Source organism: Plantactinospora sp. CA-294935 (assembly GCF_050936445.1).
GTDB lineage: Bacteria > Actinomycetota > Actinomycetes > Mycobacteriales > Micromonosporaceae > Plantactinospora.
On record NZ_JBNJMU010000001.1, the window covers coordinates 3694955 to 3752056 of the forward strand.

Annotated in this window: 48 protein-coding genes and 1 riboswitch; of the genes, 30 read left to right on the plus strand and 18 right to left on the minus strand. The window is 73.0% G+C overall.

The genetic code is table 11. The features are described from left to right. Positions 1-88: 88 nt before the first annotated feature. A complete protein-coding gene (gene ssb, locus ACQEVC_RS16605; RefSeq protein ID WP_432878159.1) occupies positions 89-940 on the plus strand; it encodes a single-stranded DNA-binding protein in 852 nt (283 codons plus the stop codon). A 394-nt stretch (positions 941-1334) separates the two neighbouring features. On the opposite strand, the gene ACQEVC_RS16610 is transcribed toward ssb, so the two are convergent. Then, entirely contained in the window at positions 1335-2885 is a 1551-nt protein-coding gene (locus ACQEVC_RS16610) for an acyltransferase family protein (RefSeq protein WP_432878162.1), read from the minus strand. A gap of 376 nt (positions 2886-3261) precedes the next feature. On the opposite strand from ACQEVC_RS16610, the gene ACQEVC_RS16615 reads away from it, so the two are divergent. Then, complete coding sequence (locus ACQEVC_RS16615) at positions 3262-4323, plus strand: cobalamin biosynthesis protein (protein ID WP_432891457.1); 1062 nt, start codon at positions 3262-3264, stop codon at positions 4321-4323. A 32-nt stretch (positions 4324-4355) separates the two neighbouring features. Further along, complete coding sequence (locus ACQEVC_RS16620; protein ID WP_432878165.1) at positions 4356-5927, plus strand: cobyric acid synthase; 1572 nt, start codon at positions 4356-4358, stop codon at positions 5925-5927. A gap of 135 nt (positions 5928-6062) precedes the next feature. Here the strand turns inward: ACQEVC_RS16620 and ACQEVC_RS16625 are convergent, their stop codons facing one another. After that, the gene (locus ACQEVC_RS16625; RefSeq protein ID WP_432878168.1) at positions 6063-6473 is read right to left on the minus strand and encodes a rhodanese-like domain-containing protein; all 411 of its coding nucleotides are present in this window, start codon (positions 6471-6473) and stop codon (positions 6063-6065) included. Between the two features lie 48 nt (positions 6474-6521). Between ACQEVC_RS16625 and ACQEVC_RS16630 the strand changes: the two genes are divergently transcribed. The 3 genes from ACQEVC_RS16630 to ACQEVC_RS16640 all read left to right on the plus strand — a co-directional run bounded on the left by ACQEVC_RS16630 (position 6522) and on the right by ACQEVC_RS16640 (position 9912). Further along, the gene (locus ACQEVC_RS16630) at positions 6522-7124 is read left to right on the plus strand and encodes a uridine kinase family protein (protein ID WP_432878171.1); all 603 of its coding nucleotides are present in this window, start codon (positions 6522-6524) and stop codon (positions 7122-7124) included. 206 nt (positions 7125-7330) lie between these two features. Beyond that, positions 7331-8494, plus strand: a complete 1164-nt coding sequence (locus ACQEVC_RS16635; RefSeq protein ID WP_432878173.1) for a M48 family metallopeptidase — start codon at positions 7331-7333, stop codon at positions 8492-8494. Between the two features lie 53 nt (positions 8495-8547). Next, the gene (locus tag ACQEVC_RS16640) at positions 8548-9912 is read left to right on the plus strand and encodes a dipeptidase (RefSeq protein ID WP_432878176.1); all 1365 of its coding nucleotides are present in this window, start codon (positions 8548-8550) and stop codon (positions 9910-9912) included. A gap of 138 nt (positions 9913-10050) precedes the next feature. On the opposite strand, the gene ACQEVC_RS16645 is transcribed toward ACQEVC_RS16640, so the two are convergent. Then, positions 10051-11748: a hypothetical protein gene (locus ACQEVC_RS16645; protein WP_432878179.1), complete on the minus strand. Its 1698-nt coding sequence runs from the start codon at positions 11746-11748 to the stop codon at positions 10051-10053. A 182-nt stretch (positions 11749-11930) separates the two neighbouring features. On the opposite strand from ACQEVC_RS16645, the gene ACQEVC_RS16650 reads away from it, so the two are divergent. The 3 genes from ACQEVC_RS16650 (at position 11931) to uppS (ending at position 15062) form a co-directional block, all read left to right on the plus strand. Next, positions 11931-12137, plus strand: a complete 207-nt coding sequence (locus tag ACQEVC_RS16650; protein WP_318394956.1) for a hypothetical protein — start codon at positions 11931-11933, stop codon at positions 12135-12137. Between the two features lie 79 nt (positions 12138-12216). Beyond that, positions 12217-14235, plus strand: a complete 2019-nt coding sequence (locus ACQEVC_RS16655; RefSeq protein ID WP_432878182.1) for an ATP-dependent DNA ligase — start codon at positions 12217-12219, stop codon at positions 14233-14235. Positions 14236-14285: 50 nt separating this feature from the next. Continuing rightward, the gene (gene uppS, locus ACQEVC_RS16660) at positions 14286-15062 is read left to right on the plus strand and encodes a polyprenyl diphosphate synthase (protein ID WP_318394958.1); all 777 of its coding nucleotides are present in this window, start codon (positions 14286-14288) and stop codon (positions 15060-15062) included. Between the two features lie 22 nt (positions 15063-15084). Here the strand turns inward: uppS and ACQEVC_RS16665 are convergent, their stop codons facing one another. Together ACQEVC_RS16665 and ACQEVC_RS16670 are read right to left on the minus strand one after the other, a co-directional pair. Beyond that, a complete protein-coding gene (locus ACQEVC_RS16665; RefSeq protein WP_432878186.1) occupies positions 15085-15765 on the minus strand; it encodes a hypothetical protein in 681 nt (226 codons plus the stop codon). A 286-nt stretch (positions 15766-16051) separates the two neighbouring features. Then, positions 16052-16888, minus strand: a complete 837-nt coding sequence (locus tag ACQEVC_RS16670; protein ID WP_432878188.1) for an SURF1 family cytochrome oxidase biogenesis protein — start codon at positions 16886-16888, stop codon at positions 16052-16054. A gap of 203 nt (positions 16889-17091) precedes the next feature. Between ACQEVC_RS16670 and ACQEVC_RS16675 the strand changes: the two genes are divergently transcribed. Beyond that, positions 17092-19671, plus strand: a complete 2580-nt coding sequence (locus ACQEVC_RS16675; protein ID WP_432878191.1) for a cobyrinate a,c-diamide synthase — start codon at positions 17092-17094, stop codon at positions 19669-19671. A gap of 278 nt (positions 19672-19949) precedes the next feature. Then, the gene (locus tag ACQEVC_RS16680) at positions 19950-20531 is read left to right on the plus strand and encodes a GNAT family N-acetyltransferase (protein ID WP_318394962.1); all 582 of its coding nucleotides are present in this window, start codon (positions 19950-19952) and stop codon (positions 20529-20531) included. Between the two features lie 20 nt (positions 20532-20551). Here the strand turns inward: ACQEVC_RS16680 and ACQEVC_RS16685 are convergent, their stop codons facing one another. Next, on the minus strand, positions 20552-22717 hold the full coding sequence (locus tag ACQEVC_RS16685) for a transglycosylase domain-containing protein (RefSeq protein WP_432878194.1): 2166 nt from the start codon (positions 22715-22717) through the stop codon (positions 20552-20554). A gap of 9 nt (positions 22718-22726) precedes the next feature. After that, the gene (locus ACQEVC_RS16690) at positions 22727-23125 is read right to left on the minus strand and encodes a hypothetical protein (RefSeq protein WP_432878197.1); all 399 of its coding nucleotides are present in this window, start codon (positions 23123-23125) and stop codon (positions 22727-22729) included. Here ACQEVC_RS16690 and cobC point away from each other — a divergent pair. From cobC to cobA, 3 genes are read left to right on the plus strand one after another with little or no spacing between them, the layout of a single operon-like run. Next, a complete protein-coding gene (gene cobC / locus ACQEVC_RS16695; RefSeq protein WP_432878200.1) occupies positions 23108-24205 on the plus strand; it encodes an Rv2231c family pyridoxal phosphate-dependent protein CobC in 1098 nt (365 codons plus the stop codon). The genes ACQEVC_RS16690 and cobC overlap by 18 nt on opposite strands. Next, positions 24205-25287 carry a nicotinate-nucleotide--dimethylbenzimidazole phosphoribosyltransferase gene (gene cobT, locus ACQEVC_RS16700; RefSeq protein WP_432891459.1) on the plus strand — a complete coding sequence of 361 codons (1083 nt, stop codon included), beginning with the start codon at positions 24205-24207 and terminating at the stop codon, positions 25285-25287. Before cobC ends, cobT begins: the two co-directional genes overlap by 1 nt. A gap of 2 nt (positions 25288-25289) precedes the next feature. Next, positions 25290-26918 (plus strand): uroporphyrinogen-III C-methyltransferase, encoded by a 1629-nt coding sequence (gene cobA, locus ACQEVC_RS16705; protein WP_432878202.1) that lies wholly within the window; start codon positions 25290-25292, stop codon positions 26916-26918. Positions 26919-27019: 101 nt separating this feature from the next. Here cobA and otsB read toward each other — a convergent pair whose 3' ends face one another. Together otsB and ACQEVC_RS16715 are read right to left on the minus strand one after the other, a co-directional pair. Then, positions 27020-29629 carry a trehalose-phosphatase gene (otsB, locus tag ACQEVC_RS16710; RefSeq protein ID WP_432878205.1) on the minus strand — a complete coding sequence of 870 codons (2610 nt, stop codon included), beginning with the start codon at positions 29627-29629 and terminating at the stop codon, positions 27020-27022. Then, positions 29626-31026: an alpha,alpha-trehalose-phosphate synthase (UDP-forming) gene (locus ACQEVC_RS16715; RefSeq protein WP_101367673.1), complete on the minus strand. Its 1401-nt coding sequence runs from the start codon at positions 31024-31026 to the stop codon at positions 29626-29628. The genes otsB and ACQEVC_RS16715 overlap by 4 nt, the downstream gene beginning before the upstream one ends. Before the next feature lie 331 nt (positions 31027-31357). On the opposite strand from ACQEVC_RS16715, the gene ettA reads away from it, so the two are divergent. The 4 genes from ettA to ACQEVC_RS16735 all read left to right on the plus strand — a co-directional run bounded on the left by ettA (position 31358) and on the right by ACQEVC_RS16735 (position 35085). Beyond that, positions 31358-33034: an energy-dependent translational throttle protein EttA gene (gene ettA, locus ACQEVC_RS16720; protein ID WP_432878209.1), complete on the plus strand. Its 1677-nt coding sequence runs from the start codon at positions 31358-31360 to the stop codon at positions 33032-33034. Next, complete coding sequence (locus tag ACQEVC_RS16725) at positions 33027-33530, plus strand: acyl-CoA thioesterase (protein WP_432878211.1); 504 nt, start codon at positions 33027-33029, stop codon at positions 33528-33530. Before ettA ends, ACQEVC_RS16725 begins: the two co-directional genes overlap by 8 nt. A gap of 11 nt (positions 33531-33541) precedes the next feature. Further along, positions 33542-34330: a hypothetical protein gene (locus tag ACQEVC_RS16730; RefSeq protein WP_432878214.1), complete on the plus strand. Its 789-nt coding sequence runs from the start codon at positions 33542-33544 to the stop codon at positions 34328-34330. A gap of 131 nt (positions 34331-34461) precedes the next feature. Next, the gene (locus ACQEVC_RS16735; protein ID WP_432878217.1) at positions 34462-35085 is read left to right on the plus strand and encodes a YbjN domain-containing protein; all 624 of its coding nucleotides are present in this window, start codon (positions 34462-34464) and stop codon (positions 35083-35085) included. A 25-nt stretch (positions 35086-35110) separates the two neighbouring features. Here the strand turns inward: ACQEVC_RS16735 and ACQEVC_RS16740 are convergent, their stop codons facing one another. The 3 genes from ACQEVC_RS16740 to ACQEVC_RS16750 all read right to left on the minus strand — a co-directional run bounded on the left by ACQEVC_RS16740 (position 35111) and on the right by ACQEVC_RS16750 (position 38408). Continuing rightward, positions 35111-35542 carry a globin gene (locus ACQEVC_RS16740; RefSeq protein WP_318394970.1) on the minus strand — a complete coding sequence of 144 codons (432 nt, stop codon included), beginning with the start codon at positions 35540-35542 and terminating at the stop codon, positions 35111-35113. A gap of 92 nt (positions 35543-35634) precedes the next feature. Next, positions 35635-36963 (minus strand): MFS transporter, encoded by a 1329-nt coding sequence (locus ACQEVC_RS16745; RefSeq protein ID WP_432878220.1) that lies wholly within the window; start codon positions 36961-36963, stop codon positions 35635-35637. Positions 36964-37388: 425 nt separating this feature from the next. Continuing rightward, the gene (locus tag ACQEVC_RS16750) at positions 37389-38408 is read right to left on the minus strand and encodes a mechanosensitive ion channel family protein (RefSeq protein ID WP_432891463.1); all 1020 of its coding nucleotides are present in this window, start codon (positions 38406-38408) and stop codon (positions 37389-37391) included. Between the two features lie 380 nt (positions 38409-38788). On the opposite strand from ACQEVC_RS16750, the gene ACQEVC_RS16755 reads away from it, so the two are divergent. Continuing rightward, positions 38789-39322: an HNH endonuclease gene (locus ACQEVC_RS16755; RefSeq protein WP_203861391.1), complete on the plus strand. Its 534-nt coding sequence runs from the start codon at positions 38789-38791 to the stop codon at positions 39320-39322. A gap of 190 nt (positions 39323-39512) precedes the next feature. On the opposite strand, the gene ACQEVC_RS16760 is transcribed toward ACQEVC_RS16755, so the two are convergent. The 3 genes from ACQEVC_RS16760 to ACQEVC_RS16770 all read right to left on the minus strand — a co-directional run bounded on the left by ACQEVC_RS16760 (position 39513) and on the right by ACQEVC_RS16770 (position 41476). Further along, a complete protein-coding gene (locus ACQEVC_RS16760; RefSeq protein WP_432878224.1) occupies positions 39513-40340 on the minus strand; it encodes a class F sortase in 828 nt (275 codons plus the stop codon). Between the two features lie 14 nt (positions 40341-40354). Further along, complete coding sequence (locus tag ACQEVC_RS16765; RefSeq protein WP_432878227.1) at positions 40355-40876, minus strand: hypothetical protein; 522 nt, start codon at positions 40874-40876, stop codon at positions 40355-40357. Between the two features lie 147 nt (positions 40877-41023). Next, entirely contained in the window at positions 41024-41476 is a 453-nt protein-coding gene (locus ACQEVC_RS16770) for an Lrp/AsnC family transcriptional regulator (RefSeq protein ID WP_432878229.1), read from the minus strand. Positions 41477-41656: 180 nt separating this feature from the next. Here ACQEVC_RS16770 and ACQEVC_RS16775 point away from each other — a divergent pair, with 180 nt between their 5' ends. The 4 genes from ACQEVC_RS16775 (at position 41657) to ACQEVC_RS16790 (ending at position 44925) form a co-directional block, all read left to right on the plus strand. After that, positions 41657-42559, plus strand: coding sequence for a tryptophan 2,3-dioxygenase (locus ACQEVC_RS16775; RefSeq protein WP_432891466.1), 903 nt, complete (start codon positions 41657-41659; stop codon positions 42557-42559). Positions 42560-42730: 171 nt separating this feature from the next. Continuing rightward, positions 42731-44011, plus strand: a complete 1281-nt coding sequence (gene kynU / locus ACQEVC_RS16780; RefSeq protein ID WP_432878231.1) for a kynureninase — start codon at positions 42731-42733, stop codon at positions 44009-44011. 187 nt (positions 44012-44198) lie between these two features. Further along, positions 44199-44495: an aa3-type cytochrome oxidase subunit CtaJ gene (gene ctaJ / locus ACQEVC_RS16785; RefSeq protein ID WP_432878233.1), complete on the plus strand. Its 297-nt coding sequence runs from the start codon at positions 44199-44201 to the stop codon at positions 44493-44495. A 4-nt stretch (positions 44496-44499) separates the two neighbouring features. Further along, a complete protein-coding gene (locus ACQEVC_RS16790) occupies positions 44500-44925 on the plus strand; it encodes a DUF5130 family protein (RefSeq protein ID WP_412102706.1) in 426 nt (141 codons plus the stop codon). A gap of 506 nt (positions 44926-45431) precedes the next feature. Here ACQEVC_RS16790 and pepN read toward each other — a convergent pair. Continuing rightward, the gene (gene pepN / locus ACQEVC_RS16795; protein ID WP_432891470.1) at positions 45432-47984 is read right to left on the minus strand and encodes an aminopeptidase N; all 2553 of its coding nucleotides are present in this window, start codon (positions 47982-47984) and stop codon (positions 45432-45434) included. A gap of 219 nt (positions 47985-48203) precedes the next feature. On the opposite strand from pepN, the gene ACQEVC_RS16800 reads away from it, so the two are divergent. From ACQEVC_RS16800 to ACQEVC_RS16810, 3 genes are all read left to right on the plus strand, one after another. Next, a complete protein-coding gene (locus ACQEVC_RS16800) occupies positions 48204-48833 on the plus strand; it encodes a mycothiol-dependent nitroreductase Rv2466c family protein (protein WP_432878235.1) in 630 nt (209 codons plus the stop codon). 111 nt (positions 48834-48944) lie between these two features. Beyond that, the gene (locus tag ACQEVC_RS16805; protein WP_432878238.1) at positions 48945-50219 is read left to right on the plus strand and encodes a DUF1015 family protein; all 1275 of its coding nucleotides are present in this window, start codon (positions 48945-48947) and stop codon (positions 50217-50219) included. A gap of 164 nt (positions 50220-50383) precedes the next feature. After that, positions 50384-50857, plus strand: coding sequence for a ribose-5-phosphate isomerase (locus ACQEVC_RS16810; protein WP_318394980.1), 474 nt, complete (start codon positions 50384-50386; stop codon positions 50855-50857). A gap of 40 nt (positions 50858-50897) precedes the next feature. On the opposite strand, the gene ACQEVC_RS16815 is transcribed toward ACQEVC_RS16810, so the two are convergent. Further along, positions 50898-51209: a hypothetical protein gene (locus tag ACQEVC_RS16815; RefSeq protein WP_432878242.1), complete on the minus strand. Its 312-nt coding sequence runs from the start codon at positions 51207-51209 to the stop codon at positions 50898-50900. Positions 51210-51649: 440 nt separating this feature from the next. On the opposite strand from ACQEVC_RS16815, the gene ACQEVC_RS16820 reads away from it, so the two are divergent. Continuing rightward, on the plus strand, positions 51650-52195 hold the full coding sequence (locus ACQEVC_RS16820; RefSeq protein WP_432878245.1) for a hypothetical protein: 546 nt from the start codon (positions 51650-51652) through the stop codon (positions 52193-52195). Between the two features lie 174 nt (positions 52196-52369). Then, on the plus strand, positions 52370-53491 hold the full coding sequence (locus ACQEVC_RS16825) for a glycosyltransferase family 2 protein (RefSeq protein ID WP_432878248.1): 1122 nt from the start codon (positions 52370-52372) through the stop codon (positions 53489-53491). A gap of 157 nt (positions 53492-53648) precedes the next feature. Here ACQEVC_RS16825 and ACQEVC_RS16830 read toward each other — a convergent pair whose 3' ends face one another. Then, entirely contained in the window at positions 53649-54359 is a 711-nt protein-coding gene (locus tag ACQEVC_RS16830) for a polysaccharide deacetylase family protein (protein ID WP_432878251.1), read from the minus strand. Between the two features lie 209 nt (positions 54360-54568). On the opposite strand from ACQEVC_RS16830, the gene ACQEVC_RS16835 reads away from it, so the two are divergent. Both ACQEVC_RS16835 and ACQEVC_RS16840 read left to right on the plus strand, forming a co-directional pair. Next, the gene (locus ACQEVC_RS16835; protein WP_432878254.1) at positions 54569-55597 is read left to right on the plus strand and encodes an SDR family oxidoreductase; all 1029 of its coding nucleotides are present in this window, start codon (positions 54569-54571) and stop codon (positions 55595-55597) included. 253 nt (positions 55598-55850) lie between these two features. Then, a riboswitch (cyclic di-AMP (ydaO/yuaA leader) is annotated at positions 55851-55984 on the plus strand. 3 nt (positions 55985-55987) lie between these two features. Then, complete coding sequence (locus ACQEVC_RS16840) at positions 55988-57010, plus strand: coiled-coil domain-containing protein (protein ID WP_432878257.1); 1023 nt, start codon at positions 55988-55990, stop codon at positions 57008-57010. Positions 57011-57102 lie beyond the last annotated feature (92 nt).

Consider the following 57102-nt stretch of genomic DNA (forward strand, 5'->3'; position numbering starts at 1 on the left):
GGCGGCGGTGGCGGCATGTCGGGTACGGCGGCGACGCTGTCGGTCGAGTCGGCTCGGACGGGAACAACTGGATCCCTGTGGAGGGACGATGTTCGATACTTACGTAACTGTTGTCGGCAATGTGCTGACGACTCCGGAATGGCGACGTACCACCCAGAGCGGCACCCTGGTGGCCAACTTCAAGGTGGCCTCGACCGCCCGTCGCCTCGACCGGGAGAGCGGGCGGTGGGTCGACGGCAACAGCCTGCGCGTCAGGGTGAACTGTTGGCGGAAGCTGGCGGAGGGCGTCGCCTCCTCGGTGATGGTCGGCGACCCGGTCGTCGTGGTCGGCCGGCTGTACACGCGGGACTGGACCGACGACGCGGGCAACCACCGGACCATGTACGAGTTGGAGGCGGTGGCCGTCGGTCACGACCTGTCCCGGGGAAGGGGAAGGTTCGCCCGCAACCGGCCGTCGATGGCGACCTCCTCGATGGAGGAGGCCGAGGCCGAGGCCCGGGTGCACGGCGAGACCACCGAGTCGGTGTCGCCCGAGGAAGCGCCGGTGCTGCCCGACGAGCGCCCGCTGGACGACGACGGCGAATACCGTGGCCTGCCGGTTCCGCCAGGCCAGGGCTTCGGTTCGGCTCACCTGCCGGCCGACCCCTTCGACGGCCGGATCGACCTCGACGGGTTGCCTGACGGAGACGTGACCGGCCCGGGCGAGGCGGTCACCTCGTCGACCGGCGGCGCCTACGGTCCGCTGAGTGGTGACGAAGGGCGGGACGGCATCGACGCGGTTGATGTCGGGGACGGCGAGATCGACCTCGGCGCCGACGGTGGGGACGAGGACGACCAGGAGTTCCGCGACGAGAACGACGCCGACACCGCAGACCTCGGCAAGACCGGCGGCGCCGGGCGCGGCCGCCGTGGCCGTGGCCGACTGCCGGTCTCCGTCTGAACACATCCGGCCCAGGCGCTCGTGGCTGGAAGGGGTCCGGCCCGAACCCGCCTGGTCCGGCGGTCCGGCCCCGCTAGGTGGCCGGACAGCGGGTCGCCCGGATCGACGTGGTGGTCGCCTCCCCACCGCCATCCGGGCCGACCAAGGGTGGGGAGGTCGGTCGCGGCACCGGCCGATCTCCCCACTCCACCGTGAAGCAGCCGGCTGTCTGTCGCTGCGGATGCCGTGGGCGCTGTGGGCGCTTGAGGGTGCTGCGAATGCCCCGGGGTGCTGTGGGTGCTGCGAATGCCCCGGGGTGCTGTGGGGCTCGGGGAGTGGCGGTGCGGTCCGGGGCGGCGGGTTGCACCGCGTGGGCCGGCCGTGCAGGGAGATTCCGCACCCTCCGGTCTCCGAACTAAGCCGTCGCTCGGGGGCGGCTGTCGAAATCGTCCCGGGATTGCTGGCCACGGCGAGGTGCCGGCACCGCCCCGGCAGCCTTTCCGGCTGGCCCCGCCCCGGCAGTGTCTCCGGCCGGCTCCGGCCGGGCAGTGTCTCCGGCCGGCTCCGGCCGGGCAGTGTCTCCGGCCGGCTCCGGCCGGGCAGTGTCTCCGGCTGGCCCCGGCTCGGCAGTGTCTCCGGCCGGCGCCGGCCCGGTGTCCGCGGTCGATTCACGCGGTTGCTCGGGTTGTCGCTGACGTACGACGGTGGATCGCGGCGGTGCGGTTCGAGGCCGGCGTCGAGGACTGAGGAGACGCATCGCCGGTGTCTCGACGAACCGGAAGAGCAACCAGGCGGCGGCGAGGCTCACCAACAGCAGGGCGATCGCCACGGCCGGGCCCTGCCAGCCGGGAAACCCGCCGGTGTGCCCGGCGAAACGGAAGATGGCCTTGATCAGGAACACATGGACCAGATAGAACGCGAACGACACCTCGCCGAGCCAGACCAGCGGTCGGGACCGCCACGGCGACCAGCGGCCGGTGGTGTCCGCCCGGGCCGCACTCGCGATCACCAGTACGTAACCGAAGGCAAGCACGGTGGTCCAGAGCTCGGCCCGGATCCACTCCATCGACGCCACCCAGATCGCGACGAAGAGGCCGGTGGAGACGAGCAGCCCCGGCCCTCGCCACTTCCCCCGCAGCATGAGCTCGGCGGCGGCGACGCCCATCCAGAACTCGAAGGAGCGTACGACCGGGAAGATCTGGGTGAACCACCAGCGGGCGGTCTCCGGCAGCAGTTGCTGGCCCGGCCACATCGCCAGGATGAGCAGCGGCATGGCGATGAGGACGGCGTAGAGCTGCCATGCCCGCATCCGACGGATCAGTGGGAGGACGAACGGCAGCGAGAGATAGAAGAACATCTCGCAGGCCAGCGACCAACTGACGTTGTTGATGCTGTAGAAGTAGCCGTCGACCGGGATCCAGGCCTGCACCAGGAACAGGTTGGCCAGCGCCGCCTTCACGTTGACGGGGTCGGCCCAGTACAACGCGAGTGCGATGACCACGGCCCAGGTGACCAGGTGGTTCGGATAGATTTTCGCGGCCCGACGCCGCCAGAACGCACGCTTCGTGTCACCCGGCCGGGCGGACCAGACCAGCACGAAGCCGCTGAGGATGAAGAAGAACTGCACCCCGGAGAGGCCGAGCGTGAAGGCCCAGTCGACGATCTGGCGATACCCGGGCTCGGCGACGATCTGCATGGTGCCGATGTGGAAGCCGAAGACCAGCATCGCGGCGACCCACCGCAGCCCGGTCAGGGACGGCAGCCGGTGCAGCGCGCCGTTCGCGCGACCTCGTCCTGCCTGGCTGGCATCCGTCGTCTGGCTGGCATCCGTTGTCTGGCTGGCGTTTGTTCGCTCGCCGACATTTGCTGCCCCGCCGGCCTGCTGCACCGTGCCGGCCTCCTGCACCCGGCCGGCCGCGGCCGATCGGTTGACAGCTTCCTCGGTGACGGGCGTCACACTGGTCATCGGACCTCCTCGATGGGCACATCGATGGCCAGCACTTACGCCTCCCGTCGGCCGGATTGTGCCGGGATGTCCGGTCCTGCGGCGCCTCCCGGCTGCGTACCCCCGCTGTCGCGGGTCCGCCCGCGACCCTATCCGGTGCCGCGGTGGCCCGTCGTGGGCGCGGACACCGCCCGATCCGCCGTACCGGCAGAGGCGCTGGTCAGTGACGTGTTGATCGTCCTCGTCGCGGCCACGACTAGGCTCCGCGACAGGGGAGGTGGTTGCCGTGCGGCCAGATGGCAGGTTGTCCGGAACCGGCGACGCGGTGGGCTGGCGCGGCAGGGGACGACCCGGCCGGACGCGTCGGACCGGCGGTCGGGGCAGGGCGCCGGGGTGGCTGGGCGGCGGCGCGGCCAACGCCGCCGGGCTGGCCGCCGGCTACGCACTCGACGCGCTCTTCGGTGACCCTCGGCGGGGTCATCCGGTCGCCGGGTTCGGGCAGTTCGCAGGCGCGCTCGAACGCCGGATGTACCAGCCTCGGCGTACGTCGGGTGCCGGGTTCGCAGCGCTCGCGGTCGGCGTACCGGTGGTTCTGGGTGGGGCGGCGGCGGTCGCCACCCGGCACCGACCGCTGACCCGCGCGGCGCTGGTCGCCGCCGCCACCTGGACGGTGCTCGGCGGACGGACGCTGCGGCGGGAAGCCACGGTCATGAGCCAGGCACTTCGTCGGGCGGACGTGCCGGCGGCACGGCAACGGCTGGGCCACCTCTGCGGGCGGGATCCGGCCGCGCTGGACGAGCCCGAACTCGCCCGGGCCACCGTCGAGTCGGTGGCGGAGAACACCTCCGACGCGGTGGTCGCGCCGCTGGTCTGGGGCGCGGTGGCCGGGTTGCCCGGTCTGCTGGGCTACCGGGCGGCGAACACCCTGGACGCGATGGTGGGGCACCGATCGGAGCGGTACGCCCGGTTCGGCACCGCCGCCGCCCGCCTCGACGACCTGCTCAACCTGCTGCCCTCCCGGCTGACCGGGTTGCTCACCATCGTCGCCGCCCCGCTGGTCAGGGGCGACCGGACGCGTGCCTGGCGGGTCTGGCGTCGCGACCGGGCGGACCATCCCAGTCCGAACGCCGGGCAGTGCGAGGCGGCGATGGCCGGTGCGCTGGGCGTCCGGTTGGGCGGCCGCAACGTCTACTTCGGACGTTCCGAGGTCCGGCCGTTCCTCGGCGACGGCCCCCGGCCGGAGGTGCGACACATCGATCGGGCCGCCCGGCTCTCCGGAGCGGTCGGGCTCGCCGCACTGGGCCTGGCGGTGGCGTACGCGGCCACCAGCCGGCCGCGCCGGGTCACAGCCGGTTGGCTCACCCGCCGGTTGCCACGACTCGCAATGCCCTCCGGGATGGAGCGGACGTCACCGGAGCCGATCCGGGTAGCCGACCAGCGGGCCCGGTCAGCCCGGTGAGCCTGACGAAACCGGTGAGCCAGGTGAGCCCGATGAGCGGCGGTCTGCTGGTCGCCGGCACCACCTCGGACGCCGGCAAGAGCGTGCTCACCGCCGGCATCTGCCGCTGGCTGCACCGCCAGGGGGTCAGGGTGGCGCCGTTCAAGGCGCAGAACATGTCCAACAACTCCGCAGTGGTGATCGGGCCGGACGGTCGGGGCGGCGAGATCGGTCGGGCCCAGGCCATGCAGGCCGCCGCCTGCGGGGTGCCACCTGACCTGCGGTTCAATCCGGTACTGCTGAAACCCGGTAGTGACCGGTCGAGCCAGGTGGTGCTGCTCGGCCGGGCGGTCGACACCGTCACCGCCGGCAACTTCCGTACCCTGCGTCCCCGGCTCGCCACGGCCGCCTTCGAGGCGCTCGCCGAGCTGCGCGGCGAGTACGACGTGGTCGTCTGCGAGGGGGCGGGCAGCCCGACCGAGATCAACCTGCGGGACACCGACTACGCCAACATGGGCCTGGCCCGGCATGCCCGGCTGCCGACGATCGTGGTCGGCGACATCGACCGGGGCGGCGTCTTCGCGTCGATGTTCGGCACCGTGGCCCTGCTGGACGCTGCCGACCAGGAACTCGTGGCCGGCTTCGTGGTCAACAAGTTCCGGGGCGACCTGGATCTGCTCCGCCCCGGGCTCGGCATGCTGACCCAGCTCACCGGGCGACCCACGTACGGGGTGCTGCCCTGGCACGTCGACCTGTGGCTGGACGCCGAGGACTCGCTCGCCTACGGGCGGGTGCTCGGCCGACCGGCACCGCCGAAGGGCCGCGAATGGCTGGACGTGGCGGTGGTCCGGCTGCCCCGGGTCTCCAACGCCACCGATGTGGAGGCGCTGGCCACCGAGCCGGGGGTACGGGTCCGGCTGACCGTCGAGCCGGCCGAGGTGGCGGCGGCCGATCTTGTCGTACTGCCCGGCACGAAGTCGACCGTGGCCGACCTGGACTGGCTACGCCACACCGGGCTGGCCGAGGTGGTGCACGCACACGTGGCGGCCGGGCGGCCGTTGCTCGGCATCTGCGGCGGCTACCAGATGCTCGCCCGCAGCATCGACGACGAGGTGGAGAGCGGGCGTGGCCGGGTCGCCGGCCTCGGCCTGCTGCCCATCGAGATCACCTTCGGCGCCGCCAAGACCGTGACGCGATCGGAGGGCACGGCGTTCGGCTCGGTCCCGGTCCAGGGCTACGAGATCCACCACGGGTACGTCTCCGGTGCCGACCCGGCACCGTCAGCACTGATCCACTACTCGGACGGCCGGCCGGAGGGCGCGGCGGTAGGCCACCTTTTCGGCACCCACTGGCACGGCGCGTTCACCTCGGACCGGTTTCGTCGCCGGTTCCTCACCGAGGTAGCCCGACTCGCCGGCCGGCACGGTTTCCAGGTCGCCCCGGACACCTCGTTCGGCGCGGCCCGGCAACGCACCCTGGACCTCCTCGGCGACCTGGTGGAGGAGCACCTCGACACCACCGCCCTGTGGCGGCTCGTCGAGCAGGGCCCGCCGGCCGGGCTACCGTTCGTCCCGCCGGGCGCACCGTCGGCACACACCCCGGCCCCGCCCGTTCCGGCGAGATAGCCGTCTTCTCCGACAGCAGGTGCCTCCCGGCCCGGCACGCCGACGCGGGCCGGTCACGCCGACGGCAGGTGCCGTCCGGCCGGTGACCCCGACGGCAGGTGCCGCCCGGGTCTGGCACGCCGACGTGCGGCGGAGTCACCTCCGCACGTCGGCCGGGTCGTCGGCGCAGGGCAGCCCGGCTCGGCGCCAGGCCTCGAAGCCGCCGATCAGGTCCGTCGCCCGCCACAGGCCGAGGGATCGGAGGCTGGCCGCCGCCAGGCTGGAGCTGTAGCCCTGCCGGCAGACCACTACGATCTCGATGTCGTAGCCGGCCGCTTCCGGGATCCGCGACCCGCTCGCCGGATCGAGCCGCCACTCCAGCACGGTGCGGTCGATCACCAGCGCCCCCGGCAACTCGCCCTGCTCCGCCCGTTGCGGGTCGGTACGGGTGTCCACCAGCAGCGCCCCGCGCCGCGTCGCCGCGAGCGTCTCCAGCGGCGTCAGGCGGCGTACTCCGGCACGGGCGCGAGCGAGCAGCGCGGCCACGCCCCGATCTTGATCCGACACTGGATCATTGTCTCCCGGCCCAGCTCAGCCGGGAGTAGGGTCGGCCGGATGTCACCCGTGGTCGAGTCGTACGCCGAGTTGGCGGCGCGGATCCTGCGCCAGCCGGCCAGGCTGGGGCGGACCCGACTGGTCGCGGTCGACGGGCCGAGCGGAGCCGGTAAGACCGTCTTCGCCAGCCGGCTGGCGGGTGCGCTCGACGCCGCCACACCGGTGCTGCACACCGACGACCTGCTCGACGGCTGGGCGGACCAGTTCACCTTCTGGCCACGCCTGGAGGAGTGGGTGCTCTCCCCGCTGCGCGCCGGTCGGCCGGCGCGGTACCGCCGGTACGACTGGACCCGGGGCAGCTTCGGACCGGGCTGGACGGTGCTGCCGCCCGCCCCGGTGGTGATCGTCGAAGGAGTCTCCAGCGCCCGCGCGGTCATCGCCGCCGAGCTGAGTCTGGCAGTCTTCGTCACCGCATCGGCGGAGCTGTGCCGGGACCGTACCCTGGCCCGGGACGGCGCCGCGCTGGCAGCTCAGCTCACGGTCTGGCGTCGCGGTGAGCGGGCGCACTTCGCCGCGGACCGTACCGCCGAGCGGGCCGACCTGGTGGTGGACGGTGCCGCCGGCCCGGCGCTGGCGAGCAGCGCCTTCGTCCGGCTCCGGTGACGGACTGACCGCCGGGTCTGGTGACGGACTGACCGCCGGGTCTGGTGACGGACTGACCGCCGGGTCTGGTGACGGACTGACCGCCGGGTCTGGCGACCGACATCTGGGTCCGGTGACGGACTGACCCTGGTCCGCTTATGGACGTATCCGGATCGCTGCGGCACGATCGGCAGGACAGGCCGACGCAGCGGCGGGCGGGGGAGACCATGACGGCAGGCGGTACGAGTGGCACTCCCGCCCGACGGCGGGTGGTACTCGGCGGAATCAGCTCCCGGGCCTGGGAACATCCGGCCGACCGCGGCGCACTGACCGCGCTGCGCGAGTTGCGCGGCTTCGACGACGTGGTCAAGGCGTTCTTCGGGATGTGGAACGAACGCGGCTTCCGGCTCTCCTATCTGGCCGCCGCGATCCGGGTCGACCACCGGCAGTACTCGCGGGTCTACCGGCTCTACGCCGAGGCGGGCGCCGCGCTGGACGTGGCCGAGCTGCCGGAACTCTTCGTGACCCAGTCGCCCTGGCTGAGCGGTGAGGCGATCGGTCTCGACCGGCCGTTCATCGTGATCACCTCGGCCTGTGTCAACCAGCTCGACGACGACGAGCTCCGCTTCCTGCTCGGTCACGAGCTGGGGCACGTGGGCAGCGGGCACGCCGTCTACAAGACCATCCTGACCATCCTGACCCGGTGGGCGGCCAACCTGAGCTGGCTGCCGGTCGGCGCGCTCGCCCTCCGGGCGATCATCGCGGCGATGCTGGAGTGGTGGCGTAAGGCGGAGCTGTCGGGTGACCGGGCCGGGCTGCTCGCCGGCCAGGACCCGGCGGCGGCGCTGCGGGTGCTGATGAAGCTGGCCGGCGGCGGCGACCTGAGCCAGATCGACACGGCCGCCTTCCTGGAGCAGGCCTCCGAGTACGACGGCGGCGGCGACCTCCGGGACAGCCTGCACAAGATCCGGATGACCGCCTGGAGTACCCACCCGGTGCCGGTGGCCCGGGCTGCGGACCTGCGCAGGTGGGTCGACTCCGGCGAGTACGCCCGACTGCTCGGTGGCGACTATCCGCGCCGGGAGGACGACGACCTGACCTCGGTGTCCGCCGAGATCAAGGCGGCGGCGGAGTCGTACCGGGAGGCTTTCGGACGCTCCCAGGATCCGCTGGTCGGTCTGCTGCGCCGGCTCGGCGACGGCGCCAGTGACCTCGGTGAGTGGGCCGGCGGCAGCGCGGGCCGGGCGCGCTCCTGGATGAACGCGGCGGGCGAGGCCGCCGCCCGGGCCGCCGGCCGTACCCGCCGGAGCGGCAAGCCGGGCCCGACCGGTCCCGCCGGCCCGGGCGCCGACGGCGACGCACCGGAACCTCCGGCCGAGGAAGCCCGGTAGCACCCGGGGACTCGGACGATCACGCCTGCTCGACGCCGCCTACGATCTTTTCCATGACCACGACTATCCGCACCGAGTCCGAACTGCGCGCCGCGATCGAGCGGGAGCTGCCCGGCGTACGGGCCGACCTGGAGCGGCTGGTCCGGATCCCCGGCATCGCCTTCGACGGCTTCGACCACTCCCAGGTCGAGCGTTCCGCCGAGGCGGTCGCCGAGCTGCTGCGCGGCTGCTCCCTCGACGTACGGGTGGTCCGGTCCGGCGGCCAGCCGGCGGTGATCGGCCGGCGTCCCGCGCCACCCGGCGCGCCGACCGTGATGCTGTACGCGCACCACGACGTGCAGCCGGTCGGCGACCTGAGCCTCTGGCAGAGCGACCCGTTCGAGCCGGTGGAGCGCGACGGCCGGCTCTACGGACGGGGCGCCGCCGACGACAAGGCGGGAGTGCTGGCTCACGTCGCCGCGTTGCGGGCCTTCGGCGACGCGCTGCCGGTCGGCGTGGTGCTCTTCGTCGAGGGTGAGGAGGAGTACGGCTCCGACTCGCTGGAGCGGCTCCTCGCCGAGCACCGGGACGAGATCGCCGCCGACGTGATCGTGATCGCCGACTCCGGTAACTGGGACATCGGCGTACCCGCGCTGACGACCTCGCTGCGCGGCATCGTCAACTGCTTCGTGGAGGTCCGTACCCTCTCCCAGGCCGTGCACAGCGGCATGTTCGGCGGAGGCGTACCGGACGCGCTGACCACGCTCTGCCAGCTCCTCGCCACCCTGCACGACTCGGCTGGCGACGTGGCGGTGGAGGGGCTGGTCAGCACGGCTGGGGCCGCCGTCGACTATCCGGAGGAGCGGCTGCGTACCGAGGCCGGGATGCTGGACGGGGTCTCGTTCATCGGCACCGGCCGGCTGACCGACCGGTTCTGGAACAAGCCGGCGATCTCGGTGATCGGGCTGGACGCACCGCCGACCGCGGAGGCGCCGAACGCGCTGGTCCCGTCGGCAAAGGCCAAGTTGAGCGTCCGGCTGGCCCCGGGCGACCAGGCGGCGAAGGCGTACGCCGCCCTGACCGAGCACCTGCGCCGGTACGCCCCGCACGGGGCGAGGGTCACCGTGACCCTGGAGCACGACGGCGAGCCGTGCGTGATCGACGCCTCGGGCCCGATGTACGACGCGGCCCGGGCCGCCTTCCGGACCGCCTGGGACGGCGTCGAGCCGGTGGACATGGGTGTCGGCGGTTCCATTCCGTTCATCGAGACGTTCCGGCGGATGTTTCCGGACGCCGCGATCCTGGTGACCGGCGTCGAGGACCCGTACGCGCGGGCGCACGGGCCGAACGAGAGCCTGCACCTGGGCGAGTTCGCCCGGGTCTGCCTGGCCGAGGCGCTGCTGCTGGCCAAGGTCGCCGAGGCGGCCGCCGCCGGCTGACCTGCCCGGCCCGACCGCCGGGTTCCCGTCGGGACCGGGTGTGCCGGGGACCCGGGGTCGGACGTCCAGGGGGTCGGACCGGATTGGCCGGTCACGACCCCCTGACGCGTCGACGCGCCTGCGCGGCGCCGGTACCGGTTACTCGGAGGGCGGGGACGCCGTCGGCCGGCGCCGCCGGCCGAGTAGCAGCAGCACCGCGCCGAGCAGCAGGGCGCTGCCACCGACGGCGGAGATGGGGCCGGTCCGGACCCCGGTGATCGGGAGCCCGTCGTCGTCCGCGCCGCCACCACCGCCCGGCTCGTTGATCAGGAGCTGGGCGGTGTTGCTCTTCGGACCCGTCTCCGTCGACGGGCCGAGGCCGCGGATCGTGATCGTGCCGTTCGTGCCCGGCGCAGACTTGATCTTCACCCGGACGACCGACGAGACCACGCCAGCGCCGGAGGCGGTCGCCGGCCACTGGCTCTCGGTGCCGCAGTCGACCTCGGTCAGTTCGGCGACCGGCTCACCCTGCTCGTCCCGGAACGTGCACCCCGGGCTGGGCAGCAGCACGGTGCCGCTCGGCGCGACGATCCGCCAGGCGGCGCCGCCGTCCGACGGCCCGTGGTTGGTGATGGTGTACGGCAGTTCCACGGTGTCACCGACCGAGCCGGTGACCGAGGTGGCGCGTACCTCGAGATCGTGGTTGTTGGGTTTGGTCCAGATGCTGAACTCGGCGACGTCGGGCTCGGCCGCGGCGGCCACCCGGGCCGGGTCGGCGTCGCCGGTGGTGGCCTGCCGGCCCGGCGTGGTCCGCTGTTCGCTCCCGCCGGCCTGCTCCGGGGTGCGGGGTGTGACCAGGGACTGTTGCCCGGTCCCGGCCCGCTGCTCCGCCCTGGTCCGCAACTCGGCGAGCTTGTCGGCCAGCGACGGGCCGTCCGGTGCTCCGGCCCGACGCTGGGCCTCGGGTAGCGGCTCGGCCAACTCGCCGGCCTCGAACCGGCCGGCCGCCTCGGCGGGTCCCGGCAGGTTCTTGCCGAAGACGACGTTGAACGCCGCGTCGCCGGAGACCGGATCGGAGAAGCCGACTCCGGCACCGGGCTCCAGGATCAGATGCATCTGGCAGGTCACCTGCTGCGGGCCGTAGACGTAGCCCGTCGGTGGGTCGCCGGGACGGTCGCCGCCGTAGACGCAGTCTGCGTAGCGCTCGGCGAAGGTCGCCCCGAGCGGGAGGGTGATCGTCAGCAGGAAACCGGGCAGCGTGCTGTTTCCGAAGTTGAACACGGTGGCGTGCAGCGGACTGCGGTCGCCGCCGCCGACCCGCTGCTGCGCGGAACCGAGGTCGTCGACCTCGGCCACCAGGCCCGAGCCGGTGGCCCGGATGCTCACCGGAAGCTCGTACGTCGTCGAGACCGTGCCGTCGGGGCCCTGGGCCGAGACGCTGACCCGGACGATCCCCGCCGGGCCCGGCCGGGCGTCCTCGGTGCTGCGCAGCATGATCGGCTGGACGAGCCGCTCCTGCCCCGGCGCCAGGTCGCCGTGCTGGCAGTCCGCCGCCTTGCGGGACTGGCGGCAGTCCTCGTCCCCGGACGGGACCGAGAAGATGACGTCGCCGGTGGTGGAATGGGCGTCGTAAATGGCGCTGACCCCGGTGGCCGGTGCGTCCCCGGCGTTGCGGAGGTGGAAGCCGATGGTGGTGCCGGCGGTGTCGATCGTCGCGTCGACGGCGCTGGAGATCTGCAACTGTGGCTGCGCCGCGGCGTGTGCCGGGCTGGGGGCTGCCGTGAGGGCGAGCGTCGCGAGCACTGCGGCGGCAGCCGCGCCGACCCGTTTGCCTGGGCGGAGGATGGCGTTCGTCATGACTCTCCGGTTCTCGCCGGAGCCCGGGTCCGGGAACGGACCGCGTCTGGCTGGAGGGGAGTGTGGACAGAGGACGGATGTCCGTAGTCGAAAGATAGCCCACTTGTCCCACCGGCGGAGGTCCGCGGGAAGAAAGTGGAGAAAGCGCCCGGCGGGATCGTCGAGGCGGTAAGATTTCGAACATGAGTACGAACGAGGCCATCGCGCGGCTCGACGCCGCGGTCAGTGCGCTGCGGGACGTCGACGTCTCCGCGTGGTCCGAGGATGCGCTCCGGGACCAGCTCGGCGAGCTTTCCACCGTTCTCTGCGCGCTCGACGCCGCCCTCGCCCGGGTGGCCGACAGCGTGCGTGCCCGTGGCCTGCGCATCGAGGAGCCTGCCCCGGCCTGACCGTCCCCCGCCCAGCTCAGCCGGGGGACGGGAGCGGGCCGGCCGGAAATATGTCGGCGGTGGCTGCCAGGATGGAGCCGTGCGCTTCGTTGACCTGGCAGCCACCTCCACCGCCGTCGCCGCCACCTCCGGGCGGCGGGCCAAGGTCGAGCTGCTCGCCGAGGCGCTGCGCAAGCTCGCCCCGGAGGAACTCGTCGCCGGCTCGGGCTACCTGGCCGGAGAGCTGCGCCAGCGGCAGACCGGAGTCGGCTACGCCAGCCTTCGCGAGCTGCCACCGGCGGCCGAGCAGCCGACCCTGACAGTGGCCGGCGTCGACGCGGCGATAGCCGAGCTCGCCGAGGTGCGCGGGCCGGGCTCGCAGCAGCGCCGTCGCGAGCTGTTGGCCGCCCTCTTCGGCGCCGCCACCGTCGAGGAGCGGCGGTTGCTGCTCGGCCTGTTCAGCGGGGAGCTGCGGCAGGGCGCCCAGGCCGGCCTGCTGGCCGAGGCGGTCGCCCGCGCGGCCGAGGTGCCGCTGCCGACGGTCCGCCGGGCCCTGTTGCTCGCCGGTGACCTGAAGACGGTCGCGGCGGCCGCGCTCACCGGCGGCTCGGGCGCGCTGACCGGGTTCGCGTTGCAGGTCGGCCGTCCGCTCGCGCCGATGCTGGCGCAGAGCGCGGCATCGGTCGAGGAGGCGCTGACCACCGTCGGTCTGCCGGCGGTGGTCGACGTGAAGCTCGACGGCATCCGCATCCAGGTGCACCGCTCCGGCGACGACATCGCGGTCTTCACCCGCAGCCTCGACGAGATCACCTCGCGGGTTCCCGAGGTGGTGGCGGCGGTCCGCTCGCTGCCGGCCCGTGAGCTGGTGCTGGACGGCGAGGCGATTGGGCTCGACGCCTCCGGCCGGCCACGACCGTTCCAGGAGACCGCGAGTCGGGCGGCCACCAGGGGAGCCCGCCGGGCCGTCCGCGACGAGGTCGCCCGCGCGCCGGCCGACACCGAGGCCGCCGAGGTTGACCGCACGCGGCGCGAGGCGACGGAACTCGTCGACGGCGCCCCGGGCCCGTCGGGAGCGGTCGACGGCGCGTCGGGCCCGTCGGGAGCGGTCGACGGCGCCCCGGGCCCGTCGGGAGCGGTCGACGGCGCGTCGGGCCCGTCGGGAGCGGTCGACGGCGCCTCGGGCCCGTCGGGAGCGGTCGACGGCGCGTCGGGCGGGCTGAGAGCTGCCACCGGTGCGGGCGGCGGCGCCGACGCCGACGGGGGTGGCACCCGGAGTTTCGGCGCGGCGCCGGTCGCGCCGTCGACGGCCGGGTCGGTGCGGTCGGTGGGGCCGGTGGACATCTCCGAGGTGCCCCGGATCGGCACCTCCGGAACGGCGCCCGCCGAGATCCCCGGGCCGGAGCGTCCGGCGACCGTCGCCCCGTCGGTGGTCGCGGCGGCGAACACCAGCGGTGGGGTCGTGCTGACGCCGTACTTCTTCGACATCCTGCACCTGGACGGCGTCGACCTGCTCGACGTGCCGGGGCACGAGCGCTGGGCCGCGCTGGCCCGCACCGTCTCACCGGCGCAGCTCGTCGAGCGGATCACCGTCGACACCGTCGAGCAGGCCTCGGCGGCGTTCGCTGCCGCGGTCGACGCGGGGCACGAAGGCATCGTGGTCAAGGCGCCGGAGGCGGCGTACGACGCGGGCCGGCGGGGCGCCGCCTGGGTCAAGGTGAAGCCGAGGCACACCCTCGACCTCGTGGTGCTCGCCGTCGAGTGGGGCAGTGGCCGGCGCAAGGGCTGGCTGTCGAACCTGCACCTGGGGGCCCGTGACCCCGAGACCGGCGGCTTCGTGATGCTCGGCAAGACCTTCAAGGGGCTGACCGACGAGTTGCTGCGCTGGCAGACCGAGCGGTTCCAGGAGTTGGCGGTGGAGCGCGGCGACTGGGTCGTCCGGGTGCGGCCCGAGCAGGTCGTGGAGATCGCGTTCGACGGGGTGCAGAGCAGTCCGCGCTATCCGGGCGGTGTGGCGCTGCGCTTCGCCCGGGTGCTGCGATACCGCGACGACAAGACCGCGGCGGAGGCGGACACCATCGATACGGTACGGGCCATCCACGCAGGTCGGCGCCCCGACTGACGCCGTCGCGGGTCCCACTCCGACTGGTCACTGGTTGCTACGGTTCGGCAATGATCTTCCGGAACGCGCTCTACCGGCTCTACGCCCGCCGCCTGCGGGCGCAACTGGTCACCGGGTCGCTGCCCCGGCACGTGGCGATGGTGATGGACGGCAACCGGCGGTGGGCCCGGAAACAGGGCTTCGAGAACCCGAGTGTCGGCCACCGGTACGGCGCGGAGCACGTCGACGAGGTGCTCGGCTGGTGCGCCGACCTCGGCATCGAACACGTGACGATCTTCGTCGCCTCCACCGACAACCTGCGCAAGCGGCCGTCGGAGGAGGTCCGGTACCTGATGGAGGTGGTCGAGCGGATCGTCGCCGCCCGGCTCGCCGAACGTCCCGGCCGGTGGCGGCTACACCTGGCCGGGCGGCTCGACACGCTGCCCGACTCGACCCGGCACGCGCTGAAGCTGGCCCGGGACGCGACCGCCGACCTCGGAGCGCGGTTCCACCTGACGATCGCGGTCGGCTACGACGGCCGGGCGGAGGTCGTCGACGCGATCCGCTCCCTGCTGGACGAGGCGGCCCGGGCGGGTACGACCCCGACGGAACTGGCCCAGCGGCTCAGCGCCGAGGACATCGCGGCACATCTCTACACCCAGGGGAGGCCGGACCCCGACCTGATCATCCGGACCAGTGGTGAACAGCGGATGTCGGGTTTCCTGCTCTGGCAGGCGGCCTACTCGGAGCTGTACTTCTGCGACGCGTACTGGCCCGGCTTCCGGTACGTCGACTTCCTGCGCGCCCTGCGGTCGTACGCCGGCCGGCAGCGCCGGTACGGCGCCTGACCGCCGTGCGGCCGACCGGCGGTCAGATCGCGGCCAGCGACCGCGCGTAGTTGACCTGCTGGTGGATCTGCTGGACCTGGAACTGGTCGGTGACCGGGATCCGGGCGACGTACTGCCGCAGGCCGTTGGTCACCGTTACCTGCACCGTTCCACGGTGGACGGTCTCCTTGACCAGCAGGAACAGCAGGCTGAACACGGTCAGTACGCAGAAGCCGACCACCGCCACCACGATCGCCCAGGTGGGCGTCTTCTGTTCGCTCTGCCAGTAGTCCGCGACGTGCCACTGGGAGCCGGCCAGCGGAAGGTCGCCGCTCGGGGTGCGTACCGTCGACGAGGTGACCGCGATCTCGCCGATCTGCGCGACCACCGGCTCCGGCCGTACCGGGGGTGACCACGGCGTTCCCCCGTCGGGCTGGCCCCCGCCGGGGTACGGCAGCGCCGGCGCGGGATAGGACTGCGGAACGCCCGGATAGGACTGCGGAACGCCCGGATAGGGCTGCGGAACGCCCGGATAGGGCTGCCCGCTGACCGGATCGGGCTGTCCGGGATAGCCGGGAGTCGGGGTCGGCGGGTCGTCCGGGGTGGGCGGGTCGTCCGGGGTGGGCGGCGGCGGATAGCCGGGCGAGACCGAGGCGTCGGTCGGCCACGGATCGGTCGGTGGTGGCGGAGGTACGTCTGGCGCTCCGCTCGGGTTCACGCTCATGCCGGCTCCTCCCCAGTGCCACACCGGCCGCTCCGCAGACCTTAACCCGGACCGTGACCGCCGCCACCCCGAGGTGCACCCGGTACGTCGATGCCCGAACGGTGGTCGGCCGGGACGGGCACAGGCGGAAACCCCGAGATCGCCGGCAGGCTCAGGCGCTCAGGGGTTCAGGGGTTCGTGCCCTCAGGCCCTCACGGGCTCAGGCCCTCACGGGCTCAGGCCTCACGGGCTCAGGCCCTCACGGGCTCAGGCCCTCAGGCGCTCGGGTGCTCGGGGGCTCAGGTTCTCAGGCGCTCGGGGTGGCCGGGGCCGGCTGGTCCAGCCGGTCCTGACCGGCCCGGTCCCGGCTGCCGTCGCCGTCCGACGTGTCGCCGCGCGCCTCCCGGCGGGCCGCCCAGCCGAAGCCGACCAGGGTCAGCAGCGCGAAGAGCCACCACTGGACGACGTACCCGCCGTTCTGCCAGTCGTTCTCGTGCCGGATCGGTATCGCGGAGAAGGCCGGGTCGGCAGCCGGGGTCTGCTCGTCCAGCAGCAGGTACGCGGAGTAGACCGGATATGGCAGCTCCCGGGCCAGCGCCGGTACGGCGATCCGCCGGGTCTCGATCCGGCCGTCCCGCCGGGCGACGGCGTCCGGCTTGCTCTCCGACAGGTGCACCCGGCCCACCACGGTCACCTCACCGGACGGTACGGCCGGGATCTCGGGTCGGGCGAGCGCGCTGCCGCCAGCGGCCGGCGGAATCCAGCCCCGGTCCACCAGGATGGCGCTGCCGTCGGCCAGCCGCAGCGGGGTGAGTACCTCGAAGCCGACCCTGCTCTGCACGGTACGGCTGCGGATCAGGATCAGGTTCGTGCTGTCGTACCGCCCGGTCACGGTGACCCGGGTCCAGGCCGCGCCGGCTGGCGGCGCCTGTCCGACCGTGCCGGCCGCGCCGTCCGGCCGGGGCAGCACCTGGTCCACCGGCACCGGCGCCAGCGTCGCGGTCTCGTCGATCCGCTCGTTGATCGCGGCCCGTTCCTGGTAGCGGCTCAACTGCCAGTTGCCGAGCAGCACCATCACCGTGGCCGCTGCCAGGGTCAGCGCGAGGATGCCCAGCCAGCGGGGCGTGAGCAGGAACCGGTACACAGCACGAGGCTACCCGGGCGGTTCCGCCGGTTTCCCAGGTGGCCGGCTCGGCGGGCCGGCGCGGCGCCGGGTGCCGGGTATCCTCACGCGCGTCGGTTCGATCGACGGGTCGGGCCGGGCCGTCCCTCGCACCACCACCGTCCGTACCAGAACCTTCGCACCGCCCGTACCGGGGGCGGTGACCGCGCCCCGAGGAGCCGACCATGATCGACGCGCCGCGCGTAGTGGTGAGCGCACCGTCGTCCGGACACGGCAAGACCGCCATCGCGGTCGGCCTGCTCGCCGCGCTCGCCGCCCGAGGGCTGGACGCCGCCGGGTTCAAGGTCGGCCCCGACCACACCGACGCCGCCTATCTCGGACTCGCCGCCGGACGGCCCGGCCGCAACCTCGACCCCCGGCTGGTCGGCTCGCAGCGGATCGCCCCACTCTTCGCGCACGGCTCCGCCGACGCCGAGATTGCGGTGGTGGAGGGCACGATGGGCCTCTTCGACAGCCTGGCCGGCCGGCCCGAGGTCGACTCGACCGCCGCGATCGCCACCACCCTGCGGGCCCCGGTGGTGCTGGTCGTCGACGTGGGCTCGATGGGCCAGTCGGTCGCCGCGCTCGCGCACGGCTTCCGGGCGTACGACGAGATGCTCTGGCTCGGCGGCGTGATCCTGAACCGGGTCGCCTCGGACCGGCACGAGCAACTGCTCCGCGACGCGCTGGACGACATCGGCGTACCGGTCTTCGGGGCGCTGCGCCGACGCGACCTGCCCGCCGTCCTGCCGTCCCGGCAGCACGGTGTGGTGCCGGTGATGCAGCGCGGCGTGGAGGCGTACCGGGGGGTGCGCCGGCTCGGCGAGGCGATCGCTGGAGCCGTCGACCTAGACCGGCTGCTGGCGCTGGCCCGTTCGGCGCCCCGGGTGCCGGTGACCGCCTGGTCGGCCGCGGAGGCGCTCGCCGAGCTGGGCCCGGTCGGCGAGGCGCCGGTCACCCGTACGGTGGTGGCGGTGGCCGGCGGGCCGGCACTGTCGTACTCGTACGCCGAGACCGCCGAACTGCTGGCGGCGGCCGGTGCCGAGGTGGTTGCCTTCGACCCGCTCCGCGACGAGGTGCTGCCGGCGGGTACCGGTGCCCTGGTGATCGGCGGCGCGCTGCCCGAGATGTACGCCGAGGAGCTGTCGGCGAACCGCCGCCTCTGCATCGCGGTCGCGGAACTGGCCCGTACGGGTCGACCGGTGATCGCCGAGGGGGCCGGGCTGCTCTGGCTGGCCCGGGAGTTCGACGGGCGCCCGATGTGCGGGGTGCTGGACGCCACCGGGGCGAGCCTGGACCGGACCGTCGTCGGTTACCGCGAGGCGACGGCACGGGCGGACACTCCGGTGGCCCGGCTCGGCGCCCGGGTGGTCGGCTACAAGCAGCATCGCGGGGTACTGACCCCACGGGCCGGGCAGACCCCGGCGTGGAGCTGGGGCGGTGGCCCGCCCGAGGGCTTCGTCTGGCGCCGGGTGCACGCCTCTCAGTTGACACTGCACTGGGCTAGCAGCCCGGTGATCGCCAGCCGCCTGGTCGCCGCCGCCGCATCGGCCGGTACGTCCGCCTCGGCCGGTCCGGCTGCCGTGCCGCCGGCCGTCCCGGTTGCGCCGGCCGGCGCGGCGCCGTCAGCGGTCCCGGTCTCGCCGTCCGCTCCGGTCTCGCCAGCGGGCCTGATCAATCCCACCGCGCCGGTGTCACCGGGTCTGGTCGGGTCGTCGGCCCCCGTCTCCCCGTCGGGCCTGGTCGGACCGGCGGCTCCGGTGTCACCTCCGGCACCGGCCAATCCGTCCGCTCCGGTTCTGCCGTCCGCTCCGGTCTCGCCGTCCGCCGCTGGCCGACCTGCCGTTCCGGTCGGTCCGGATGCGGTCACGTCCCGGCAATCGGCGTCCGGCACCGCGTCCGGTGCTGCCGCGCCATCCGGTGGTCCTGCTCCGGCTGGCGGCTCTGGTCCGGCTGGCGGCTCTGGTCCGGCTGGTGGGGCTGGTCCGGCTGGTGGTCGTGCTTCGGCCGGTGGCGTCGCGTCGGCTGGTGGGGCTGGTCCGGCCGGTGGTCGTGCTTTGGCTGGCGGCCCTGGTCCCGCCGGTGGTCGTGCTCCGGCTGGTGGTCCGGCTCCGGCCGGTGGTCGTGCTCCGTCCGGCGGTCCGGCTTCGGCCGGTGGCGTCGCGCCGTCTGGTGGTCCGGCTCCGGCCGGTGGTCGTGCTCCGGCCGGCGGTCCGGCTTCGTCCGGTGGCGCCGCACCGGCTGGCGGCGCGGCGCAGCCCGCTCCGATCCGGCCGGGCGCGGTTCCGCCGGGCGCCCCGGCGCCGAGGGGCGCCGGCCCCGGCCCGGCGGCCGGCGCACCGGTTCGACCGGGACCTGCGGGGCCACCCTCGGCCGCGCCGGCATCGCCGGCCGGACCGTCTGCCGGCCAACGGGCTGCCGGCCCGGCCGGCGGTCCACCCCAGGGAGCGACCAGCACCCCGCCGTCCGGTGCGCCGAGGTCCGCCACCGGCATGGCCGGGACAGGACCGGCACCGCAGGCCCGGCCGAGGCCGACCGGCGGAGGCGAGGCTCCCGGACCGGTGGCCGCGCCACGTCCGAGGCCGGTACCCGTCGCCGAACAACCGGTGCCGGTCAGGGCCGGCGACGGCTCGGGTGTGGCGCCCGCGGCGAGCCGGCCGGATACCGAGGCGGCGGCGGAGGTCGCCGGACCGGGCGAGGCGGCTGGGTCCGAGCCGGTGGCCGGCGCCGTGCCGAGCAGTCCGGCCGGTGGACCGGTGGCGTGATCCGGTCGACGACCCGGACCGGCGGCGTGCCCGCAGACCCGGGCGGGCGTCCTTGGGAGCGTCCGGAGCGGTGTCCTTGGGGAGCGTCCGGGTCTGCGTCCTTGCGGAGCCTCCGGGGCGGGCGGCGTCGCGGATGATGTCGGGCCGGCGGGCATGAGCCGAGATGAGGTGGCGGGTGTGACCGGATGGGCGGTTCGGCACGGCCGGATCGGCAGCGGGCCGGGCCGGTGGAGCACGGTCGGGAGGCGGTCCGACGGCGAGCGGGGGGAGTCGGCGGAATGAGCGGAGAGGTGGCGGTGCGCCGCTTTCCGACCCTGACCGTGTCGACGCCGCGGGTGCACGTACGACCGCTGCGGGGGTCGGACGCGAAGGCGGTTTCGGTGATCTTCGCCGACAAGCAGACCCAGCGCTGGCTGCCGTTCCAGCGCGAACTGGGACAGATCGATGCCGACGCCTGGTGCACCGAGATGGCCCAGGAACGGCGGGACAGCGGTAACGGGGACCACTACGGCGTGATCCGGCGCGAGGACGAGCGGCTGGTGGGCTGCCTGTGGACCAAGCGCACCGACTGGGGAGGCCGGGTCACCGAGGTGTCGTACGCGATCGCGCCGGAGGCGCGCGGGTTCGGCATGGCGGCGGAGGCGGTCGACGCGATTGCCGTCGCGTTGATCCTGGAGCACGGTTTCCAGCGCCTCGAGTTGCGGGTGGCACCCGGCAACACCGCGTCTCGACGGGTCGCCGAGAAGGCCGGGTTCACCTACGAGGGGCTGCTGCGCAACGCCGGGTACGTGCACAGCGGCCGGGTCGACCTGGAGGTCTGGTCCCTGGTCGCCGCCGACCTGCACTCACCCGGCCACTGACGCTGTGCGGCCTCGCCCGGTCAACTGGTGATCTCGTCCGAGGGCGGATTGAACTGGCGTACCGGCTGGTCCTTCAGCGCGCCCTTGAGGAATCCGGCGACCGCGTCGATCGGCTTGTTCGCCGGGCCCGAGCCGACCGGGTTCATCGGGCTGTCCGGGTCGGAGAGGAAGCTCGCGACCGCCAAGTCGGGGGTGTAGCCGACGAACCAGGCGGCTCGGTCGCTGTCGGTGGTACCGGTCTTGCCGGCCACCGGCCGACCGACGATGCCCCGGACCCGGTCGGCCGTGGACCAGCCGCCGCAGGAGCCCCGGGCCGGGGTGTCCCCGGTCGGGCACCGGGCGGCGTCGGTGGCGGCCCGGGCCGCGTCGGCGCTGACCTCCTGGCTGCACCGGGGGAGCGCGATCTCCAGATCCATCCCGGACCCGGTCCGGTACGTCGCCGGCGCGCCGTCCGGCCCGACGATCGAGGTGACCGGCAGCGCCTCGCAGAACCGTCCCTCGGCGGCGACCGTGGCGTACGCGTTCGCCATCTCCAGCGGGGTCACGTCGGAGACCCCGAGGGTGAACGAGCCCCACTTGTTCGCCTGGCTCGGCGACGCCTGCCGCTTGTCGATGTCGGTACGCCACTGCAGGCCCAACCGTTCGGCCAGCCGGACCACGTTCTCGGCGCCGACCTTCTGCTCCAGCCAGACGAAGTACGTGTTGACCGACTTGCCGAAGCCGGACCACATGGTCTGGTTGCCGCTCATCGCACCGCTGGCGTTCGACGGGCACCAGTACCCGCCGCAGTCCGTCGGGCCACCGCTGCCGTCCGGGTAGATCGAGACGAACCGGTGCGGTGAGTTGAACGCCGTGCTGAGCGGCAGCCCGGCGTCCAGCGCGGCGAGCATGGTGAACATCTTGAACGTCGATCCGGCCTGGTAGCCGGGGAGGTCGCCGCCACCGAGCAGCGGGACCACGGTGTTCGGGTAGTTGCCCTTCATCCGGTTGCGCTTGCTCGGGTCGGAGTGCGGACCGTTCTCGTCCTGGTCCAGCGAGTAGGTCCGGTTCACCGCCATCGACTTGACGTACCCGGTGCCGGGTTCGACCGCGACCAGGCCGTGCCCGTACGGACTGCCGTTGGACTCCCCGGCCTGCACCTGCTCGTCGGCGACCTCCTGCATCTTGGGGTCCAGGCTGGTGACGATGGTGTAGCCGCCCCGGCGCAGCTTGTCGAGGCGCTCCAGGGAGTTGCTGCCGAACGCCGGCTGTACGGCCCACCAGGCCTTCAGATAGTCGCAGAAGAAGCCCCAGCTGTTGTGCTCCTCCGGCACCGACATGCAGTCGTTCGGCGGGTTGCTGAGCCGGAGCTGGATCGGCTCGGCCTTTGCCGCCGCCGTGGCCTGCGGGGACAGGAAGCCCATCGCCTGCATCCGGTCGAGTACGTAGTTGCGTCGGTCGGTGGCGGCCTTCCGGTCCGAGCTGGCCGGGTCGTACGTGGTCGGCGCCTTCACCAGCCCGGCGAGGGTGGCCGCCTCGACCGGGGTGAGGTCCTTCGGCAGCTTGGAGAAGAAGATCTCCGACGCCGAGTAGATGCCGTACGCCCGGTGGCCGAAGTATGCCGAGTTGAGGTAGCGCTCCAGGATCTGTGACTTCGTCGTCTCCTTCTCCAGATCGAGGGCGAGTCGCATCTCGCGGAGCTTGCGCAGCGGCGTCTGCTCGGTGGCCTGCCGCGCCTCCATCGGGGTCTTGGCACTGTCCCGCAGGGCCATCCGGACGTACTGCATGGTCAGCGTCGAGGCGCCCTGGGAGACCCCGCCGGCCTGCTGGTTGGCGACGAACGCCCGGAGCACGCCCTTGGGGTCGACGCCGTTGTGCTCGTAGAACCGGGAGTCCTCCGAGGCGACGATCGCCTGCTGGATGTACGGCGACATCTGGGAGAGCGGCACGTACCGCCGGTGTTCCTCGTAGAAGGTGGTAATCAGGGTCGTCCCGTCGGCGGCGTAGACGTAGCTGGTCTGCGCGGGCGTCGAGGCGAGCAGATCGGCCGGGGTCTTCTCCACCAGGTCGGCGCCGGCCTTGGCGGCCAGTCCACCGACCGCGACGAACGGGAACAACGCCGCCGCGACGACCACGCCGGCGATCAGTCCGGCACGGAGCAGGGGTACGAGTCGACCAGGGGCAGGGCGGGTGGTGGGGTTGGTCACGTTTCCAAGCTAAGATAAATCCCGGTAAAACATGATAAAGATTCGCGAATGTGCGAGCCTTCGTACCGTCGGGTTCGACCATTCCCGATCCGTTCCGGGGCGCCCGCTGGCCGCCGCCGCCGGCTGCCCGGCAGGATCATGCCCATGCCTCGGCCCGCACCTGCACCGCCTTCCGTCGGGCCCGATCCCGGCCCGCAAGGGCCTGACCAGCTCGGCCGCCACCGGCCTGATCAGCTCGACCAGCAAGGGCCCGACCAGCTTGGCCAGCAATGGCCCGACCCGCTCGGCCGCCGCCGGCCTGATCAGCTCGACCAGCAAGGGCCCGACCAGCTCGACCAGCAAGGGCCCGACCAGCTCGGCCGCCGCCGGCCTGATCAGCCCGACCAGCACGTGCCCGATCTCGGCCACCACGGCGACGTCGAACTCGCTCCCGGTCTGGTGGATCTCGCGGTCAACGTCCAGCGGCACCCGATGCCGGCCTGGCTGCGGGAACCGATCGTCTCCTCGCTGGAGACGCTGACCGCCTATCCCGACCCGGCCCCGGCCCGGGCCGCCGTCGCCGCCCGACACCGCCGGCCGGTCGACGAGGTGCTGCTGACCGCCGGAGCCGCCGAGGGATTCGTGCTGCTCGCCCAGGCACTACGCGGAGCGCGCCGGCCGGTGGTCGTGCATCCCCAGTTCACCGAGCCGGAGGCGGCGCTGCGGGCGGCAGGACACCGGGTCGAGCGGGTGCTGCTGCCGGCGGAGACCGGCTTCCGGCTGGACCCCGAGCGGGTACCGGCCGACGCCGACCTGGTCTTCGTGGGCAACCCGACCAATCCCACCTCGGTACTCCACCCGGCCGACGTGCTGGCCGGCCTGGCCCGCCCCGGCCGGGTACTGGTCGTCGACGAGGCGTTCGCCGACTCCACCATCGGCACCGACACCGGGCCCGCCGGGGCCGGACGTGTCGGGATCGGCTCCGGAGGAGCGGTCGGGGGACCAGCCGAACCGGAGTCCCTGGCGACCCGGCGCGACCTGCCGGGGCTGGTCGTCGTGCGGAGCCTCACCAAGACCTGGGGACTGGCCGGACTCCGCATCGGCTACCTGCTCGCTCCGGCCGAGCTGGTCGAGCGGTTGGCGGCGGTACAACCGCTCTGGGCGGTCTCGACCCCCGCGCTCGCCGCGGCGGCGGCCTGCGCCACGCCCGGTGCCGTGGAGGCGGAGCGCCGGATCGCCGCTCGGCTCGCCGTCGAGCGGGCGTACCTGGTCCGGCGGCTCGGCGAGCTGCCCGGGGTACGCGTCGCGGGCACCCCGGCCAGCGCGTTCGTCCTGGTGCACCTGCCCGAAGCGGCGCGGGTACGGCTGGCCCTGCGCGACCGGGGTTTCGCGGTACGCCGGGGAGACACCTTCCCGGGGCTGGGCCCCGACTGGCTGCGCCTCGCGGTACGGGACACTGCCACCACCGACCTGTTCGTGGCCGCGCTGGCCGGAATCCTGGAGGAATGATGTTGGACGCCACCCTCGCCGAGATCGGTCCCCTCGACGAGGCGGCCATGGCCGCGGCTCACGACCTGCACGCCAGGCTGACCAAGCCGGCCGGTTCGCTGGGCGCCCTGGAGGAACTCTCGATCCGGCTGGCCGGGCTGGCCGGCGCCTGTCCGCCGCCGTTGCCCGAGCCCGCCGCGGTGGCGATCTTCGCGGCCGACCACGGGGTGCACGCCCAGGGGGTGACGCCGTGGCCGCAGGAGGTCACCGCGCAGATGGTGGCCAACTTCCTCACCGGCGGTGCGGTGGTGAACGCGTTCGCCGGGCAGACCGGCGCCACGGTCACCGTGGTCGACGTCGGGGTGGCCACCCCGCTGGCTCAGCCGAGGGTGCCGGCGCAGCGTCCGGGGCGGTCGGCTCCCCGGCTGGTCAGCGCGAAGGTCCGGGCCGGCAGCCGGGACATGAGCGTGCAACCCGCCCTGACCCGGGACGAGGCACGCAGCGCGGTCGAGACCGGCATCCGGGTGGCACACGAACTGCTCGACTCCGGCGCCGGGATCCTGCTCACCGGGGACATGGGGATCGGCAACACCACGGCGGCCGCGGCGCTGATCGCCGCCTTCACCGGGATCGACCCGGCCGAGGCGACCGGACGGGGCACCGGGATCGACGACGCCACGTACTCCCGGAAGGTGGCCGTGGTGCGGGCGGCGCTGGCCCGGCACGTACCCGATCCGGCCGATCCGCTCGGGGTGCTGGCCGCGGTCGGCGGGCTGGAGCACGCGGCGCTGGCCGGCTTCGTCCTGGGCAGCGCCGCGCGGCGTGTCCCGGTGTTGCTGGACGGGGTGAGTGCGGTCGCCGCCGCGCTCGCGGCGGCCGCCTTCGCCCCGGACGCGGTGGGCGCGATGGTCGCCGGGCACCGCTCGGCCGAGCCGGGCGCGACCGCCGGGTTGGACCGACTCGGCCTGCTGCCGATAATCGATCTGGGCCTACGGCTCGGCGAGGGCACCGGCGCCCTGCTTGCCTATCCGGTGGTCGCCAGCGCGGTGCGGGTACTGCACGAGGTGGCCACGTTCGACGCGGCGGGAGTGTCGGAGAAATGATCATGTATCCGCTTGCGCTGCGGCTCGCCGGCCGGCGTGTGCTGGTGGTCGGTGGCGGGGCGGTGGCGACCCGGCGGGTGCCGGCGCTGCTGGACGCGGAGGCCCGGGTGGTGGTGGTCGCCCCCGAGCTGACCCCGGCGCTGCGGGCACACGTCGACGCGGGCCGGCTGGAGTGGGTCGCCCGGGAGTTCGCGCCGGGCGACCTCGACGGGGCCTGGCTGGTGCAGGTGGCCGTGGACGATCCGGCCGCCGCCGAGGCGGTCAGCGCCGCCGCGCTCGACCGGCAGATCTTCTGCGTACGCGCCGACGACCGCGACGCCGCGACCGCCTGGACCCCGGCGGTCACCCGGTACGGCCCGCTCACCGTCGCCGTGCTCGGCGGGGGTGACCCGCGCCGGGCCGTGGCGGTCCGGGACGCGATCCGGGAGCAATTGATCACCGGATCGCTCTCCGGTGTCGCGGCGGAGCCGCCGCTACTGCCCCCACCGGACGGGTCCCCGCCCGGCGGCGCCGCCCCGGCGGAGGGGAGCGCGCCGAACGGCAGTGTGCGGGCCGGCGTCGGCGGCGGGCCGGACGCCACCGTCGCCAGCGACACCGGGGAGACGGGGGGCAGCGGCGACGCCGGGAACACCGGGAGCAGCGGCGACGCCGGGGACAGCGGCGACGCCGGGTACACCAGGGACAACCGCGATAGCGGGGACAAGGGCGACGCCGGGGACAGCGGCGACACCGGGGACCACGGCCACACTGGCGACACCGGCGTGTCGACGGAGCGGACCGTTGCCGACGGCCGGGCTGTGGACCCGGCCGTCCCCGTCGGTCGGCCGGAACGGCCAGTCGGGCGGGTCGCGCTGGTCGGCGCGGGTCCCGGCGACCCCGAACTGATCACGGTCCGCGGCCGGCGGCTGCTCGCCGAGGCCGACGTGGTGGTCGCCGACCGGCTGGTCCCCGGGCTGCTCCTCGACGAGCTGCGGCCCGAGGTCGAGCTGGTGGATGCCACGAAGATCCCGCACGGCCCGGCCGCCGCGCAGGAGGAGATCAACAAGGTACTGGTCGACCGGGCCCTGGCCGGCGCCCGGGTGGTCCGCCTCAAGGGTGGCGACCCGTACGTCTTCGGTCGAGGCGGCGAGGAGGCGCTGGCCTGCGCCGCCGCCGGGATACCGGTGACCGTGGTCCCCGGGGTGACCAGTTCGGTCGCGGTTCCGGCTGCGGCTGGCATCCCGGTGACCCACCGGGGCGTGGCGCACGAGTTCACGGTGGTCTCCGGACACCTCCCGCCGGAGCATCCCGACTCCCTGGTCGACTGGTCGGTGCTGGCCCGGCTCCGCGGCACCCTGGTCGTGCTGATGGGGCTGAACAACCTGCCGGCGATCGCCGCCGCACTGCGGGCGCACGGCCGGCACCCGGAGACTCCGGCGGCGGTGGTGCAGGAGGGTACGACCGACGGTCAGCGGGTGCTCCGGTCGACCCTGGACGCGGTCGCGGCGGAGGTGCACGCGGCGGGTTTCCGCCCCCCGGCGGTGGTGGTCGTCGGCGACGTGGCGACCACGTTGGCCGGCACCGGCGTACCAGCCGGTCTGTCGGGCCGGACCCGGCTGGCCGCGGGGTCGACGCCACCCGTGGCGCCGTAGGGGAGCGATTCCGGAGGTAGGTAGTGGCCCCACCGGCCAGGTGAGGCCACTACCTCGCTGGAACAGCGCCTACCTCAGTACGCGCGTCGCGCCCGCACCGGTCAGGACTTGACCATGTTGTCCAGCAGGAGGGCGCAGCGGATCAGGCCGAGGTGGCTGTAGGCCTGCGGGTGGTTGCCGAGGCCGCGCTCGGAGATCGGGTCGTACTGCTCCGGAAGCAGGCCGGTCGGGCCGGCCGTGTCCACCATCTGGGTGAACAGCTCCTCGGCGTCGGAGCGCCGGCCGGTACGCAGGTACGCCTCGATCAGCCAGGCCGTGCAGATGTGGAAGCCGCCCTCCCGGCCCGGCAGCCCGTCGTCCCAGCGGTAGCGGTAGACCACCGGACCGCTGCGCAGGTCGGCCTCGACCTTCAGCACGGTGGCCAGGAACCGGGGGTCGTCGTCGGGCAGTAGCCCCGACAGGCCGATCCAGAGCGAGGAGGCGTCCATCTCCTCGTCCCCGTACGCCACCGTGTAGGCGCCGGCCCCGGTGTGCCAGCCGAATTCCAGCACGTTGTGCCCGATCCGGTCGCGCAACTCGACCCACTCCGGCCGGTCGCCGTCGCCGTGCCGCCGGACCACGTGCAGCGCCCGGTCCACGGTCATCCAGCACATCACCTTGGAGTAGACGTGGTGCCGGGGTGGCAGCCGGGCCTCCCAGAGGCCGTGGTCGGGCTCGTGCCAGCGCCGGGCGACCGCCTCGACCATGTTCTCCAGCACCCGCCACTCGGTGTCGCGTACCTCGCCGCGCAGGTCGGCGACGGCCGCCAGCAGGTCGGCGATCGGCCCGAAGACGTCGAGCTGGAGCTGGTGGTTGGCGAGGTTGCCGACCCGGACCGGCCGGGAGCCGGCGTACCCGGGCAGGGTGTCGATGACCGCCTCGGCGCCGAGTTCGTAGCCGTCGACGGTGTAGAGCGGGTGCAGCCGTTCCGGGTGCCCGCCGGTGCGCTCGACACAGCCGTCGACCCAGCGCAGGAAGCCCTCGGCCTCGCCCAGCGAGCCGAGGTCGACCAGTGCCCGGGCGGTCATGGCGGCGTCCCGGAGCCAGCAGTACCGGTAGTCCCAGTTGCGTACCCCGCCCAGCTCCTCCGGCAGCGAGGTGGTGGCGGCGGCCAGGATCGAGCCGCTGGCCTCGTGCACCAGCCCGCGCAGGGTCAGCGCGCTCCGCCCGACCAGGTCCCGGGCCGAGGTGGGCAGCCGCAGCCCGGCGACCCAGTCCCGCCACGGCTGCTCGGCCATCGCCTGCCGCTCGTGCACCGGTACCCGGTGGTGGTCCAGGCTGTGCGAGCCGAACCGCAGCTCGCAGGTGACCTGGCCACCGGCGGCGGCCAGGTCGACCACCGCCCGGGCGGTCTCGTAGCCGCCGTCGTTGACGATCTGCCACTCGACGCCGGGGGAGTAGAGCGCGATCGGCTCGTTGGAGCCGAGCACCAGCAGCCCGTCGCCGAGCGGCTGGAGCTGCACGGCGACCTGGCCGAACTCGGGCCGGGGCGCGAAGTCCAGCCGGACCCGGCCGGCGCCGCTGAGCACCCGGACCAGGGTGGAGTCGCCGCTGATCACCGCCGAGCCGCTCGGCACGCCGTCGGTGGACGGCCGGTCCAGCCAGTCGGTGACGGTCAGCCCGGACCAGCGGGTCTCCACGGTCATCGTGCCGGGCCGGTAGCGCTGGCCGAGCGGCAGGCCGCCGCGTTCCGGGGCGATGCTGAAGTAGCCGGCCGGGTTGCCGCCGACCAGGTCGGCGAAGATCGCCGGGGAGTCGGGCTTGGGGTGGCAGAGCCAGCTCAGGCTCGCCTCCGGGGTGACGAGTGCGACGGTACGCCCGTTGGCCAGCATCGAGTGCCGCTCGATCGGTACCGCCCGCTCGCCGAAGAGCCAGTTCCGGCGTACCTCCAGCAGCAGTCCGAGCACCCGGGCGGCGTCGACCGGCTCGGCGATCCGGAACGCGGCGCGGGTCTCGCCCGGACCGATCTTGACGCCGACGTCCGGCCCGTGCAGCTTGGCGAAGGCGTTCTCGTCGGTGACGTCGTCGCCGAGGAAGAGCGCCGCGCTCGCCGAGAGCTGGGTACGGAGCTGTTCGAGCGCGGTGCCCTTGTTGGTCGGGATCACCGACAGCTCGATCACCTCCTTGCCCCGGGTCACGGTGACGTCCGGCCAGACGGCGGGGCCGGCGTCCACCGCCGCGATCACCTCGGCGGCCACCCCGGGGTCGGCGCCCCGGGTGTGTACGGCGATGCTGGCCGGCTTGGTCTCCAGGCGTACCCGGGCCCGGCCGGCGATGATCTGGCGCAGCTCGTTGCGGAGCCGGGTGCGTACCTCGATCAGCTCGGGGGAGAGCCGCTCGACGAAACCGATATCGAACTCGGAGCCGTGGCTGCCCACCAGGTGCACCTCGCTGGGCAGCCGGGAGAGGGTGGCCAGGTCGCGCAGGGCCCGTCCGGAGACCACGGCGACGGTGGTCTGCGGCAGGGCGGCCAGCGCGCGTACGGCGGCGACCGACTCGGGCAGCGGCACCGCCCTGGTCGGGTCCTCGACGATCGGCGCGAGCGTGCCGTCGTAGTCGCAGGCGACCAGGAGCTGTGGTACCCGGGCGATCCGACCGATCGCGGCCCGCAGTTCGGGGTCGATCGAGTCGAGGGTGCGGGGACCCCCGTCGAGTAGGGAGCCGGACTTCACTCGTCCTCCGTCTCGGGTACACCCAACTCGTTGAGGAAGGACCGGGCCCAGTGTCCGACATCGTGGGTACGCAGGTGGCGCTGCATGATGCGCATGCGGCGCCGGGCCTCGACCTTGTCGACGTGGACCGCGCGCAGCAGCGCGTCCTTGACTCCGTCCGGGTCGTGCGGGTTACAGAGGAATGCCTGGCGCAGCTCGGTGGCGGCGCCGGCAAACTCACTGAGCACGAGGGCGCCGCCCGAGTCGGCGCGCGTTGCTACGTACTCCTTGGCCACCAGATTCATTCCGTCTCGCAGCGGGGTCACCATCATCACGTCGGCCGCGCAGTAGAGCGCGGCCAGTTCACTGCGACTGTACGACTGATGGAGGTAATGGACGGCCGGTACACCGACCCGGCCGAATTCGCCATTAATTCGACCAACTTCGCGTTCTACCTTGACCCGGAGTGCCTGGTAGTGCTCCACCCGTTCCCGACTTGGCGTAGCAACCTGCACCATAACTGCGTCGGGAACTGTCAACTTTCCGTCAGACAGCAACTCGCGGAACGCCTTGAGTCGAAGCTCGATCCCCTTGGTGTAGTCGAGCCGGTCCACCCCGAGGATCACCGTCTTCGGGTCGCCCAGCTCGGTGCGGATCTGCTTGGCCCGGGCCTGCACCGCCGGGTCGACGGCCATCCGCTCCATCTCGGCCACGTCGATCGAGATGGGGAATGCACCCGCCTTGACCTGCCGGCCGTCCACCTGGATCATCTGGCCCTCGTAGCGGAGGCCGAGCAGGTGCCGGGCCAGCCGGACGAAGTTCTGCGCCGCCAGCCGCTGCTGGAAGCCGACCAGGTCGGCGCCGAGCAGCCCGCGCAGCACCTCGGCGCGCAGCGGCATCTGCATGAAGAGTTCGATCGGCGGGAACGGGATGTGCAGGAAGAAGCCGATCCGCAGGTCGGGCCGGAGTTCGCGGAGCATCGCCGGCACGAGCTGGAGCTGGTAGTCCTGCACCCAGACCGTCGCGCCCTCGGCGGCCACCTCGGCCGCGGCCTCGGCGAACCGGGCGTTCACCAGCCGGTACGCCTCCCGCCAGCGGCGCTTGTAGGCCGGGGTCTCCACCGCGTCGTGGTAGAGCGGCCAGATCGTGGCGTTGGACTGGCCCTCGTAGTAGCGTTCGAGTTCCTCGGCGCTCAGCGGCACCGGGTGCAGCCGGATCCCCTCCAGGTCGAACGGCTCCGGCGCGGCGCCGACCCCGCCGGCCCAGCCGACCCAGGTGCCCTGGTGTTGGGCGAGCACCGGATGCAGGGCGGTGACCAGTCCCCCCGGGCTACGCCGCCACTGGCGTCCCTCGGGGGTGGTCACCTCGTCGACCGGCAGGCGATTCGCAACGACCACGAACGAGCTACGTACGGTCACAATCAGTGCACCTCCGGTGATGACGGGTGTCCACCGCTGAGCGTACTGAGCGTAGCTGCGGTGCCTAACCCCCAGTGCCACAAGTACTGCCCTGCGGGATGCGACGGAAAAACCCAAAGGTGATCATGACCACCCGAACGACCCGGCAGAGCCTCCGGCGGAGGGTGATGTGGGCGCGGCGGGCCGGACCTGTCAGGATTGACGACGGCGTTTCCGCCGCACCGCGTGGCCGGCGTGACCCGACACCGCGGTCGGAGAGCAAGCCCGACGTCGTGGTCGGTCGTAAGCACGGCATTCGGGGACATCACATCCGTGGGAGGTAGGCCGCACCGTGGCCCAGTACATCTACGTCCTGGAGAAGGCGCGCAAGGCGCACGGCGACAAGGTCGTGCTGGACAACGTGACGCTGAGCTTCCTGCCGGGGGCCAAGATCGGTGTGGTCGGCCCGAACGGCGCCGGCAAGTCCAGCCTGCTCAAGATCATGGCGGGCCTGGACCGGCCGAGCAACGGCGAGGCCCGGCTGATGCCCGGCTACACCGTCGGGCTGCTCGCCCAGGAGCCGCCGCTCAACGACGCCAAGACCGTGCTCGGCAACATCGAGGAGGCGGTGGCGGAGACCAAGGCCAAGCTGGAGCGGTTCAACAAGATCGCCGAGCAGATGGCCACCGACTACTCCGACGAGCTGATGGCCGAGATGGGGCAGCTCCAGGAGGAGCTGGACCACGCCGACGCCTGGGACGTCGACTCCAAGCTCGAACTGGCGATGGACGCGCTGCGCTGCCCGCCGCCGGACGCCGACGTCACCCAGCTCTCCGGCGGCGAGCGGCGCCGGGTCGCGCTCTGCAAGCTGCTGCTGGAGGCGCCCGACCTGCTGCTGCTGGACGAGCCGACCAACCACCTGGACGCGGAGAGCGTGCAGTGGCTGGAGCAGCACCTCGCCAAGTACGCCGGCACCGTCATGGCGATCACCCACGACCGGTACTTCCTCGACAACGTGGCCGGCTGGATCCTCGAACTCGACCGCGGCCGGGCCGTCGGCTACGAGGGCAACTACTCCACCTACCTGGAGAAGAAGGCCGCCCGGCTGGCCGTCGAGGGCCGCCGCGACGCCAAGATGAAGAAGCGGCTCAGCGAGGAACTGGAGTGGGTCCGGTCCAACGCCAAGGCCCGGCAGACCAAGTCCAAGGCCCGGCTGGACCGCTACGAGGAGATGGCCACCGAGGCCGAGAAGACCCGGAAGCTGGACTTCGAGGAGATCCAGATCCCGCCGGGTCCCCGGCTGGGCAGCACCGTGATCGAGGCGCACGCGCTGCGCAAGGCGTTCGGCGAGCGGGTGCTGATCGACGACCTGAGCTTCTCGCTGCCCCGCAACGGCATCGTCGGCATCATCGGCCCGAACGGTGTCGGCAAGACCACGCTGTTCAAGACGATCGTCGGGCTGGAGCAGCCGACCGCCGGCTCGGTCAAGGTCGGTGAGACGGTCAAGCTGTCGTACGTCGACCAGAACCGGGAGGGGCTGGCCGGCGACAAGACCGTCTGGGAGGTCGTCTCGGACGGGCTGGACCACCTGATGGTGGGCAAGGTCGAGATGCCGTCCCGGGCGTACGTGGCGGCCTTCGGGTTCAAGGGCCCCGACCAGCAGAAGCCGACCAAGGTGCTCTCCGGCGGCGAGCGCAACCGGCTCAACCTGGCGCTGACCCTCAAGATCGGCGGCAACGTCATCCTGCTCGACGAGCCCACCAACGACCTGGACGTGGAGACCCTCTCCTCGCTGGAGAACGCGCTGCTGGAGTTCCCCGGCTGCGCCGTGGTCATCTCGCACGACCGGATGTTCCTGGACCGGGTGGCGACGCACATCCTGGCCTGGGAGGGCGACGACGAGGACCCGTCGAAGTGGTTCTGGTTCGAGGGCAACTTCGAGGCGTACGAGAAGAACAAGATCGACCGGCTCGGCGCCGAGGCGGCCCGGCCGCATCGGGTCACCTACCGCAAGCTCACCCGTGACTAGTCCGGCCCAGGCCCGGCCGGCGCAGGCGGAGCAGCTCGACAGCCGGCGGTTCGGCTACGACTGCACGCTGCGCTGGTCCGACCTGGACGCGTACGGGCACGTCAACAACGCCCGCTTCCTCACCCTCTACGAGGAGGCCCGGGTGGCGCTGATGTTCGCCGGCGGTCGGGCCTGGGGGGTCGGCTCGTTCGCCGACGGCGTGGTGATCTACCGGCACGAGATCGACTACCTGCGCCCGGTCGAGTACACGCTCGATCCGGCCACCGCCGAGAGCGCCCCGAAGGTGCACATCGAGATGTGGGTCGAGGATCTGCGGCAGTCCCGGTTCACCATCGGCTACGAGCTGTTCGACCGTACGGTGCTGGCCAGCCGGGCCCGGTCGGTGCTGGTGCCGTTCGACCTGGAGGGGCAGCGGCCCCGCCGGCTGACCGACGAGGAGCAGGAGTTCCTCCGGCGCTATCTGGTCGAGCCGGCGGCCCGGGACAAGCCGGCGTAGGGAGCGATTCAGTGCCCGCTGCGGAGAAGGTTACGGGTGGTGCCGGAGTGGCGAGCGGGAACGGGCACGGGCTCTCCGGCCTGCCGGACGCCGGTGCCTTCCTGGCCCGGCTGACCCGGCTCGACCCGGGCGCGGTGGTCCGGCTCCGCTCCGGGGCCCCCGGTGCGGCGGCCGGCGCCCCGGACCGGACCGTGCTCTGGGCGCGGCTGCCTTGGGACGTGCTGGTGGGCCGGGTGGTCGCCGGGGCCGGCCCCGGCGACGCCACGGTCTCCGCCGCCGAGCTGCTGGCCGAACTCGGCCGAGGTGGTGCGGCGCTGCCGCGGCGGCGGGACGCCGACTGGCGGTGGCCGGTGCCAGGCGGGCCCGGCACGGTGGTGGAGACGATCGCCGGTGCCGAGCTGCGCCGGATCGCGGCGGCGGCGGCGGAGACCCTGCGGGGCGCGGCCACCGAGGGCGTCGCCGGCCGGGCGGTGGGCCAGCGCGCGGTCCGGGACGCCCTGCTCGACCACGTCGCGGTGGTGGTGACCGGACCCCCGTCGAGCACCGATCCGGTACCCGGTCCCGGCGCCGCCGGCACCGATCCGGGACGTACCGGCAGCCGGATCGAGGTCTCTCAACGACTGGTCCAGGCCATCGTCCGGATGGGCTTTCTCGGCTCCTCCGGCCCGCCCGGGCAGGACGCCGTACAGGTGCGGATCATGGGTCGTTGGGTCGGATTGGCCGCACCATTCGGAGTGACATGGTCACAGAAAGTCAGTCAGCTTGCGATAAAACCGGCGCGTGATCACCCGAACGGTTGATGAGGCATGGTCCATCCGTCTTGGGGCTGCAGTTGGGGGGGTGCTTCGAGCCGGCTGTACGGGTACCGTCGGGCCTCGGATCCAACGCAACGTAGGCATGTGGATCCGCTGGGGAGTGAGGTGCTCAAGCGATGCCGTGGTGGTCATGGCGCCCCGGCCACGCCGGTGGCGGCGAGCCGGGAACTCGAAGCAGGATCCCGTCGGACGGTGCCGTCCGGGTCGGGCCGCCGGCGCCCCGGGAGCCGGAACACGACTCCCGACCGGAACCCGATGCCAGGGCCGGCGACCGGGACTCCCGGCCCGGAGACCGGGCTTCGATCAGGGAGATCCCCCCGGTGATCGCGCCGGTGACGCTACGCCGGGTCGGCGACGCGCTGGACCTGCTCGACGTGCGTTATCTCGCCGACGGCGACGGCAGCCTGCTGGCCATGTGGGAGCGGCACGCCGTGCTGTTCGCCCTGGAGGGGCCGGACGACGAGATCCTCGTCATGCGGGCGCGTCCACACTCCACGGTCCCGCCGGACTGGGCCGACCGGGCCTACCGGGTGGTCAACGAGTGGAACCATACCCGCCGGTTCTGCAAGGCGTACGTCGGTGACCCGACCGAGCGCGGCCAACTGCCGATCTACGCCGAGTTGCAGGTGCCGTTGAGCGCCGGCGCGCACGACGCCCTGCTCGTCGAGATGCTGGACTGTGGAGCCGCGGTGGCGACCACCTTCGTCGACTGGCTGCACGACGAGGGCGCTCTGCTCTAGGTGGCGTCCCCGCCAGGGCCACCGCTCAGTGCGCCGGCCCGGGTGTCTCGTCCATGGTGTTGACCATGAAGTACGCGGCCCGTTCGAGGTACTGCCACAGGGTCTCGTCCTGCTCCGGCGCCAGCTCCAGCCGGTCCACGGCCCGCCGCATGTGTCGCAGCCAGGCGTCCCGCTCGACCGGCCCGACCCGGAACGGCGCGTGCCGCATCCGGAGCCGGGGATGCCCGCGCTGTGCCGAGTAGGTGTTCGGGCCGCCCCAGTACTGGATCAGGAAGAGCGTGAGCCGTTCCGCCGCCGGGCCGAGGTCCGCCTCCGGGTACATCGGCCGGAGCACCGGATCGGTGGCGACGCCCGCGTAGAACTCGTCGACCAGCCTCCGGAAGGTCGGTTCGCCGCCGATCTCGGAGTAGAAGGTCGGCGACGGGCGGGTCTGCTCTCGCTCACCTGCGGGATTCACCGCTCCATCCTGCCATCCGGCGCGGCGATCGACCGCAGCCGGAGCCGTGGCCCTGGTGCGGGCTGGCTCACACCGCCGGACGGTGCGGCGGCTCAGACGGCGCCGATGCCGGCCTCGGAGGAGGGCGGCCGGGGGTTGGGCGGGGAGGTACGCGCCGGCGGCTGCCCCGGCCCGGTCGGCCCGACCGCCGCCTCCCGGTCGGCGGAGCGGCGCCGGGCCTCCGCGATCGCCGCGTCGAACCGCTCGGCCCGCGGCCACCGCAGGGCCAGCAACAGCATCAGCAGCACTCCGGCGGCGCTCCACAGCCCCACCACCCGAGGGATGGTGAACCGCTCGGCCAGCAGGCCGGTGGCGAGTACCGCCACGCCCTGCATCACCTGTACGCCGGTGTTCATCACGCCGTTCGCCCGGGCCCGGTAGCCGTGCGGCAGGGCGAGCACGAACAGCCCGTTCGTCACCGGCATCAGCCCGGCGACCGCGAAGCCGGCGACCGCCGCCAGCAGCGCGACCACTCCCGGCGGCGGGTCGAACAGGGCGGGCACCAGGGCCAGCGGGGCGAGTACCGCGAACGGTCGCACCAGGGACCGGCGGAGGTCCGGCCGGAGGCCCCGGCCGACCAGCAGGCCACCGAGGATGAAACCGGCCGGTGCGGCGACCATGATCAGTGCCTGGGTGGCGCTCCGGTCGGCGCCCCCACCCGCGAACTTGGTGGCCCAGGCCGCCGCCAGGCCCTCGGGCACGATCGCGAACAGCATCGCGCAGAACACCATGATCGCGATGGCCCGCAGGACCGGGGTGCCGAAGACCAGGGCGAAGCCGGCGCCGGTCTCCCGGAGCAGGTGCCGCCGGCCCTGCTCGGGCGGCACGGCGGGCCGGTGCCGGACGCCGAACCAGATGATCAACGCGGAGAGGCCGAAGGCGGCGGCGTTGAGCAGCAGGGCCAGGGCCGGGCTGTAGAGCGCGATGCCGGCACCGACCGCGTAGCCGAAGACCTGTGCCGCCTGTGCCGTGCTGCCGTGCAGGGAGAGCGCGACGACCAGCCGGTCTCCGGTGAGCAGCAGGGGAAGCATCGCGGACCGGGCCGCCTGGCTGGGCGGATTCGCCAGGGTCGCCGCGAAGAGCAGTGCCAGGATGACCGGCGTGTCCAGCCCGTCGATCGCGATGGCCGCGTACAGCGGCAGCCGGACGAGGTCGCAGATCACCATGACCGTCCGGTACGGGTACCGGTCGGCGAGGGTGGTGAGCAGCGGACCACCGATCAGCCACGGCAGGTAGCTGGTGGCGAAGGCGGCCGCCGAGAGGGCGACGGACTCGCTCTGCTGGTAGACCAGCAGCGTGACGGCGGCCTTGGCGAGATAGTCGCCGGTCCAGGTCAGTACGGTGGCCGCGAAGACCGCCCGGTATTCACGTTGGGCGAACACTTCCCGAAAGGTTGCCGGCCGTTCGGGAGTGTGTGTCTCTTCGGACACCGGTGGGCCTCCATCGTTCTCGACCGCTGACCAAATGTGATGGGGCTGCCGGGAACGTCAGACGTTCGGATCAGCAAGGTCTTCGTCACGCTCCGGGAGGGAGCTAGTTCTGGATTCTGCCCGATCGTATGACGACTGGCTAGGGCGAACGGATAGATCGTCGCATCTCCGACTGGTCGAACGGACGATACCCGACCGCCCGCTCGGTACGCGACCCCTGACAGCCGGCCCTCCACCAGGGCCGTCCGGTACGTCCACGGCACCGTCCGGCGTACCCGGCGCCGACCCGTACCGGCGGTGGCTCCACCGCTCGGCGGGACCGCCGGGCGCGCTACGCCGACGGGCCGATCACGCTGGGTGGCGTGACGTCGGGCGGCTCAGGTCGCTCCACCCTGGCCGGTCTCCCCGTCGGCCGGCGGGGTCGAGGGCCGGGGGAACATCCTGGTGGCCGCGATGCCGGCGGTGATGCCGGAGTTGTCCAGCGCCTCGGCCAGCCGGCGGCGCAGTTCTCGGGAGACCGGGAACTGCCCCTCGGCGGTGGTCTTGGCGATCGTCCGGATCACCGACCCGTCCACGGTGATCTGCTCGACCCCGAGCACCTCGGGCGGCTCCACCAGCTCCGGCGCCAGCTCCGGGTCGAGCGCGACCGAGGCGGCGGCGGTCCGCAGCACCGCGGTGGCCTCCTCGGTACGGGCGAAGCCGATCGGCATGTCCACCACCACCATCGCCCAGCCCTGGCTCTTGTTGCCGACCCGGATGATCTCGCCGTTGCGGATGTACCAGACCACCCCCCGGGCGTCCCGGACGGTGGTGATCCGCAGGCCGACCGCCTCGACCACCCCGGTCGCCTCGCCGAGGTCCACCGTGTCACCGACCCCGTACTGGTCCTCCAGCAGCATGAAGAGCCCGGCCAGCAGGTCCTTGACCAGCGTCTGGGCGCCGAACCCGAGGGCCAGGCCGGCGATGCCGGCACTGGCCAGCAGCGGGGCCAGGTCGAAGCTGAGCTCGCTGAGGATCTGCAGCACGGCGATCGCGAAGACCACCGCCGTGGTCATGCTGCGCAGCACCGAGCCGATCGCCTCGGCCCGCTGCCGGCGCCGTTCGGGTACGACCGCCGACGGGTCGGGCGCGGCACTGGGGATCCGCTCCCGCAGCGGCCGGAGCACCGCGGGGATGCGGCTCTCCGAGGTGCTCCGCACCAGCCGGTTGATGGTCCGGTGCAGCAGGAAGCGGAGCAGGATCGCCACCAGCAGGATCAGCACGATCGTGGCCGGCTTGATCAGGAAGAGGTTGCTCCCCTCGGCGAACCACGCCGACTTGGTCACCCGCCAGACCTGGTCGCAGACGGGGTTGTCCAGGCAACTCGGCTTGGGCTCCGGCGTCTCGGGCTGCGGCATTCCGAGCACGGCGGCAGTGATCAGCGTCGCGGGGTTCACGAGTGCCTTCGTACCGTACCGGTGTCCGGCGGTCTCGGCCGACCCGCCGGCACGTGGCGGACGCCCCCTCCCGCGGCCGACGTCCCCGCCGCCGTCGGACGGGGTGACGGGACGGAACCGGTCATCTTGCCACGGGACGTGAAAGCTTTCTGCGGGACCCCGGATTAGTACGTGCAATCGCGGCAGCTATCGGGGACTATTGGCGCACGGACGCCGGTGATCTGCCGGCGTCGGCCGTGGTCTTGGCCTCCGGTCGGTGCCTGCTGCCGACCGGCGCCGGGGGCGGGGCCGGCACCAGGCGGGCGAGGGAGCGGACGAGAACAACCGAGAGGGTGAGCGCGATGCCTGACATACGACCCACGGTGGGCTCCGGAGCGTTGGTGCTCAATGCCACCTATGAGCCGCTGTGTGTCGTTTCAGTGCGTCGAGCCGCCATCCTGGTTCTCTCCGCCAAGGCTGTCTGCGTGGCCGACGGGGAGGGGATCCTGCACAGCGCCCGCAACTCCCTGCCGGTGCCGTCGGTAGTCCGGCTGACCCGGTTCGTCCGGGTGCCGTACCGGACGCACGTCGGGCTCTCCCGCCGGGCCATCTTCGCCCGGGACAACTGGCGCTGCGTCTACTGCCGAGGCCCGGCCGAGACCATCGACCACGTCTTCCCGCGCAGCCGGGGTGGCCGGCACGCCTGGGAGAACGTCGTCGCGGCCTGCGCCAAGTGCAACCACACCAAGGGCGACAAGACCCCGGCGGAGCTGGGCTGGCGGCTGCACTCGCTGCCGGCCGCGCCGAAGGGCATCGCGTGGCGGGTGCTCGGCCACCGGGCGCCGGACCCGCGCTGGGCGGACTGGCTGGACCTGCGCGAGGCCGAGGCGGCCTGAGCCGGCGGACGTTGCCGCCGGCGGACGGCCGCCGCGACGAGGTTGGCGCCGGCGGGTGCGGGGCGACGCCGGTCGACGGTGCGGCAGGGCTGGCCGACGACTGCGGCAGGCCGGTCGACGGTGCGGCAGCGGGCTGGGTGACGGTGCGGCAGCCGGTTGGGTGACGGTGCGGCAGGTGCCCGGCGCGGGCTCAGGTGTGCCGGGCCGAGACCAGGGACGCGAAGACGATGACGTTGTCGGCGTACCCGGTGGAGCCGCCGACCCAGCGGCCGCCGCAGGTGATCAGCCGGAGTGACGGCCGGCTGAAGTCGCCGTAGACCCGGTCGACCGGCAGTTCCGACTTGTTGAACCGCTTGACGGAGTTGACCTCGAAGACCGCCACCGACTCGTCCTCCCGGTCGACCTCGATCTTGGCCCCGGGGCGCAGCCCGGCCAGGTCGTGGAAGACGGCCGGCCCGGTCCGGGTGTCGACGTGACCGACGATCACCGACGGCCCGTACTGGCCTGGGGTCGGGCTCTGGCTGTACCAGCCGGCCTCGTCGCGCCGGTCCGACGCCGGTACCTCGATGGTGCCGTCCCCGGCGACGCCGACCGGATGGACCGGTGCGGTCAGGTCGAGCGACCGGATGCCGATCCCGACCGGCGGGCTCGACTCCAGCACCGGAAACCTCCGGGGCGGCGCCGGAGCGCCGAACGGCATTCCGCTGGGCAGCAGGGTGATCCCGGTGACGCTCTGCACCCCGAACAGGGTGACGAGCAGGCCCAGCAGCAGGGTGATCACGGGTACCGGTCCGGGGCGGCGGGCCCATCGGCGCCGGCTCGCCCGCCGGGTCGGCCGGTACGGTGCGGCGTCCAGGGTGCCGGGCGGGGTGCCGTCGGCCGGATCCGGGCTGGTGATGCTCGCTGCGGTGGCCTGCCGGGCGAGCCGGGCCGTGCGGCGCCGCCACCGGCCGGTACGCGCCCACCACCGGCCGGTCCGACCCCGCCACGTGCCATCGCCCGTGGGGAAGCGGAACATGCCCCGTCCGCGGGTCAGCTACTCGGTTCGGTACGCCGCCGCCGGCCGGCCACCCCGAACCCGATGGCGAGCACGACGATGCCGAGACCACCGGCGATCATCAGCGTCCCGCCCGGGCCGCCGGCCGTACCGCCGCCACCCGCGGCCGGCCCCTGGCTGCCCTGACTCATGTTCACCACGGTCAGCGTGGTGGTGGCGTTGTTGCCGTTCTGCTGGCAGCTCAGGTTGACCGCGTACGCCCCCGGCGCCTTGCTGCCCGGAATCGTCACCGACGCGGTGAGGAAGCCGTTGTCGGGACGTACGATCACCCGGCCGAACGCGTCCGAGTGCACCGTGGCCTGCTGGTTGTTCGCGCCGTCGCAGCTCGCCCGGATGTTGACCCGGCTACCCGCCTGCGCCGTGTTCGGGGTGACCTCCACGAAGGTGTTCGGTCCGGCCTGTACCGCGCTCACGTTCCCGAACAGCGGCCCGGGGACCAGGGCGGCGACGGTGACGCCGGCGGCGATCGTACGGCCGACGACCTTGGCAGTGAGCATGACTTCCCTCCCCGGCGGTGCATCCCTCAGCCGGCACCCGTCGCGTCCGCGCGGTCGGGTGCCGACCCGTCTCGTCGGGGAACGTGTTCCCACCGACCCGCCGCGCACACGCTCCCGGGTGGGCCGACAGCCGGACGAACGCCCTGGTCAGGTACTTGACGCGGGGGGAATCGGGAGCACCGGGTGCCAGTCCAGCGGACTGGAGAGCACCATCGTGCTCGACGGCTGCCCGTACGGGGCGAGACGGTCGATGACCTGCTCGAACGCCTCGATCGACTCGGCCGCGACCTTGAGCATGCTGCAGGCGTCCCCGGTGATCCGGTGTATCTCCAGGATCTCCGGCCAGTCCGGCACCTCCGGGTCCCGGAGGATGCACCGCGCCCCGTAACAGGACATCCGGATCATCGCGACCACGTTCCGGCCGGCCCGGGCCAGGTCGACGTGCGCGTGGTACCCGGTCACCACGCCGGATTCCTCCAGCCGGCGGACCCGTTCGGCGACGGCCGGCGGGGAGAGGTGGACCCGGCGGGAGAGTTCGCTGAACGAGAGCCGGGCGTCGGCCTGGAGTTCTCGCAGCAGTGCCCAGTCCATCTCGTCCATAACCGCTCACTCTCCGTGACATGATCGCGAATCCCGGATCGACCTTTCAAACGTTAAGCCACTCCGTCGCCGAACCACACAACCACCGGATCTCGCCGCGTACCGCCGTTGGTCCGGCATTCCGTTCGGCGGCGGAGCGGAGAGATCATGACGGTAGCGCGTAACGGAACGGAGGCGACGGTGGAGAGGACCCAGCGGCAGCGGCGACCCGGCCGACCCCGGGTACGCCCGGCGAACGCCGCGCAGCGGGCCGCCCGGGCGGCGGCCAACGGTGGCGAGCCGACCCTGGAACCGGTCGAGCGGACGCCGTACGACGCGTACGTGCACGCGAGTACGCTGCACCGCCTCCAGCAGCCGCTGAGCCGGGATCCCGGTGAGATGTCGTTCCTGATGGTCAGCCAGATCATGGAGCTGTACTTCGGGCTGACCTGCTTCGAGCTGCGTGAGGCGCGGCAGCGGCTGCGCGCCGACGACCTCTGGGCCGCGCTGGCCCCGCTGCACCGGGCCGCCCTGCACCTGGAGGGGCTGAACGCGGCCTGGCGGGGGCTGCGCTGGATGACCCCGGCGGACTTCAACCGGTTCCGCAACCTGCTCGGCGAGGGCTCCGGGTTCCAGTCCGCGATGTACCGGCAGTTGGAGTTCCTGCTCGGGCTGAAGTCCGCCACCCTGGTCCGGCCGTTCCACCGGCAGCCGAGGGTCTACGCCGAACTGGTCGAGACGCTCCGGGCGCCGAGCCTCTGGGACGAGGTGACCGCCCTGCTGGCCCGCCGGGGCTTCGCGCTGCCGGACGCGCTGCTGCACCGGGACTTCTCCGCCGAGGCCGAGCCGAGCGCCGAGCTGACCGCCGCCTGGGTGGAGATCTACGCCGACACCGGGCCGGACAACCACCTGCGACAACTGGGTGAGACTCTGGTGGAGATCGCCGAGCAGTTCGACGACTGGCGCCACCAGCACCTCAAGGCGGTACGCCGGACCATGGGCGCGAAGGTCGGCACCGGGGGGTCGGCCGGCGCGGCCTGGCTGCGCCGGAGCATGGCCAGGGAGGTCTTCCCCGAGTTGTGGGCCGCCCGGACGGACATGTAGTCCGGACCGTTACCGCCCCGGAGCGTGCGGGGGGCCGGCGACCCAGGAGTACCGCCCCGGTGTACCGGGGGGCGAGCGACGCAGGAGTACCCGCCCCGGGGTGCCGGGGGCGAGCGACGCAGGAGTGGGCCCCCGGAGTGCCGGGGGCGAGCGACAGAGGAGCAAGAGCGGATGATGACCCCCGAGCAGGAGGAGGCGGCCCGGCGCCGCGACGAGGCCGACCCCGGTCACCGGCACCTGTTCCACGTGCCCCCGGCCGAGGGCGGCCGGTACGCCGAGGCCGCCTACCTGGTCGGCAACTCCCTCGGGCTGCAACCCCGGGCCGCCCGGGCCGACCTCGACGCCGAGTTGGAGACCTGGGCCCGGCTCGGGGTCTCCGGCCACTTCGCCGGTGACCGGCCCTGGGTGCCGTCGTACCGCTCGCTCACCGGGCCGAGCGCCTCGCTGGTCGGCGCGCTGCCGGCCGAAACCGTGGTGATGAACTCGCTGACGGTCAACCTGCACCTGCTGATGGTGTCGTTCTACCGGCCGACGGCCGGCCGGGACCGGATCCTGATCGAGGATGCCGCCTTCCCGTCCGACAGCTACGCGGTGCGCAGCCAGGCCCGGCACCACGGGTTGGACCCGGACGAGACCGTCGTCCGGCTGCGCCCCCGCCCCGGCGAGGAGACCCTGCGTACCCAGGACGTGGTCGACTACCTCGACCGGGAGGGGCAGCGGGTGGCACTGGTCCTGCTCGGCGGGGTCAACTACCTGACCGGCGAGCTGATGGACATCCCGGCGATCACCCAGGCGGGGCACCGGGCCGGCGCCCTGGTCGGCTGGGACCTCGCGCACGCGGTCGGCAACGTGCCGCTGGCGCTGCACGACTGGGACGTGGACTTCGCCGCCTGGTGCACCTACAAATACCTGAACTCCGGTCCGGGGGCGTTGGCCGGGGCGTTCGTGCACGAGCGACACCTCGGCGACCCGGCGGTCGACCGGTTCGAGGGCTGGTGGGGCACTGACGAGGCGACCCGGTTCGAGATGGCCCCGGTCTCCCGGCCACCGGCCACCGTGGAGGCCTGGCTGATCTCCAACCCGCCGGTGCTGGCGATGGCGCCGATGCGCAGCGCCCTGGCCATCTTCGCGCAGGTCGGAATGCCCGCGCTGCGGGCCCGCAGCGAGCGGTTGACCGGCTATCTGGAGGGACTGCTCGACCAGCTCACCCCGAGCCGGCCGCTCACCGTGCTCACCCCGCGGGAGCCGGACCGGCGCGGCTGCCAGCTCTCCGTCCGGATCGGCCGGGGCGGGGCCGCCGCGCTGACCAAGCGGTTGTCCCAGGAGTACGGGGTACTCGTCGACGACCGGGAGCCGGACGTGATCCGGCTGGCCCCGGTCCCGCTCTACTCGACGTACCACGACTGCTGGCGGGCGGCCGAGGCGCTGGCCCGACTCGTCGACGAGACGTGATCCCGACCGTCCTCCGGCCCGAGCGGCCGGGCTCCGGGCGACCGCGAGCGGGCCGGATCGGCACCCCGAGATCTGGTGGGCCTCGGTTTCCGATACCGTGAACGGCGACCGGGTCGGTCGGGTGGACAAGGTCGTCACCTGCGCCGACCGGGCACGATGATCCCGTTTTCGCCTGGGGGCGTTGAGGTTGTCTGTTTCCGACACGTTGCTGGTCTTCGTTGCCATCCCGGCTGCTGCGGTGCTCGTGATCACCGTGCTGGCCCGGGCCGGCAAGAGCGGCCGTAACGCCCGGCGGTACCGCCCGGGGCGGCCCTTCGAGTTCACGCCGGTCTGGTTCCTCTCCTCGCCCGAGCACCTGACCGAGTCCGCCCGGACGGCGCTGCCGGCCGGCGCGGAGGCCCGGGCGCTGACCAGCGGCGAGATCGAGACCATCAGCGCGCCGAAGCGCGCTGGCGTGACAGGGGGCGCAAGTGACCGCTGGTAAGAGCGTGGCGACGGCCGAACGGCCCGAGGCCGAGGTCGGGCCGAGCGCCACCCCCCGGCCGAACGTGCTCGACGGGCCGTTCACCACCCGCCAGCTCCTCCGGATCGACGAGGCGCTGCGGATCGCCGACGAGTCCACCGGCCTGGTCTTCACCGTCTACGTCGGGCCGCTGACCGAACCGGTACGCGAGCACGCGCAGCGGCTGCACCTGGAGCTGGCGGACCCGGCCCGCGCCGTCCTGGTCGCGCTCTCGCCGAACCAGCGGGTGCTGGAGGTCGTCACCGGTGCCGAGGCGCGCAAGCGGATCCCGGACCGGGATGCCAAGCTGGCCGCGCTCTCCATGGTGGCCGCCTTCGGTGGCGGCGACCTCACCGGCGGCATCGTCAGCGGCCTGGACCAGCTCGCCACCCGGGCCGGCCGCTCCGCCTGACGTCGCACCCGCCCGGCCGGCGACCCGCCCCGAGTGGGCCTCCGGCGGCCGGTCAGGGCAGCGAGACCTGGTGTCAGGGCAGCCAGGTGCCGGGGGCGACCTGGACCGGGAAGGGCAGCTCGACCAGCTCCGTGCCGGTCGGCCGCCTCGGCGGGCGTTCCGGCTGCTGCGGGAACGGATCGGTGCAGCTCGTAGTGGCCGGCGGGGGCGCGCAGGTAGAGGTGGGCGACCGGGCCCCGCTCGGCCCGTTCGATCCGCCAGTACGACTCGATGCCGGCCTCGGCGTACAGGCCGGCTTGGGCCGACGGTCGCCCCGCACCGCCGCTGGGCCAGAGCCGGTGGACGGAACCGCTGGGACCGAACTCGCGATCGGCCCGCCGGGCCCGAGTCGGCGAACGGAGCGCCGGGCCGCCCGGTGGCCGTACCCGAATCGTTTCCGGACGTGACGACGGCGCCGGGCGCCGGATCGGATCCGGCGCCCGGCGGCGGTCAGTTCGACGGCCAGGTCAGGACGGTGACGCGGCGTCCTTGGCCCGGGCCTTCAGCGCCCGCACCACTCCGTCCCGGCCCTCGGCGACCAGCCGGCGCAGCGGCGCGGGATGCCCCGACTCGGTCAGCCAGGCGTCGGTCAGCCGGATGGTCTCCTCGGTGATCTGGTACGCCGGGTAGGCCAGCATGACGAACTCCTGCGCCGGCTCGCTGTCCCGCTTCTTCCAGATCTGGCCGACGACCTGGAAGAACCGCTCGGCGTACGGGGCGGCCAGCTCGACCTGCGCCGGATGCTGGAAGCCCTGGAGCAGCGCCCGGTGCCGCCAGTTCGGCAGCGCCTCGTCCCCGGTCAGGGTGCGCCACACCGTCGTCTTGTTCTCGGCGGTGGGCACCAGCGCGTGCGCGAGCGCGGCCTCCCGCTCGCCGCTCGACGTGCGGTCCGCGGCCAGCTCGGAGTCGATCTCGGGGCGCCCCGCCGCGCCACCCGCGACCAGGGCACGCAGCACCGTCCAGCGCAGCTCGGTGTCGATGGTCAGCCCGTCCGGCACCCCGGCGCCGTCCAGCCAGCCCCGGAGCACGGCCAGCTCCTCGTCGCTACGGGCCGCCGAGGCGTAGGTCCGGGCCCAGGCCAGTTGCAGACCGCTACCCGGCTCGGCGGCGCGCAACGCGGTCGCCGCCGTACCGGCGAAGTGCGCCCAGCCGGTCGGTGCCCACTCCGGCGCGGCGTACGAGGTGAGCGTGGCGGCGACCTGCCGCAGCGTCGCGGTGACCAGGTTGATGTCGGTCTCGGCGGGCAGCCCGGCCAGCGCCAGCGCCACGTAGTCCCGGGCGGAGAGTTCGGCGTCCCGGACCATGTCCCAGGCGGCGGCCCAGCACAGGCCCCGGGCCAGCGACGACTCGAACGCGGCGATGTGCCGCACCACCGTCGCCATCGACCGATCGTCCAGCCGCAGCTTGGCATAGGTCAGGTCGTCGTCGTTGAGCAGCAGCACGTCCGGTGCGGCCACGCCGGTGAGCTGGGTCAGCTCGGTACGCTCGCCGGCCACGTCGACCTCGATCCGGTCCCGCCGGACCAGCCGGTCGCCCCGCAGGTCGTAGAGGCCCACCCCGATCCTGTGCGTACGCAGCGTCGGGTGCTCGCTCGGCGCCTCCTGCCGGATCACCACCGACTCGTACGTGCCGTCCGGGCCGATCGACACCTCCGGGCGGAGCGTGTTGACCTGGGAGGTCTCCAGCCACTCGGCGGCGAACTTGCGCAGTTCCCGGCCGGAGGCCGCCTCCAGCTCGCTGAGCAGGTCGTCGAAGGTGGCGTTGCTCCAGGCGTACTTGCCGAAGTAGCTGCGCAGGCCCTCCAGGAACGGTGCCTCCCCGACGTACGCCACGAGCTGCTTGAGCACGCTGGCGCCCTTGGCGTACGTGATGCCGTCGAAGTTGACCTCGACGGCCTCCAGGTCCGGCATCTCGCAGTAGACCGGGTGGGTGGAGGAGAGCTGGTCCTGCCGGTAGCCCCAGTTCTTGCGGATGGAGAGGAAGGTCGTCCAGGCGTCGGCGAACCGGGTGGCGTTGGTGTTGGCCCAGTGGCTGGCCCACTCGGCGAACGACTCGTTCAGCCACAGGTCGTTCCACCAGCGCATGGTGACCAGGTCGCCGAACCACATGTGGGCCAGCTCGTGCAGGATCGTGTTGGCCCGCTGCTCGTACTCGAAGTCGGTCTCCTGGGACCGGAACAGGTAGTGCGCCTCGGCGTGCGTGACGCAGCCGAAGTTCTCCATCGCGCCGGCGTTGAAGTCCGGCACCCACACCTGGTCGTATTTCGGCAGCGGATAGCGGACGCCGAACTGCTGGTGGAAGAAGTCGAAGCCCTGGGTGGTGATCAGGTTCAGGTCGGCCGAGTCGAGGTACGGCGCCATGCTGGTCCGGCAGAAGTAGCCGAGGTCGACACCGTCGTGGGTGTACCGCACCTCGTGGTAGGGGCCGGCGCAGAGCGCGGTGATGTAGGTGCTCATCCGGACCGACTCGGCGAAGTGGACCGTCTTGGTCTCGGCGCCGGCCGACTCCTCGCCGCTGACCGGCATGTTGGAGATGACCCGCCAGTGCGCCGGCACGGTGGCGTGCCAGGTGAAGACGCTCTTCAGGTCCGGCTGGTCGAAGCAGGCGAAGACCCGCTGCGCGTCGGCGGTCTCGAACTGGCTGTAGAGATAGGTCTCGCCGTCCACCGGGTCGACGCTGCGGTGCAGCCCCTGACCGCTGGAGGAGTAGAGGAAGTCGGCATCGACGACCAGGGTGTTCTCGGCGGCCAGACCGGTCAGGGTGAGACCGTCCTCGGCCGACCAGCCGGAGAGGTCGACCGGGGCGCCGTTCAGCGTCGCGGCGCGTACCGAATCGGCGGCCACCTCGATGAAGGTGGCGGCGCCGGGCTCGGCGCACCGGAACCGGACCTCGGTCGTCGAACGGAAGGTGCGGCCGTCCGCGCCCTGCCCGGCGGACGACAGGTCCAGGCGGATGTCATAGCCGGTGACGTCGAGCAGACGACCCCGCTCCGTCGCCTCGACCTGGGTCAGGTTACGCACTCCTGGCACGTGAATCTCCATCCGGTCTTCCCGCTGGCTATCTCCGTTGACAGCGTCGAGCCATCCCCACGGCTCGACGTCGAGTGTTTCATGCCGGCGGGATTGCCACTGGTGCTCCAGGTCACGGTCTCATCCCGCTGTCGGTGGCGGGTCCCTGGGGTGAAGATCTGTAACGGTGTCGCCGATTCCGGCCTCCCCGACGACGAAGGGAGTCGCGCCGTGTCCGAGCGCGCGTCCGTGGACATGTTCTTCGACCCGATCTGCCCGTGGGCCTGGATCACCTCCCGTTGGCTGCTGGAGGTGGAGAAGGTCCGGGCGGTCGACATCCGGTTCCGGGTGATGAGCCTCTCGGTGCTCAACGAGGGCCGGGAGGACCTTCCCGAGCAGTACCGGGAGGGACTGAAGACCGCCTGGGGCCCGGTGCGGATCTGCATCGCGGTCGAGCAGCGGCACGGTTCCGAGGCCGTCGCCAAGCTCTACACCGCGCTCGGCAACCGGATCCACCTCGCCAAGGAGGACCGCGGGCCCGAGCTGTACCGGGCGGCGCTGGCCGACGTCGGGCTGGACCCGGTGCTCGCCGAGGCCGCCGACTCGACCGAGTACGACGAGGCGCTGCGGGCCAGCCACAACGCCGGGATGAAGCCGGTCGGCCAGGACGTCGGCACGCCGGTGATCCACGCTCCCGGCCCGGTGCCGGGGGAGACCGTCGCGTTCTTCGGCCCGGTGATCACCCCGGCCCCGAAGGGCGAGGCGGCCGGCCGGCTCTGGGACGGCGTACTCCTGGTCGCCGGCACCCCCGGCTTCTACGAGCTGAAGCGGACCCGTACCGAGGCGCCGAGCTTCGACTGAGCGCACCCCGGGCGGCCCGGCCGGTACGCCACCGGGCCGGGCCGCCCACGGGGTGGAAACGGTCGGGGTATCCGTACGCCGGGTCCGGCACCGCCGGTAGCGTTCCCGCACATGACGGTCGTGCATCCGATCACCCGCGCCTGGGTCACCACTGGCGGCACCGGCGCCCAGAACTACGACGAGTTCGCCGACGACGCCGAGATCACGGCGATCATCCGGGACAACCCAGCCAGCGCACTCGCGATCGAGATGCCGCACCGGGCGCCGGAGAGCCTCGGGCGGTCGTTCACGGACGCGCTGCCCGACGCGGTCACCCGGTTGGCCCAGGCCCGGGCCGACGGCAGCTACACCCCGGCCGAGCAGGTCGTGGTGCTCTACCGGATCACCGCGCCCGGCGAGGAGCCCGGTTACGGAATGTTCGCCATGGTCGACACCGACCAGATCTCCACCAGCGCGGACGAGCCCGGGCTGGTGATCCGGAACGAGGACGTCTTCATCGCCAAGGTGCGGGAGCGGGTGGCGCTGGCCGAGGCGACCGGCCATCTCCTCTCACCGGTACTGCTGCTCCAGACCGGCAACCGGGCGGGCGGCGGTGAGGCCGGCGGCGACGACGGTCCGGGGCGGAACGCAGGCGAGGCGCTGCACCGGGCACTGGCCGAGGCCACCGACGCGGCCGGTGCGCCGGCCGCGACCGACATCGACCAGGCGGGGCGTACCCACGCCATCTGGCTGCTCGGGCCGGGGCCCGGCCAGGACGAGTTGCTGGCGCTGGCCGGCGGCGGTGAGCTGGTCGTCGCGGACGGCAACCACCGCAGCCTGGCCGCGCAGATCGGTGAGCTGCCCCGGTTCCTCGCGGTGATCACCACACCCGCCTCGGTGGCGATCCAGCCGTACAACCGGCTGGTCAGCGAGCTGACCAGCACCCCGGACGAGCTGCTCGACCGGCTGCGCGCGGCCGGCGCCCGGGTCGAGCCGGTGCCCGGTCCGGCGGCGGTACCGGACTCCGGCGGCACGATCCAGCTCTACGCGGCCGGCACGACCTACGCGGTCACATTCCCCGCCGGTTCCGGCGGCGGAGTGGAGAATCTGGACCACGCGCTCGTCGAGCGGGTGCTGCTGCGGGACGCGCTCGGGCTCGACCCCGGCGACAAGCGGATCACGTACGTCGGTGGGGACTATCCGGCGCGCTGGCTGGTCGGCGAGGTCGACGCGGGCCGGGCGGAGCTGGCGGTCCTGATCGCCCCGGTGACCGTGCAGGACTTCGTCGCGGTCAACCTGGCCCGGCAGAAGATGCCCCGGAAGAGCACCTGGTTCACCCCGAAGGCCCGGGCCGGCCTGGTCCTGGCCGAGCTGGGCCGGGAGGCGGCGGAGGCGCCACCCGGCTGACGGCGGGCGGGCTGACGGCATGGGGCTCCGCGCCCTGTGGCCGGGCGCCTGGAAGCTGTTCCGGGCGCCCGGGTGGCATCCTCCGGCCGGATCACGCTGTGATCTGTCCGGCTGTCGCCGTGCCTGCCGGCGGGTGGCCGTGGCGGGCTGACAGACTGCGCGGTATGCGCGTCTACTTGGGATCCGACCATGCCGGCTACGAACTGAAGGTGCACCTGGCCAACCACCTGGCCAAGCAGGGCTACGAACTGGTGGACGTCGGGCCGTTCCTCTTCGACCCGGACGACGACTACCCGGTGTTCTGCCTGCACAGTGGCGCCCGGGTGGTGGCCGATCCGGGCAGCCTGGGCGTGGTGATCGGCGGCTCGGGCAACGGCGAGCAGATCGCCGCCAACAAGGTGGCCGGGGTACGCGCGGCTCTCGCCTGGAACGTCGAGACCGCCCAACTCTCCCGGGAGCACAACGACGCGAACGTGGTCGCGATCGGTGCTCGCCAGCACACCCTGGACGAGGCGACGGCGATCGTGGAGGCGTTTCTCACCACGCCGTTCTCCGGCAACGAGCGGCACGCGCGACGGATCGGGCAGGTCGCCGAGTACGAGCGCTCCGGCGCGCTGCCGGCACTGCCGGCGTCGTAGCGGGGCCGAGCCGCCCGCCCCGCTGGCCGGCGGCGGGCGCTCAGCGGCCGCCGCGCGGCAGCTCGTCCCGGGGCACCCAGTTGCGCCGGACCAGCACCAGCCGTTCGGCCGCCTCGGCGAGGTCGGCCTCGGTCGGTCGGGCCGCGTCCCGGGCCCGCATCGCCGCCCCGACACTCACCTGGGAGGCGCCCGAGCCGATCAGCCCGCGCAGGCCGCGTTCCGCGTCGCGGTCGTCCCCGGCTCCGGGTCCGGTGCCCGGGTCACCGCCGCGACGGCCCTCCGCGGGCTGGCCGCCGCCACCACTCGACGGGTCGTGCCGCAGCCTCCGCCGCCGACGCTCCGGATCGGTCATGTCCCCTCCTCGCTCCGCTCGGTCATGCCGCCTCCTCGCTCCGCTCGTCGACGTCATGACCTTTAAGGCTGGGCTGGCTGATGCCCTCGCTCCGCTCGAACATGCCGCCTCCTCGCTCCGCTCGTCGACGTCATGACCTGTAAGGCTGGGCTGGCTGATGCCCTCGCTCCGCTCGAACATGCCGCCTTCTCGCTCCGCTCGTCGGCGTCGTGAGTGGCAGGTTCGAGCCGGCCGGGACCCTGGCGCGGACGGTCACGTGCCGACCCTACCGGCCGGCGCCATCCCGCTCGCGGGATCGGAAGCTCGCCGGGCGGGCGGCACGGGGTGCCGGCCGAAGGGGGCGGCACCGGTCGATGCTGGCTCGGCGCGGTGTGTACCGGCTGGCTACCCTCGGAACTGGGACGGGTTCCGGGCCCGAGCCGATGGGGAGGACAGGACAGATGGCAGACCAGACGCAGCCGTGGGCCGAGCGGACCGTCGAGATGCCGCCCGGTGCGGAGGGACCGGGGATGCCGCCGGGTCCCGAGGGCTTCCGGCGGGGTGTGGCGCAGGTCGGGGTGCCGCGGCCGCGTACCGAGCCCGAGGCGCCGCACGAGCCGACCGGTACCGGGTGGCCGGTGGCGGAGCAGGAGCGGCAGCAGCTCCCGCCGGGTTACCACTGGCGGCAACTCCGCATCGGGCGGCACTGGAGCATGCTGGGGGGTCTCTTCGCCTTCGTCTGCTGGGGGATCTGGGCGATCTCGGCCCGGGGCGACCTGACCAGTCCGGTGGTGACCTTCGTGCTCACCCTCTTCGTCGCGGTCGGCCTCTTCGGGCTGGCCCGGCTGGTCGGCCGGGTGGTCTGGGAGCGCCAGCTCGGCCGGGTACGCCGCAGTGCCCGGGGCGCGCACCTGGTCACCGGGCTCTTCCTGGCCGGGGTCGGGGTGGCGTACCTGCGCCAGACCGAGTGGGTCGTCGACCTGTGGAACTGGGTGGCGGGGCTCTGAGCGGGGCCGTACCGGTCTCCGGCCGGGACCGTCGGTCGGGATCAAGGGTCGATTCGGACAGGTGTCGATCGAAACGACAAATCACAATTTGGTCACTCGATAGTTACTGAGCGCGTGGCGGCCGATTACTCGGCGCTACTATTCGGTCTCCGTCCTCCACCGGAGGTTGCCACGGTGACCCTGCTCAGCGTGATAGTCCCGGTCTACCAGGTGCGGGAGTACCTGGCCGACTGCCTGGACTCCATTCTCGACACGTCCTTTCGCGACCTTGAGCTGGTGGCGGTGGACGACGGTTCCAGCGACGGCAGCGCGGCGATCCTGGCCCGGTACGCCGAACGCGACTCCCGGCTGGTGGTGGTCACCCTCGACCGCAACCAGGGGCTCGGGGCGGCCCGCAACGCCGGCCTGTCCCGGGCCACCGGCGAGTACGTGTGGTTCGTCGACGGCGACGACTGGCTGCCCGAGGGAAGCCTCACCGCCGTCGCCGAGCGGCTGGCCCGAACCCGGCCGGACCTGCTGGTCACCGCATACACCCGGTACTACCCCAACGGCGGGACCCGGCACCTGTCGCTCTCCCAGGTCGGCGCCGGGAGTCCGGTGCCGGAGACGTTCACGCTGGGGGAGCGACCGGCCCTGCTGTCGGTGCTGCACATCACCTGCAACAAGGTGATCCGGCGCCGGTTCCTCCTCGACCTGGGCCTGACCTTCGGCCCCGGCTGGTACGAGGACGTCTCGTTCAGCTTCCCGCTGATGCTCGCCGCGCGGCGGATCACCCTGCTGGACCGGTGCTGTTACGCGTACCGGCAGCGCCCGGAGGGGGCGATCACCGCGACGGTCAGCGAGCGGCACTTCGAGGTCTTCGGGCACTGGGACCGGGTCCTGGCCGGCCTGGACGCCGACCCGGCGGTGCCGGCCGAACTGCGGCACCTGATCTTCCAGCGGATGATCTGGCACCTGTTGCAGGTGCTCGGCCATCCCCGGCGGGTGCCGCCGAGCCGCCGTCGCGAGTTCTTCGCCGAGATCGTCACCCGGTACCGGGCCCACCTGCCACCGGCCGGCTACCAGCCGCCGGGCGGCGCCGCCGGGCTCAAGCACCGGCTGGTCGGTCGCGGCGCGTACGGGCTCTTCACCGCGCTCCAGGCGGCACGGCGGGCGCACGCCGGCGTGGTGACCCGGGCCCGGCACCCGCGATCCGGCGCGCGGCAGGCGGCCGGCACCACCGGGTCGGCCGCGCCGGCCGTACCGGGCAGCCGCGCCGAGGCGGTACCCGGTGAGGTGACCGACCGGGTGGGCTGAGCACGCTCCCGGTAGCGGCGTGGAACTCGGCGCGCCGGTCGAGGGCTGCCGCTGGGGGTCTCGACCAATCGGCGCGCCGGTCGGGGGCTGCCGCTGGGGGTCTCGATCAACGGGCAGCGGCTGACCGTACCCCCGGAGGCGATCGCGGGCTGCCGGGTCAGCCGTGTTCGCCGAGCGGGCCGACCCGCCAGCCCCGGCGGAGGCACTCCTCCAGCAGGTACGGCAGTGCGGCGAGGCTGGCCCGCCACGCACCCGGTGCGGAGGTGCAGTCGGAGTCGTGCAGCAGCACCGTTCCGCCGCCGGCCAGCCCGCCGCGCAGCGTGTCGAGTACCGAGGAGCGGGTCGCCGACCGGGTCCAGTCCCGTCCCCAGCAGGTCCAGAGCACCGGGGTCAGGTCCAGCCGGCGCGCGGCCATCAGGGCGGCGGCGCTGAGCACCCCGTACGGCGGGCGGAAGAACCGGGGTACCCGGCCGGTCACCGCACCGATCAGCTCGCGGGTCCGGGCCAGGTCGCGGTAGGTCGCGTGCGGGCCGCGGAGCAGCAGGTTCTGGTGCGCCCAGCCGTGCACCGCCACCTCGTGCCCGGCGGCGGCGAGGTCCAGGCCGAGTTCCGGTGCCCGGGCCAGCATCGACCCGAGCAGGAAGAACGTCGCGCGGGTCTGGTGCGCGGCCAGGGTCTCGACGAAGAGCGGGGTGGAGGCCGGGTCGGGGCCGTCGTCGAAGGTGAGCGCGACGTGCCCCGGGGAGCCGCGTCCGCTCAGCCGGGGGAAGAACCGCAGCCGTACCCCGGGCAGCACCGTCAGGGCCGGCACCACCTGGGCGGCCAGCGCGGCACCGACGGTCGTCGCCGGTACCGCGCGTCCGCGCACTCGTTCCTCCACCCGCCGCACCATCGCGGACGCGGTTACCCGCGCGGCCGGTCTTCATCCTCACCCGGACGGGTGGCTTGCCCCGGTTGCACCGGTCTTCCGCGTCTCCGGTACTCCGTGCCGTCCTGCCCGATCGGCGGAGTTTGTCGGAGCTTCGGTCGGGTAGCCGGCGCCCGGCGATCCGGGGAGGTTCGGGACGGGGGAGCGGGATGCGCGGGCGACCTGCGGCGCGGGTAGCGGTGATCACCGGAGCGAGTGCCGGGGTGGGCCGGGCGACGGCCAGGCTGCTGGCCCGCCGGGGGATGCGGCTGGCCCTGCTGGCCCGGGGTGGGAGCGGCCTGCGGGGCGCGGCCGAGGACGTCCGTGCGGCCGGGGGTGTGGCGCTGCCGATCGAGACCGACGTGGCCGACCACCGCCAGGTCGAAGCGGCGGCGGACCGGGCGACCAGCGAACTCGGGCCGATCGACCTGTGGGTCAACAACGCGATGGCCTCGGTGTTCGCGCCCTTCACGGAGATCGGGCCGGAGGAGTTCCGGCGGGTGACCGAGGTCTGCTACCTCGGGTACGTCCACGGCACCCGGGCCGCGCTCGACCGGATGCTGCCGCGCGGGACCGGCACGATCGTGCAGGTCGGGTCGGCACTGGCCTACCGGTCGATCCCGCTGCAGTCCGCGTACTGCGGCGCGAAGCACGCCATCGTCGGGTTCACCGAGTCGCTGCGCTGTGAACTCCTGCACGACCGGAGCCCGGTCCGGCTCACCATGGTGCACCTGCCGGCGCTGAACACCCCGCAGTTCGACTGGGTGCTGTCCCGGCTGCGCAACCGGGCCCGACCGGTGCCACCGATCTACCAGCCCGAACTGGCGGCCCGGGCCATCGTGTACGCGGCCGACCGGCCGGGCCGGCGGGAGTACTGGGTCGGCGCCTCGACGGTCGGCACCATCCTCGGCAACCGGTGCCTGCCCGGGCTGCTCGACCGGTACCTGGCCCGGACCGGGTACTCCGGCCAGCAGACGGAGCAGCCGGCCGACCGGAGTCGACCGGCCAACCTCTGGCACCCGGTCGACGACGGCACCGGGGCGGACCCGGGCGCGCACGGCGCGTTCGGCACGCCGTACCGGACACGGAGTCCGCAACTCTGGCTGTCCCAGCACCGCGGCGTGGTGACAGCGGGTCTCCTCTCGGCCGGTACGGTGGCCGGTGTGCTGTTCGGCACAACACCCTGGCGCAGGCGGTGACCGGAGAATCACCGAACGACCATCCTGGACACGTTTCCGCACGTCGGAGGGGTGGGAACGCGCATGGTAAATAGCCGACAGCAGCTAGTCGATAATGGCGGGCAAAGCACGTCCTTCGATGCCTCCGACACGCGGTGATTACTGATAGTCGTTGCCTGGCAACGCCTTTAGCCGCGAACGGGTCTTGCCATTCCGGAAGTGAAACCGGGTATGCTGTCTGCCGTTCATAGCCGCCGGATACCGCGTGGTCCGGCGCTGATCGCCGCCTAATCGCCACACGGCGAGCCGGGGACCCACGCACCCCTGGGGTGAATCCGCGAGAGCGGTAGGGACCACTTCCATCCCGAACCCGTCAGCTAACCCGGTCGGCGGCCGACGGAAGGGATACATGTGAGGGCACCCCTACGCCGAAGGCTGGCGACTGCCCTGGCACTGCTCACCGCCGCAGCTCTGGTCGTGGTCCCGTCGGAGGCGTCGGCGGCGCCCGCGCCGAAACCGGCCCCTCAGGAAGAGGCCGACTCGCCGGTGCTCGGAGACGTGCTCGCCAGTGCCGGCAAGCGGCTCGCCGAGGCGAAGGCCGAACGAACCAAGTCCCAGCGGCGGCAGCAGCAGCTCGGCAACCAGTTGAAGCAGGCGGAGGCCCGGCTGGCGGCACTCACTCCGGAGGCGAGCGAGATCGCGGCCGAGTCCTACCGCAGCGGCAAGCTCAGCGCCATCGCGATGCTGCTGAGCAACAACTCTGCCGACTCCTCGTCCAGCGCGTTCATGGAGCGGGCTTCGGCGCTCAACGAGCTGAACCTGTTCAACAACAGCAAGCTCCGGGCGCTCAACGAGGCGCGGGACGCGGTCGGCACGGCCAAGAAGGCGATCGACGAGGAGGTCGCCAAGCAGGCCGCGCAAGAGAAAATCATCAAGAAGCAGCAGTCGGACGCGAAGAAGGCGCTCGCCCTGGTGGGCGGCAACTCGCGCCCCGACAAGGGCCTGGTGGCGGCCACATCGCCGGTCGCCCGTCCCGGGCCGGGGATGGCGGACGGCTTCCCGGGGTTGCCCTGCAACCGGGACGACCCGACCACCGGCGGCTGCATCACCGCCCGGACACTCCACATGTACAACGAGGTGCGCCGGGCGGGCTTCAAGAGGTTCGTCGGCTGCTTCCGGCCCGGTGGGCCGTTCGAGCATCCGAAGGGCCGCGCCTGTGACTGGTCGCTGCGCAACTCGGGGTTCAGCCGGGCCGCCAACGACGACCAGATGAAGTACGGCAACGACCTGTCCGCGTTCCTGATCCGTAACGCGGACCGGCTCGGCATCCTCTACGTGATCTGGTACAAGGAGATCTGGTTCCCGGACGAGGGCTGGAGTTCCTACAGCGGTCCGAGCGACCACACCGACCACGTGCACGTCTCCATGCTGTAGGCCCGAGCCAACTTCGACCGCCCCGTCACCTGCCCGCCAGGTGGCGGGGCGGTCGCGTTGTGCGGACAGCTCGCGCGCCGGCTGGCATCATC

What these genes read in the sequence shown, in the direction of transcription:
- ACQEVC_RS16665 (WP_432878186.1), bottom strand. Translation starts at nt 15,765, where the DNA reads ATGAGCGTGAACCCGAGCGGAGCGCCAGACGTACCTCCGCCACCACCG.
- ACQEVC_RS16735 (WP_432878217.1), top strand. Translation starts at nt 34,462, where the DNA reads ATGCCGTGGTGGTCATGGCGCCCCGGCCACGCCGGTGGCGGCGAGCCG.
- ACQEVC_RS16765 (WP_432878227.1), bottom strand. Translation starts at nt 40,876, where the DNA reads ATGCTCACTGCCAAGGTCGTCGGCCGTACGATCGCCGCCGGCGTCACC.
- ssb (WP_432878159.1), top strand. Translation starts at nt 89, where the DNA reads ATGTTCGATACTTACGTAACTGTTGTCGGCAATGTGCTGACGACTCCG.
- ACQEVC_RS16630 (WP_432878171.1), top strand. Translation starts at nt 6,522, where the DNA reads ATGTCACCCGTGGTCGAGTCGTACGCCGAGTTGGCGGCGCGGATCCTG.
- ACQEVC_RS16675 (WP_432878191.1), top strand. Translation starts at nt 17,092, where the DNA reads ATGATCGACGCGCCGCGCGTAGTGGTGAGCGCACCGTCGTCCGGACAC.
- ACQEVC_RS16820 (WP_432878245.1), top strand. Translation starts at nt 51,650, where the DNA reads ATGGCAGACCAGACGCAGCCGTGGGCCGAGCGGACCGTCGAGATGCCG.
- ACQEVC_RS16650 (WP_318394956.1), top strand. Translation starts at nt 11,931, where the DNA reads ATGAGTACGAACGAGGCCATCGCGCGGCTCGACGCCGCGGTCAGTGCG.
- ACQEVC_RS16610 (WP_432878162.1), bottom strand. Translation starts at nt 2,885, where the DNA reads ATGACCAGTGTGACGCCCGTCACCGAGGAAGCTGTCAACCGATCGGCC.
- ACQEVC_RS16680 (WP_318394962.1), top strand. Translation starts at nt 19,950, where the DNA reads ATGAGCGGAGAGGTGGCGGTGCGCCGCTTTCCGACCCTGACCGTGTCG.
- uppS (WP_318394958.1), top strand. Translation starts at nt 14,286, where the DNA reads ATGATCTTCCGGAACGCGCTCTACCGGCTCTACGCCCGCCGCCTGCGG.
- ACQEVC_RS16635 (WP_432878173.1), top strand. Translation starts at nt 7,331, where the DNA reads ATGACGGCAGGCGGTACGAGTGGCACTCCCGCCCGACGGCGGGTGGTA.
- ACQEVC_RS16620 (WP_432878165.1), top strand. Translation starts at nt 4,356, where the DNA reads ATGAGCGGCGGTCTGCTGGTCGCCGGCACCACCTCGGACGCCGGCAAG.
- ACQEVC_RS16645 (WP_432878179.1), bottom strand. Translation starts at nt 11,748, where the DNA reads ATGACGAACGCCATCCTCCGCCCAGGCAAACGGGTCGGCGCGGCTGCC.
- ACQEVC_RS16770 (WP_432878229.1), bottom strand. Translation starts at nt 41,476, where the DNA reads ATGGACGAGATGGACTGGGCACTGCTGCGAGAACTCCAGGCCGACGCC.
- ACQEVC_RS16810 (WP_318394980.1), top strand. Translation starts at nt 50,384, where the DNA reads ATGCGCGTCTACTTGGGATCCGACCATGCCGGCTACGAACTGAAGGTG.
- ACQEVC_RS16760 (WP_432878224.1), bottom strand. Translation starts at nt 40,340, where the DNA reads ATGTTCCGCTTCCCCACGGGCGATGGCACGTGGCGGGGTCGGACCGGC.
- cobA (WP_432878202.1), top strand. Translation starts at nt 25,290, where the DNA reads ATGTATCCGCTTGCGCTGCGGCTCGCCGGCCGGCGTGTGCTGGTGGTC.
- ACQEVC_RS16750 (WP_432891463.1), bottom strand. Translation starts at nt 38,408, where the DNA reads ATGCCGCAGCCCGAGACGCCGGAGCCCAAGCCGAGTTGCCTGGACAAC.
- ACQEVC_RS16835 (WP_432878254.1), top strand. Translation starts at nt 54,569, where the DNA reads ATGCGCGGGCGACCTGCGGCGCGGGTAGCGGTGATCACCGGAGCGAGT.
- ACQEVC_RS16815 (WP_432878242.1), bottom strand. Translation starts at nt 51,209, where the DNA reads ATGACCGATCCGGAGCGTCGGCGGCGGAGGCTGCGGCACGACCCGTCG.
- kynU (WP_432878231.1), top strand. Translation starts at nt 42,731, where the DNA reads ATGATGACCCCCGAGCAGGAGGAGGCGGCCCGGCGCCGCGACGAGGCC.
- ACQEVC_RS16805 (WP_432878238.1), top strand. Translation starts at nt 48,945, where the DNA reads ATGACGGTCGTGCATCCGATCACCCGCGCCTGGGTCACCACTGGCGGC.
- ACQEVC_RS16755 (WP_203861391.1), top strand. Translation starts at nt 38,789, where the DNA reads ATGCCTGACATACGACCCACGGTGGGCTCCGGAGCGTTGGTGCTCAAT.
- ACQEVC_RS16640 (WP_432878176.1), top strand. Translation starts at nt 8,548, where the DNA reads ATGACCACGACTATCCGCACCGAGTCCGAACTGCGCGCCGCGATCGAG.
- cobT (WP_432891459.1), top strand. Translation starts at nt 24,205, where the DNA reads ATGTTGGACGCCACCCTCGCCGAGATCGGTCCCCTCGACGAGGCGGCC.